Raw genomic sequence first — 55,436 nt, 5'->3', positions numbered from 1 at the left:
CGGCGATGAACACGTGCATGAGGCTACGACGACGGCCGCCGATGAGCGGTTCCGAACCACCGGTTCTGCTAACGGATTTGCTAACAGGACGTGTGGACGGCTGTGGACAGCGCCGGGAGGTCCGGGGAGTGACAGGCATGGCCGCGAGCGTCACGAGATGCCTTCATGGACGCCGGTCGACGGTCGATCAGCAACTTTGAATCTCGAAGACCAGGATCGAAACCTGGCGGGGGAGCAACAAGAACCCCCAGGTCAGAGCGTTTCTGACCTAGGGGTTCTCTCATGCTCAGCTGGTTCCGCCATCAGGGGTGCGTGGCGATGGGCGGCCGTACGTAATGTCCTGAACCCCGCGGAACTCTATCGGCACCGCGCTTTGGGCCCTCAGTGTCGCCAGCGCCGTCTCCGGTGCCTTGGAGCTGAGCGAGATGCTCACGGCGGAGAAGTCGTGGTTCGGCCCGGCCGAGCTGATGACGCCCTTGTTGGCCTCCAGCAGCGATCTGGCCGCCGCCACCAGTTCGTCTCGACTGTAAGGGGCCTGGCGGATGGACACCGGCACTGGCTGACTTGCCACGACTTGCTGCAGCTCGGTCGGAGGATCGCCTTTCCAATAGACCACGACGGTCTTGTGGTCATCGAGGATGCTCACACTGCCCGCGTTGGTGTCGCGGTTCTCGGTGAGCCACTGCATCACTGCCTGAGCCGCTTCCTCTTCGGCTGTTGGCAGAACTTCCCCCGGGACAGGGCCTTCGGGATCCCTCGGAATCTTGACACCCGCCTCCGGGCGCGATCTCGCGTCGCTATCACTCATGGACTCGATCCCTCCCCGGCATAGACAGTTCGCTGCCACCCCGCTGGTCCCACTATTGTGACGTGCCCGGCCCCACGCGACCTTCTGCTCGGCCGATACTCGTAGGATGCGCCAGGTCTGGCGAATCGTTGCGTTGGCTAGCATCGGGCCGTGGTAGTGACGGCGTCTGGGGTGTTTCGGCGGACCGCGATCGAGCGGTCGGATCAACGGGTTTCCTGGGAGCGAACGGACCAGGCCTTCTTCTCGAGTGGGTCATGCCACGTGCTGGCCTGGGTGTGCAGGGATTTCTATCCCGGTCGGGGGATCGCCTTGGCAGCGCTGTACGTGGGTGATTTCGAGCATCCGCTTCACGTGTACGCGAGGTGGGGCACGTGGGCGTTCGATGCCTCGGGTTGGAACCTGGAGTCCGAACTCCTGCAGGTCAACAGCGACTTCGAGGGTCTCCCCGTCCGACAGGTGGAGACGATCAGCAGTGACCTCCGGGAGTTCTGTGAAGAGCACGTGCATCGGCAACCGCACCAGTACTGGGCAGATCCGACAGAGCGCGCACGTGCCTATGTGGGCCGATACGACCCGCCCTGGCTCTAGCCGCTTCGTTGTTTTGTTCTTCGGCCGTGCAACCAGATCCTCTCGTCAGGACTCATGCAGGCAAAGGGTCCGATCTGGGGAGTGGTGATGGCTGAGGGCGACACGGTGCGCGAGCTGTACGAGGGCTGTTACCGGCGGATGGTCGGGCAACTGTTCGCGATCTGCGGGGACCTGGGTGCGGCCGAGGATGCCGTGCAGGAGGCGTTCGTGCGCGCGGTCGAGAAGCCCCGGCGGTTCGCTCAGCTCGACAACCCGGAGGCGTGGCTGCGGGCGGTCGCGTTGAACGCCGTACGCCGTAGGTACCGCCGCGCGGCTCGGTTCCACGGGTTGCTGTCCCGCACCGGTGTGCCCGAGACCGTTATGAGCGGGATGTCAGCGGACCGGGTCGCGCTGGTCGAGGCCCTGCGGCAGCTCCCCTACGAGCAGCGCGAGGCGATCGTGCTGCACCACATCGTCGACCTGCCGGTGCGTGAGATCGCCGTACAGCTGCGCGTTCCCGAAGGGACGGTCAAGGCTCGCCTCACCCGAGGCAGATCCCGCCTGGCCCCGCTGGTCCACGAGTTCGCCGACGACGCCGAGGAGGTCAACCATGTCTGAGCTGAAAGAACTGGCCTGGGACGTCCAGGAGACCGTTCAGCCGCTGCCGTTCGAGGCTCTCGAGCGTCGTGGCATCCGCCGCCGGCACCGTCGGCAGGCGCTGACCGGGGCAGGAGTCGTCGCTGCGGTGACGGTCGCAGTACTGGCCGCTCTCCTGCCGCTCGGGAACCTGACCGGCACCGAGAAGCCGTCGACCGCCGCCAAGCAGGCCGCGATCCCGGTCGACCAGGCGGCCGAGAACGTGATCCACGACCAGAAGGCGGCCATGTCCGGTGTCGCGTTCGCCGCACCGAAGCGGTGGGCCGCGGTCTGGTCGATAACGCAGCCGGGATCCACCTGGAAGTCCGCCGCGGTGCTGAGCCGCGACGGGGTGCGGGCCACCGCGCCGGTGCGCAAGAACGACTACGTCGTGGTGCCATACCGCGACGAGGTGCTGGCCCTGGCGATGCCGACGAGCATGAAGGGCAGCGATCCGACCTGGGCCCAGGCCGTGATGGTCCGCCTGACGGCTCAGGGCCGGATCGAGAAGAAGGTCCACTGGGCTCCGCCGACCACCGAGTTCGGGGACGGCGACGTGCTGCTGGCGTACGGCACCCTACGGGCGCTGAATCCGGAGACCGGCGTACTGCGGGAGGTGAAGATTCCCGGGATCGACAACGCCAGCCAGCCCCAGCGCGACAGCACCGGACGGTGGTGGGTGGTCGCCGGCAGGAACAGCGGGGTCGGCAACATCTACTGGACCGACGACCACGGCAAGACCTGGGGCCACTCCGTCATCAGCCCAGGCCGGGTGCTCGGCTGGCTGGGGGTCAGCCCGAACGGCCGGACGCTCGTGCTGATCCCGGGCTTCAAGCCCGCCCGGAGGCAGCACGATGAACAGGTACCGCTGCGGTTGTCCACCGACCGCGGCGAACACTGGACGACCGTGGCCACCCGGGACGCGCCGTACCTGCAGTCTCCCGTTGCTTTCGACAACGGAACGGGCCTCGCGCTCTACCAGGGCAAGCACCGCGAGCTCCTCCGACCCGGCGCCGGCGCACCGTTCACCCCGCCGACCGACCTGGGCAACCTGACCGCGGTAGGCGACTTCGTCTACGGGCTGCAGTACAACGGCAACCAGGCCATCACCAGCACCAACCACGGCAAATCCTGGAACTACTTCCAGCCCCGCTGAGCGCCTCGCCTCGGGGGAGCTTCAGGTGGTGGGGTTCCATTCGAAGTAGTCGGGTTCGGGGTCGACTTCGAAGCGGACTGCGTTGATTGTGGTGGCGCCGTCGAGCCAGGCTTTGGAGATCCTGTGGCCGCCGTCCATCAGGCGTCCGTCCGCGGACAGGATCACGGGGTAGTTGAGGTCGGCCTCCTGGATCAGGCCGGCGTGGCGGGCGACCATGCGGCAGGTGACCGGTCCGTCGCCGAACCAGCAGTTCTCGTCGAACTCGCGGATGGCGTCGATCGGGACCGACTCGACGGGGAGGCCGGCCGACAACTCCCAAAGGCGTTCGGTGAGGTAGAAGGCTCGGCCGCCGGGTACGGCGCGTGAGTGCTTTTCAGGCATCGGACCATCATCACTCGCCGAGCCGCTCGTCGCCCGTCCTTTACAGCGTTGGCTGGCTGGCTGGGGCCATGAGTGAACAGGAGGATCCCGGGTCGGCACCGGCAAGGAACACCAAAGGCGCTGAAGACGGGGATGTGTGACCAGGCGCTAGGGACTGGGGACAGGTCATGCCATGTCCCAGGTCGCCACGGGGGGTCCAAAGTTCCGGCGAGCGGGTCGGCAGCCAAGATGCCGAGTAGAGGCATCGCGGGTGGGGTGGTCGTCGTTGAGGGGTGATGTACGGTCGCGTCGCATGGCGCGGGTCTTGGTGACTGGGATGTCGGGGACTGGGAAGACGACTGTGCTTGACGAGCTCCGCCGGCGGGGGTGGATGGCGATCGACACCGACTACGACGGGTGGGTCGGGGCGGACGGTCGGTGGGACGAATCGCGGATGGATCAGCTGCTGGCGGATGAGCCTGATGTGATCGTTTCGGGGACGGTTGAGAATCAGGGACGGTTCTATGACCGGTTCGAGCACGTTGTACTGATCAGCGCGCCTATCGACGTACTCATCGATCGGGTCAGTCGGCGTACGAACAATCCGTACGGCAGGACCGCGGAGCAACAGGCCGAGATCGCGGAGTACGCACGCACCGTCGAGCCGCTGCTACGCCGCGGCGCGACGGCCGAGCTGGACGGCCGGAAGCCAGTAGGCGAACTCGCCGACCTCATCGAGGCTCTTCAAACGCGGTAGTTGTCGGCAGCTTCCTGGACTGTGCGCCTCCTGTCGCTCCAGACCCCGTCGTCGATCAGTTCGCGGATGATGTCGGCATGGCCGGCGTGCTGGGCGGTTTCGTTGACCATCCGGATCAGAAGGGCGCCCAGCGTCGTCTCCCGTTGGCCGTCGGGCCAGTGCGTGACATGGGCGGGGCTGTTTAGATCCAGTTCGGCGACGGTCAGGTCGGAATGGACGCACGCCTGGCGGTACACGCCCACGACGTACTCGCTCGTCTCATCAGGTGTGGCCCACATGTCGATCTCGGTCGATGGGTCGTCGCGGAACCAGGACGGGCGCTCGGTCGGCGGGCGGTTGAACGCCTCGCCGAGGTAGCCGCACTCCATGCCGGCGAGATGCTTCACGAGGCCGAGGAGGTTGGTGCCGGTGGGGGTCAGTGGGCGTCGGCGGTCGTACTCTGACAGGTTGTCCAACTTCCCGAGCACCACGGCCCGACTGCCCTGGAGAGCCTTCAGCAGTTCGTCTTTGACGTCCACCATCTGCGGACCTTAGCGGCAACTATGCGGAGGCGGCGTATCGCGGGCTTGGGTTTCGGGAGTGGGGGCGGATGCCGGGTGGGTTCCACGATCGCGATGGGGCGGTGTACGACGACGTACGGCTATGGATGCCGGCCGGCGAGGAGGTCGCCGAGTAGCTGGCCGAGCTGGGGCGGGAAGATCGTCTCCGCGGTGTCGGCCAACTCCTGCGCACGCCACCAGCGGAAGCCGAGGATGGTGCGGCTCTCGTACGCCGTCAAGCCTGCCGGCGCCGGCGCGAAATGATCGACCCGGTGCAGCAACCATTCCTCGTGTACGTCGAATGCCTGGCCGTCGAACTCGTACCGGTGATCCCGCCGCCACACCGGCGTACCGGCTGGAAGGTCAACCAAACCGGTCTCTTCGTAGGCCTCGCGGGCGGCGGCCGTTTGCAGGGATTCGCCTGGCTCGACCCCGCCGCCGACCGGGTACCAGCACTCGGCCTGTGACTTCGGATCCTTGGCGTGGATGAGGAGCACGCGGTCGTCGGCGTCCAGCAAGATCAGCTTCACCGCTAGCCTCGGCACAACGTGACCTTAGATCTCCCGGAAGCTGGCGCGTCCAGGAACTGGCGGATGTGGTCGGCCCAGGTGTCGGGTTGTTCGAAGTGGCACATGTGGGCCGTGTTCGGGATGACAATCAGCTCGCTCGGTACGGCGGTGTGGAGGCGGTGGGCCAGTTGGACGGGGAAGCCCATGTCGTATTCGCCGTGGAGGATCAGGATGGGTTTGTTGAGGGTGCGGAGGATCTGTTCGGCATCGCCGTCGAACCACGGGTGCGTCAGGCCTTTGATTGCGCGTTCTAGGGACCAGTCGCCCTGGTCGGTGCCCAGGGAGTTGAGGAGCTCGAGGTACGCCGGCGCGAGGTCCAGGTCCCAGACGAAGATCGTCGAGTTGCGCAAGGCCCCATGAGCTTCGTCCTCGATGCGTTGACGGCGGTGGTACTCGTCCCAGTCCGCTAGATAGACGTCGTTGTCCGCGGACGTGTACGCCGAGGTGGAGGCGAGCACCAACCGGCGTACCTGCTCTGGATGTTTGTCGACAAAGCCCATCGCGGCGCGCCCGCCGGTTGAGAATCCGAGCAGATCGACCTGCCCGAGCTCGAGCCGCTCGATCAGGCGATGAACGTCCCGTACGACGTACTCCGGCTGGAGCTCGTCGTCCGGCAAGCCCCGGGTGCTCAGCCCACAGCCGCGGAAGTCGAACAGCACGATGTGGTGATCGCGCGCCAGCGGCTCGAAGCCCGGCAGGAGGTACCCGTGACCGACGTCCGGCCCGCCGTGGATCACCACCAGCGAAGGCTTCTCGCTCCGCTGCCCGAGCTCTCGCACGAACAGCGTCACATCGCCGACGTCCACGAAAGAATCACGCATGCCGCGAGGATGCCAGGCGGCTCCGACAGTTCCTCGCATACTTGAGCGAGCACGAGGAGTCAGGCCTGAAGAAGGCGACCTGGACGGACGCCGATTCGCGGACCTCGATGTCGACCCGGAGATCGACAGATACTTGGCGGGTCAATCGTCGAGAGGGTGCGCATGCCGTTGTCGGATCAGGATCTGCAGGAGCAGCTTCGGGTGCTCGGGTACGGCGACGCGGAGCAGATCGACATCGGGATGCAGGGCGCGGTGTTTCGGCTTGGTGGGGGGAAGGTCGCGAAGATCTGGTTCTACGCGGGCGAGGAGGAGCTGCGGACGCTGGGCGAGTTGTACGGCACGATCGAGGGGCAGATGCCGTTTCGGACGCCTCGGATGCTGGATCTGCGTCAGCCCGGGCCGTACTGGGTGACGATCGGGGCGGAGCTGCCCGGCGTACCGCTGCGCTCGGTGGCGCCGGCATACGGGACAGCGGGGTGGGAGCGCGCGCGGGACTGCGTTGTCGACGTACTCGCGGCGCTTGCGGAGATCGAGGCGCCTGAGGTGTTGCATCGGATGACTGTGCTCGACGAGGCAGACCCGTTCAGGCCCGAGGGAGTGTCGTGGATCGAGGCGTTGACGGATCTCGTACGTCGGCGGGTGGCGCGGTTCGGCGATCAGCTCGCCGCGGTCATCGACAACTTCGACGCCAAGGTCGAGCGGCTGCTGAACCAGCTGTCCGAGCTCAAGGAGCCGGAGACCCGGCTCGTGCACGGCGACGTGACCGCGGGAAACATCCTCGTCGACGGGGACCTCTGGCCCGTGGCGCTGCTTGATCTCGGCCTGCTGACGATGCCGGGTGATCCGGTGTTCGACGCGGCAGCGGCCGGGAGCCTCATCGAGCTCTGGTCACCCAGGGTCCGCGAGGTCGAGGCAGCCTTCGACCAGGCGTTCGTCGAGCAGCTCGGGTACGACGCCGAGCAGCTGCTCCTCTACCGCCGCATCCACTCGCTCCTGATCGCCAACGCGCACGACCAGGACCCGTACGGCCGGGACAGCGCCGTACCGCTGGCTGCGAAGTTGTTCAATCGATGATGCAGAAGACCGTGCCGTCGGGGGACTTGAGGACCACGAAATCGGCGTTGGGCGGGTAGGTCCAGTCTTCGACGCGTTCGGCGCCGAGGGAGACGAGGCGGTCCACTCGGCTTCCAGGGTTGAGGATTCGTGGTCGAACCACAGGTCGAGGTGGGTGCGGTCGGTCTCGTCGAGGTGGAGGCGGGTGGGCGGCGCCGACGGGGGCGGGACGAGGAAGTCCGGGTTGCCGTCGGCTGTGAAGCCGAGGGCCTGGCTCCAGAACTCGGCGGCGGGGCCGGTTTTCGGGACGTTCAGGATGATTGCTCCGAGGGTTAGGGCCATGCTTCCCAGCGTGGCAGATTTCGGGGTGTAACGCAGTGGCCGGGTGACAGCGTCGGGAGGGGTGTACGAGACGCTGACTCGGAGGGAACCGTTGTGAGACTGAAGAAAAGCATCGTTGCCGCGATGACGGGAATCATCGCGACCGCACTGGCGACACAAGCGGCCGCGGCCGACGGGCCGTTGCAGTGGGCAACGACGCCGACGCATCGGCAGCCGGCCACGTTCAACGACGTGGCGAGCGGCGCGGGTGGTACGTGGGCCGTCGGCGGCGACCAGGTCGACGACTTCACCGATCAGCGCCCGTTGGCGATGCGCTGGGACGGGAAGGCCTGGAAGGCGACCGCGCAGCCGGTGCAGACGAACGCAACGCTGGAGAGCGTCGCAGTCGGTGCGGCGGCCAACGTGTGGGCGGTCGGTGAGGACCGGACGGATCCGGCCAAGACCCAACCGCTCGCCATGCACTGGAACGGTACGAAGTGGCAGGTCGTCAAGCCGCCCGCCGTACCGACCGGATCGTTCGACGACGTCTCCATCGCGCCGGACAAGTCGGTCTGGGCCGCGGGGTGGGCGAACGTCGGAGGCAAGGAGCGGGCCGTCGTCTACCGGTACGCCGGCGGCAAGTGGCACCCGCTCTACACCGGCCTCGAGAACTCGATCAACGCCAATGTGCTCGCCGTACTGTCCGCGAACGACGCCTGGCTCGGCCTGAACGCCGGCCTCGCCCACTTCGACGGCAAGCGCTGGACCCTGGTGAAGGACCTGCCGGTGGACGGATCCCAGATCCCGACCGGCATCGCCGCGGCCGGCCCGAAGAACATCTGGCTCGTCGGTGTCCAGTACGCCGCCGGCATCGCCCCACTCGCGATGCACTACAACGGCGCCAAGTGGACCCAGGTCCCCGTCCCCGCAGGCATGGCCCAGCTCTACGGCGTCACCCTCCGCAACAATCACCCAGTCGCCGTCGGCGAACGCTTCGAAGGCGCCGACTCAACCGCCAAGCCCTACGTCCTCCAGCTGACCGGCTCGAAGTTCACCCAGGCCCCCGCTCCCGAGGCTCCGACCGGCACCCTGACCGGCATCGCCACGGCGAACGACCGCACCTGGACAGTCGGTATGACGGCGAGCTCTTCCCAGTCCCCGTTCTCCGCCCTGGCCGCCTATACCCACTGATCGGTCACGCAACGTCCCGGGGGCGACGGAGGGTGAGACAGAGGCCGGGTGTGGAGGGTTCCGGGAAGCAAGTAGGCTTGCGCGGGCACTGCATCGGGTGCCCATGCTGATACTTGTTGAAAGAAACTCGCAGGGAACTCGAGGAGAAGACCGCGTGACTTCCCATCGCCCCGCGGCGGTCGTGATCATGGCCGCCGGGCTCGGAACCCGGATGAAATCGGCGACCCCGAAGGTGCTGCACGAGATCGGCGGGCGCAGCCTCGTCGGGCACGCCGTGGTCGCCGCCCGGGCACTCGCCCCCGAACACCTCGTGGTCGTGGTCGGCAGCGGCCGCGAACTGGTCGAGGCGCACCTCAAAGAGGTCGACCCCGACGTCAGGACCGCCGTCCAGGAGCAGCAGTTGGGCACCGGCGACGCGGTCCGCTGCGGGCTGACCGCCGTACCCAAGGAGTTCGACGGCTCGGTGATCGTCACGTCCGGTGACGTCCCGCTGCTGGAGGCGGAGACCCTGCACGAGCTGGTCGCCGGCCACGACAAGCACGGGAACGCGGTCACCGTGCTGACCGCGCGCGTGCCCGACCCGACCGGGTACGGCCGGATCGTGCAGGGTGCGGACGGCACCGTCGCGGCGATCGTCGAGCACAAGGACGCCACCGCGGAGCAGCGGGAGATCGACGAGATCAACGCCGGCATCTACGTGTTCGACGCGGCCACGCTGCGTGACGGCCTGAGCCGTCTGACCACCGACAACGCCCAGGGCGAGCTGTACCTGACCGACGTCGTCTCCATCGCCCGCAACGACGGCAAGCGCGTCGGCTCGCACGTCACCGACGACGCGATGCAGACCGAGGGCGTCAACAACCGCATCCAGCTCGCCACGCTCGGCGCGGAGCTCAACCGCCGTACGCTCACCAAGCACATGCTCGAGGGCGTCACGATCGTCGACCCGAACACCACCTGGGTCGACTCCACCGTGGACCTCGCCCGCGACGTCACCCTGTTGCCGAACACCCAGCTGCACGGCGCCACCACGGTCGGCAGCGGTACGACGATCGGCCCGGACACCACCCTGACGGACGTGGAGATCGGCGCGAACGCCACGATCATCCGGACCCACGGCTCGCTCGCGGTGATCGGCGACGGCGCGTCCGTCGGCCCGTTCGCGTACCTGCGCCCGAACACCAAGCTGGGCGTGAAGGGCAAGATCGGCACCTTCGTCGAGACCAAGAACTCCACCATCGGCGACGGCGCCAAGGTGCCGCACCTGACGTACGCCGGCGACGCGACCATCGGCGACGGCGCGAACATCGGCGCCGGCACGATCTTCGCGAACTACGACGGCGTCGCGAAGCACCCGACCCACGTCGGCAAGCACTCGTTCATCGGCAGCAACTCGGTGCTGGTCGCCCCGCGGACGATCGCGGACGGTGCGTACCTGGCGGCCGGTACGGCGCTGACCGAGGACGTCGGCCCGGGCGAGATCGCGGTCGCCCGCGCCCGGCAGCGCAACATCAAGGGCTGGGTCGCGCGCAAGCGGGCCGGTACCAAGACCGCTCAGGCGGCCGAAGCGGCGCTCGCCGAACAGGCCGGCGACGAGCAGTCCTGAACAGCAGAACAACGGGAGGCGCGGCGATGAGCGGGATGAAACGAACCACCGAGAAGAACCTGATGGTCTTCTCCGGCCGGGCGCATCCCGTGCTCGCCACGCAGGTCGCCGAGGAGCTCGGTAGCGGTCTGGTTCCGACGCAGGCGTACGACTTCGCCAATGGCGAGATCTACGTCCGGTTCGAGGAGTCGGTCCGGGGCAGCGACGCGTTCGTGATCCAGAGCCACACCTCGCCGATCAACGAATGGATCATGGAGCAGCTGATCATGGTCGACGCGCTGAAGCGGGCGTCGGCCAAGCGGATCACCGTCGTGCTCCCGTTCTACGGGTACGCCCGGCAGGACAAGAAGCACCGCGGCCGCGAACCGATCTCGGCCCGGCTGATGGCCGACCTGTTCAAGACCGCGGGTGCGAACCGGCTGATCTGCGTCGACCTGCACACCTCGCAGATCCAGGGCTTCTTCGACGGCCCGGTGGACCACCTGATGGCGCTGCCGATCCTCAGCACGTACGTCGCTGAGAAGTACGGCGACCAGCAGCTGGCCGTCGTCTCGCCGGACGCGGGCCGGATCAAGGTGGCCGAGCAGTGGTCGGCCCGGCTCGGCGGCGCGCCGCTGGCGTTCATCCACAAGTCCCGCGACATCGACCGGCCGAACGAGACGATCGCGAACCGGGTCGTCGGTGAGGTCAAGGGCCGGGTCTGCATCCTGGTCGACGACATGATCGACACCGCCGGCACGATCACGAAGGCCGCCGACGCCCTGTACGCCGAGGGTGCCGCCGGCGTGGTGATCGCCGCGACCCATGCGATCCTGTCCGGTCCAGCGGTCGACCGCCTGAAGAACTGCCAGGCCAGCGAGGTCATCGTCACCAACACGCTGCCCATCGCCGAGGAGCGCCGCTTCGACAAGCTCACCGAGCTGTCGATCGCCCCGCTGATCAGCCGAGCCATCCGCGAGGTCTTCGAGGACGGCTCGGTCACCAGCCTGTTCGACGGCCGCGCCTGAGACTCAGGCCTTCCGCCGGGAGCGGTAGCGAAGTAGTAGCCCGCTGCCCAGCCGCTTAGATTGACCCCATGCGAATCGCTGTCTTCCACCCCGGTGCGATGGGCTCCAAACTCGCGGCACAGCTGGTCGTTGCAGGTCACGAAGTCCATTGGGTCCCGGAGGGGCGCAGCGAGGCGTCCAAGCTGCGGGCCGATGAAGCCGGCCTGATCGGTTCGCCGTTCGCCGGGGCCATCGAGCAGGCTGACGTCGTCCCCAGTTCGTGTGCCCCGCAGGGTGCCGTGGACATCGCCAAGCAGGTCGGCACGGCAGGATTCGCGGGGCTGTACGTCGAGGCCAATCCGCTGTCGCCGATGTCGCTGCGCGAGGCACAGTCCGCCGTACCGCGGGCCACCTTCGTCGACGCCGGCGTGGTCGGGCCGCCGCCGACCGGTGGACCGAGTCCGACCCACCTGATGCTGTCCGGTACGGCGGCCGATCGGGTCGCCGCGTTGTGGGCCGGGACCGCGGTCACCCCGATGGTGGTCGGCGCCGAACCAGGTGCGGCCAGCGCGGCGAAATCGTCGTACGCGCTCTACAACAAGGGCAAGGCGGCGCTGGCGGTGCTCGCGTTCCAGCTGGCGGAGAAGCACGGCGTGACTGAGGCGCTCGTTGCGCAGCAGACTCGCGCCGACGGCGGTTCGCTGAAGGACCCGGCGCTCCCGGATCAGCTCCGCAGCGTGGCGTGGCGGTGGGGTCCGGAGTTCGACGAACTCGCCGAGACGCTCGACAACGCCGGCCTCGAAGGCGATGCGGCCCGCGCCCTCCGCGAGGTCTGGACCAAGCTCACCTGAACGTCGGCTGCCCGTAGTCCCGGAGCACGAACGACGGGATCAGGTCGATCAGCCGGCTCATCGCCTCGAGCCGAGCCAGCACATCCGGTACGGCGAAGCCGCCGGTGCCCCAGCTGACAAGGGCGTTGCCCGCGATCTGCCACTCCAGGCCCGGGTTCTGCAGCACGCACTCCATCATCCGGGGATGCATGACGGCCGATCCGTACCGGTCGTCGGCGCACTCGACCCGGAACCGCTCGTTGAACTGCTCGTTCTCCAGCTGGAGATCGCGGCCACGCAGCGCCCGGCGCAGTCCGGAATCGTGCATGAGCGTGAGCGGCGGCAGCGAAGCCGGGAGGTTCAGGGCAACGAGGTGGACGGTGTGGGTCTGCTGGGTCTTTCCGCTGCTCGTCGTGTACGTGTAGTCGAACACGCACATTCCGCGACCGCGATAGTCGCCGGCGTACATCTCGGTCGCCTCGCCGTGGGTGTACAGGCCGGCGGCAACCTCCTCCAGCCACGGATTCGGTGGGGCCAGGACCCAGCCCGCTGCCGCGGCCTCCGCGGCCCGCTGCGCAAGGGCCGCGCGGCGCCGCCGGAAGTTCCAGATCAGCAGCGGGGCCACGACCGCGGCCCCCACCAGGGGGAGGACCAGACTGAGCACCGCCTGCAGTGAGATCACGCCGGTAAACGTAGGCCGGAAACGGCTCACCGGGACGGCTGTCGCTAGGGGAGCAAAGTGCCTCAGCCACACGATTTCCCGTCTGGCCGGAGTGGTGGGTAGACTGTTTTGGTTGCCTCGGCGAGGGACGCCCCCCGAGAAGTGCAGGGCGCGGCTCCGTGATCGACGCGGTGGTTCGTTGCCTGACGCCTTATCCGGGGTCAGCAGGCGCCCGCTGAGGCCGCAGCCGAGTTCCATCCAGACAACTGATCACCGCAACGCTTTTGAGGAGTTCATCTCGTGGCCGAGGTCAAGATCCAAGCCGAATCGCGTACGGAGTTCGGCAAGGGGGCTGCCCGCCGAATCCGCCGGGACAACAAGGTTCCCGCCGTCCTCTACGGCCACGGCAGTGACCCGGTGCACATCACGCTGCCCGGTCACGACACCATGCTGGCCCTGAAGACCGCCAACGCCCTGCTGATGATCGAGGTCGAGGGCGGGGAGTCCCACCTCGCGCTGCCGAAGCAGGTCCAGCGCGACCCGCTGAAGGGCTTCATCGAGCACGTCGACCTGGTCATCGTGCGCCGCGGCGAGAAGGTCCAGGTCGACATCGCGGTCCACCTCGACGGCGAGGCCGTCAGCGACGCGCTGGTCGTCCTGGAGGCCCAGAGCATCCTGGTCGAGGCCGAGGCGACGCACATCCCCGACGGCGTCACCGTGTCGATCGAGGGCCTCGAGATCGGCGCCCAGATCCACGCCTCCGACCTGAAGCTCCCGACCGGCACCACGCTGGCCATCGAGCCGGACACCCTGGTCGTCAACGTCACCGCCCAGCCGACCGCCGAGCAGGTCGACGCCGAGATGGCCGAGGCCGAGGCCGAGGCCGGCGTGCAGCGCGACGAGCCGACCCCCGTCGAGGAGCCGGTGGCCGCCGCGGCCGAGTAGTCTGCACTCGGCATCAGCAGCCGAACTTCAGGAGGGCCGGGATCCGTGGCGGACGACGTGTGGTTGGTCGTCGGACTGGGGAATCCCGGCCCTTCGTATGCCCGCACCCGGCACAACATCGGTCACCTGGTGGCCGACGAGCTGGCCGACCGGACCGGCGGCAGGTGGAAGCAGAGCAAGCAGGTCAAGGCCGAGGTGATCGAGACCCGGATCAGCGGCTTGCGGACGGTGCTGGCCAAGCCCCGTGCGTACATGAACGAGTCCGGCGGCCCCGTCTCCGGTCTGCTGAAGTTCTTCAAGCTGGATCCGGCCAACCTGGTCGTCGTCCACGACGAGCTCGACATCGACTTCGGCGTACTGCGCTGCAAGTTCGGCGGCGGGGACAACGGCCACAACGGGCTCAAGGCGGTACGGAAATCGCTTGGCACCGGTGAGTACTATCGGGTTCGGTTCGGTGTGGGTCGTCCGCCGGGCCGGCAGGCGCCCGCCGACTTCGTCCTCAACGAGTTCTCCTCGACCGAACGCAAGGATCTTCCGTTCGCCGTCGACCGGACCGCGGACGCCGTCGAGTCCCTGCTCACCGACGGCCTGGAGTCGACCCAAGGGAAGTACAACTCGTGAAGCTGAGCGGTCTGGTCGACACCCTGATCACCGATCCGGTGGTGGCCGAGGCCGTTCGTGACGCCCGCAGCGACGGTGTCACGACCCTCGACCTGAGCGCGCCCGGCCCGGTGCGTCCTGTCCTGCTCGCCGCGATCGCCGCGGCCCAGAACGGCGCCGACCGGCCCGTCCTCGCGGTCACGGCCACATTCCGCGAGGCGGAGGAGCTGACCGAGGAGCTGCAGTGCCTGGTCGAAGAGCCCGGCACCGTCGCCTACTACCCGGCCTGGGAGACCCTCCCGCACGAGCGTCTGTCGCCCCGGTCCGACACGGTCGGCCGGCGCCTGGCCGTGCTGCGGCGTCTCGCGCACCCGGATCCGTCCGACGAGACCACCGGGCCGATCAAGATCCTGGTCGCGCCGGTGCGATCCGTGCTGCAGCCGCAGGTTGCCGGACTGGCCGACCTGAAGCCGGTGCAACTGCATGTCGGCGACTCGGTCGAGCTCGAGGACGTCGTGGAGCGGCTTGCCGGAGCGGCGTACCACCGGGTCGATCTGGTCGAGCGGCGCGGCGAGTTCGCGGTCCGCGGCGGCATCATCGACGTCTTCCCGCCGACCGAGGAGCACCCGCTGCGGGTCGACTTCTTCGGCGACGACGTCGAAGAGATCCGGTACTTCGCGGTCGCCGACCAGCGCTCGCTGGACATCGCCGAGCACGGTCTCTGGGCGCCGCCCTGCCGTGAGCTGCTGCTGACCGACGAGGTCCGTTCGCGCGCCGCCGTGCTCGCGAAGGAACACCCCGAGCTGGCCGAGCTGTTCGAGAAGCTGGCCGAGGGGCATGCCGTCGAGGGCATGGAGTCGCTGGCTCCGGTGCTCGTCGACAACATGGAGCTGCTCGTCGACCTGATGCCGGCCGGCGCGCACGTCATCGTCAGCGACCCGGAGCGGGTCCGCGCCCGGGCGCACGATCTGGTCGCCACCAGTCAGGAGTTCCTGGAGGCATCGTGGGCCGCTGCCGCCGGTGGTGGCGAGGCCCCGATCGACCTCGGCGCGGCGGCGTACATGTCGCTGGGCGACGTCCGGTCGCAGGCTCTGGGCAAGGGGCTGGCCTGGTGGAGCCTCTCGCCGTTCGCGGCGGCGCCGACGGACGCGCCTGAGCTGCGGGACTCGATGGGCGAGCGGATCTCGTTCGACATCGACGCGGACGCCGGGGCGGTGACCAGCAGGATCCTGGCGGTCCACGAAGTCGATCCGTACCGCGGTGAGACGGCGGCCGCGGCCGAGGACATCCGCGGCTGGCTGCGCGACGGCTGGCGGGTCGTCTGTGTCACCGAAGGACACGGGCCCGCGCAACGGCTGGCCGAGGTGTTCTCCGAGGCCGAGCTGCCGGCCCGGCTGGTCGAGGGGATCGAGGAGGTCCCGGAGCCCGGCGTCGTCCTCATCTCGCAGGGCCAGCTGGACCACGGGTTCATTGCCGAAGGCATCAAGTTTGCGGTGCTCACCGAGAACGACCTGGCCGGCCAGCGGTCCGCGGCCGAACGCCGTTCCCAGCAACGGATGCCGTCGCGGCGGAAGAAGACGATCGACCCGCTCGAGCTGCAGCCCGGCGACTACGTCGTCCACGAGCAGCACGGTGTCGGCCGGTACGTCGAGATGATGCAGCGCACGGTCGGATCCGGCTCGCAGAAGGCGACCCGTGAGTACGTGGTCATCGAGTTCGCGCCGAGCAAGCGCGGCCAGCCGGGCGACCGGCTGTACGTGCCGACCGACCAGCTCGACCAGGTCACCCGGTACGTCGGCGGCGAGCAGCCGACCCTGGACAAGATGGGCGGCGGCGACTGGGCCAAGCGCAAGGGCCGCGCCCGCAAGGCCGTCCGTCAGATCGCCGGCGAGCTGATCAAGCTGTACGCCGCCCGCCAGGCGACCAAGGGGCACGCGTTCGCCAAGGACACCCCGTGGCAGCGCGAGCTCGAGGACGCCTTCCCGTTCGTCGAGACGCCGGACCAGCTGGCCACGATCGACGACGTCAAGCACGACATGGAACGCGTCATGCCGATGGACCGGATCGTCTGCGGTGACGTCGGCTACGGCAAGACCGAGATCGCCGTACGGGCCGCGTTCAAGGCAGTGCAGGACGGCAAGCAGGTCGCCGTACTCGTGCCGACCACGCTCCTCGTCCAGCAGCACTACGCGACCTTCGCCGAGCGGTACGCCGCGTTCCCGGTGAACGTGGCGCCGCTGTCGCGGTTCCAGACCGACAAGGAGGCGAAGGCAACGATCGACGGCCTGGCCGACGGGGCGGTCGACGTGGTGATCGGGACGCACCGGCTGTTCAGCGGCGAGGTGGCGTTCAAGGACCTCGGACTGGTCGTGGTCGACGAGGAGCAGCGCTTCGGCGTCGAGCACAAGGAGCAGCTGAAGCGGCTGCGGACGGCCGTCGACGTACTGACCATGTCCGCGACGCCGATCCCGCGGACGCTGGAGATGTCAATCACCGGCATCCGTGAGATGTCGACGATCGCGACCCCGCCGGAGGAGCGCCACCCGGTGCTGACCTTCGTCGGCGCGTACGACGAGCACCAGGTGACCGCCGCGATCCGGCGCGAGCTGCTCCGTGAGGGCCAGGTCTTCGTCGTCCACAACCGGGTGAACACGATCGAGAAGGCCGCGGCCCGGATCCGTCAGCTCGTGCCCGAGGCGCGGGTGTCGGTCGCGCACGGCCAGATGAACGAGCACACCCTCGAGCAGGTCATCCAGGGCTTCTGGGAGAAGCAGTCCGACGTGATCGTGTGTACGACGATCGTCGAGTCCGGCATCGACATCTCCAACGCGAACACGATGATCGTCGAGCGCTCCGACCTGCTCGGCCTGTCCCAGCTGCACCAGCTCCGCGGGCGCGTCGGCCGAGGCCGGGAGCGTGCGTACGCGTACTTCTTCTTCCCGCCGGAGAAGCCGCTCACCGAGACCGCCCACGACCGGCTCGCCACGATCGCGCAGCACGCCGATCTGGGCGGCGGTATGGCGGTCGCGATGAAGGACCTCGAGATCCGCGGCGCCGGCAACCTGCTCGGCGGCGAGCAGTCCGGGCACATCGCGGACGTCGGGTTCGACCTTTATGTGCGGCTGGTCGGCGAGGCGGTCGCGGAGTACCGCGGCGACACCCAGGCCGAGGAGCCCGAGGTCAAGATCGAGGTACCGATCGACGCGCACCTGCCGCACGACTACATCCCGTCGCAGCGGCTGCGGCTGGAGATGTACCAGCGGCTCGCCGCCGTGCGGGACTCCGACGGCATCGCCGAGCTCGTCGAGGAGTTGCACGACCGGTACGGCGACATTCCGCAGGCCGTGCTGAACCTGATCGAGGTGGCGAAGTTCCGCAACCACGCCCGCCGGGCGGGGCTGCACGACGTCACCCTGCAGGGGAACATGATCCGGTTCGGGCCGGTCGAGCTGCCTGATTCGAAGGTGCTCCGGCTCAACAGGCTGTACCCGAAGAGTCTGGTGAAGCCGCAACTGCATACCATTCTGGTGCCGAGACCTGCCACCAGGCCGGTCGGCGGTCAGCCGCTCCGGGACCAGGAGCTGCTGCAATGGTGCACCCGGTTGATCGACGACGTGATCGCGGAACCTATCGTGGTGCCGGCGTGAACCTGACAAAGAAGATGCGAGGAGATTCGGTGAGCACACGGCTACGGGCTCTCGGTGCGGTGGCAGCGATCGTGCTGCTGACCGGTGGTTGCGCGGCGGGCACACACCCCGGCGCGGCGGCCGTTGTCGGCAAGACCGAGATCAGCATCGGTGACGTCGACAAGACCTCGCAGGCGGTGACCACGGCGCTCGGGCAGAACTACAACACCACCGCCGCTCTGAGCGACCTGGTGAACAACGCCATCCTCGGGCAGGTCAAGCAGGACAAGTCGATCTCGGTCACGCCCGCGGAGACCGCCGTCGCGGCCAAGAGCGCGGTCGGTGACGACGAGGCGACGTACCAGAAGTTCCAGTCCGACACGGTCTCGCGCGACTTCCTGAACGAGGTCGCCACCGCCGCGGTCGTCACCGTCAAGCTCGGTGGCGGCACCATCAAGGACCTGCAGGACACGGCCAAGCTGCAGCAGGGCCTGCTCGCGGTCAAGGACGCGTCGAAGGACATCACCGTCTCGGTCGCGCCACGCTTCGGCCAGTGGACCGACGGCAAGCTCGACACGACGGTCTCCGGGTCGCTCTCGGTCGAGTCCGCCCAGACCGCAGCCAAGCGCAAGGCCGCCGCCGACGCGGCCCAGCAGGCCCAGCCCCAGGGCTGAGTGTCCATGACGAGCGGTGGGACGATCACGGTCGTCCTCACCAGTCCCCGGGTTGCCCCCGGACTGCTGACCCGCGCCACCTGGCAGGCCCTCGCGGCCGCCGACGAGATCGGTGCCGCGGGCGGGCCTGACCGCCCGGATGTGCAGGCCGTCATCGGCTCCGGTCTGGTCGTCACCCAGGTCGAGGCCGGCGTCTCCGCCGCGTGGACCTGGTTGTCGTCCGCTGCCGCCGAGGGTCGTCAGGTTGTCTGGCTCACCGGCGACGACGGCGAGCCGGGCCTGCTCCGGGTCGTGTCCGACGAGCTGGTCCGCCAGCCGTCGTACCAGGTGGAGATCCTGCACGGGTCGTACGACGTGCCCGGGGCTCGGCTGATCGATCTCGTCCGGGTGATGGATCGCCTGCGGCGGAACTGCCCGTGGGACCAGGAGCAGACGCACGAGAGCCTCGCGAAGTACCTGCTCGAGGAGACGTACGAGACGCTCGAGGCGATCGACAGCGGCGACCGCGCCCACCTGCGCGAGGAGCTGGGCGATCTGCTGCTGCAGGTCGCGTTCCACTCCCGGATCGCCTCCGAGGACGGCGACGAGGGTTTCTCCATCGACGACGTCTCCGGCGACATCGTCGAGAAGCTGATCCGACGGCACCCGCACGTGTTCGGGACGGTCGACGCGGCGGACGCGGCCGCGGTCGAGGCGAACTGGGAGACCATCAAAGCCGCCGAGAAGCAGCGCACCTCGGTCCTCGAAGGCATCCCACTGGCCCTGCCCGCCCTCGCCCTGGCCGACAAGGTCCTTGGCCGCGCCGCCAAGGTCCTCCCGGCCGAGCTGCCCGACCCCGGCGACTCCGAGCTCGACCGAGTCGGCCACGAACTCCTCGAACTCGTAGCCGAAGCCCGCACCCTCGGCGTCGACGCCGAACAGGCCCTCCGCGCAGCCGTCGCGTCCCTCGCCGAACAGATCCGCGCCGCCGAGACCGCAGGCTGACGTCGCTGACCGCTGCCGGACCGCAGGCAGGAGCGGACGTCCAGCACTCACCAACGCCGGCAATCTGCCGCCGACGAACCGAGCCCGAGCGTGGGCTCGGTCGTGCCGCTCAGGTTGGTGAGTGGTGGCGGATCTCCACGCCATCACAATCCCCGCCGCCGATGCGCTGCAGGCGGGAACGACCCGGGGATCGCGTGGTTGTGATGGCCTGGAGATCCACCCGCCGCACCTGAGAAAACCGGATGCCGTGGTTGACGGAGGCTGACACTGTGGCGGGGTGGATGTCGCTGAGGTTCTGCGGGAGGGCTGGGATTTGAAGCCGTCGCGCGTGGAGGTGCTGGCCGGTGGCATGAACTCGGCTGCCTGGCTGGCGGTGGCTGACGAGTGGCAGGTGGTGCTGAAGGCCGTGAGCGCGGAGGACTCGGCGTTCGAGCCTGGGCTGGAGTTGGCGGCGCGGCTGGATGACGGCGGGGTGCTGACCGGTCGGCCGTGGCCGAGTAAGAGCGGGCGGCTGGTGGAGCGCGTCGACGGCCGGCAGGTCGCTGTTCTGGAGTACGTCGGTGGGGAGGAGCTGGGGGAGAGCGTCGAGGATCAGGTGGCGATCGGCGACCTGCTCGGGCGGGTGCACTCGGTCGCGGCTCTCGAGTCCGGTGAGCTTGGCGACTGGCTGCAGCTGCTGATCCAGTTCGACGACGTGCTGGATCTGGAGCCCTGGATCCGGCCGGCTGTCGAAGGCGCTGTCGCCGATGCGCTCTCGCTCGGTCAGCTGACGTGGGCCTGGCTGCACGGTGATCCGGCCGCCGAGGCCTTCCGCCGCCAGCCAGACGGCCAGGTGGGCCTCATCGACTGGGGAGGCGCCATGCAGGGGCCGATCCTGTACGACGTGGCCTCGGCGGCGATGTACAACACCCCGACCCACGTCGTACCGGCCTATCTCGCTCGCCGCCCGGAGCTTGCTGACGAGGTCGACCGGGGGCTCGACATCTTCTTGGCGGTGCGCTGGGCCGTGCAGGCCGCGTACTTCGCCTGGCGCATCACCAACAACGTCCTTACCGGCATCGCCGGGCCCGCGGACAACCTCAAGGGCCTGACCGACGCGCGGCGGTCGTTCGGCTTGTAGGACTTTTGGCCTGTACCAGATCTGTGTTGTCGGCGAGAATAGTAGGGACGCATCAGAATCCCTGGGGATGGAGAGACGATGAAAAAGTTGCTCACGATGGCGGGGCTGGCACTTCTGGTCGTAGGCGGCGTCGCCACACCTGCTGCTGCCGCTCCCGACTGTGTGATCCTCGTGCAGTGGTGCTGAGGTCCCGCAGTACCGCTGTCTCGGTCGTCTTCCAGTCCACGAACAGGTAGCGGTTCGCGACAACCGGCGTGATCGCGGCGATCACGTCCGGCTTGTCGTCGATGAAGTGCGTGATGCCGAGCTCGGCGCAGTGAATCGCCTTCTCCGGCCGCCGGAGACAGAAGCGAACGTTGCCCTCGGCAACTCCGGTGCGCGCCCAGAAGCGGTGATGCGCGAGCCACTCCAGCGAACGCTGCTGGATCCGCGGTCCGCACTTCGACACCAACCAGGTCTCGCCGAAGAGCGGCACCAGCCTCCCGATCGCCTCGAAAGCCCCCGGTACGGCGGGCGTCCGCAGCATGGCCGCCGTATCGTGGCTGAGGATCTGCAGGCGTTTGCGGTGTTTGCCGAGCACCGGAACTTCACCTGGGCGGCTGACGTCCTGTATGTGAGTCAGCCTGCGCTGCACGCGCGCGTCCGCAAGCTGGAAGGACGGCTCGGTGCGAAGCTGTACGTGAAGGTCGGCCGCCAACTGCAGCTGACCGACGCGGGAGAGCGGCTGGCCGCGTTCGCCAACGACTCGCGCGACCTGGCGACCGACTTCCTGCGGACACTCGATGCCGCCCCGCCTCGACCGCTCGTCCTGATCGCCGGCTCCGGCACGTACCTGTACCTGCTGGGCGACTCGCTCAAGCGCATCCTCAGCCGCGGGCACGAACTCCGGCTCCGCACCGCCGACGCGGCCACGACGGTCGCCGCAGTGCGCGAGGGCTCCGCCGATGTCGGTGTGACGGCGCTCGGCGTTCCGCCGGACGATCTCGACTGCACGTTGCTCACCCAGGTCCCGCAGGTCCTGATCACGCGGGCCGGCCACCGGCTCTCGGGCCGTCGGACGGTGCGGTTGAAGGATCTGCAGGACGAGGCGCTCGTCGTACCGCCGAAGGGGCGGCCGCATCGGCAGCAGTTGGAGCGGAGCATGCTCGACCAGGGCATCCGGTGGTCCGTCGCGGTCGAGGCGGAAGGGTGGGAACTGCTGGTCCACTTCGTCCGTCTCGGTATAGGACCGGCCGTCGTCAACGGCTCCGTGCGTACGCCGGCGACGGTCCGGAAGATCCCGATCAAGGATCTGCCGCCGGTGCGGTACTACGTCGTCACCCGCCCGGACCGGAGCGAGCGGGTGGCCGAACTCAGGGGGATGTTGGAGTGAGCAAGGACAGCCGGGCGATCTCCAAGCTGCTCCGGCACACAGCAGGTGAGCACGGCCTCACGATGAGTGCGGACGGCTGGGCGGCGATCGCCGACGTACTGCGCCTGCTCGGGCTCGATCGCTCGGCGCTGGATGCGGCGGTGGAGCAGAACGACAAGCGGCGGTTGCAGGTCGACGGCGAACTGATCCGCGCGTGCCAGGGTCACTCGCTGGCGGGGATGCCGGTGACGCGTGAAGCCTTGGAGAACAGTTGGGAACGGGTGTACCCCGCGGACCTGCTGTGGCACGGGACGAATCGCGCCGCGCTGGCTGCGATCGAGCGGGAAGGTTTGCGGCCGGGGCGGCGTACCCACGTGCATCTGGCGCCGTCGAAGGACAGTGAGGTCGGGCGGCGCACACACGTAGAAGTCTTGCTGGGCGTGGATTCGGGCAATCTCGAGGTCTTTCGGGCGCCCAACGGTGTGTTACTGACGCGGGAGGTACCGGTGGATGCGATCGTTAGGACCGACGCGGTCCAATGAGCCCACTGGTCTGGAGGCTAGGCTCAAGCCGATTCGTCATCGAGAACTTGGGAGTCAATGTGGCCACCATCGAGGCCGTCGGCGCCCGCGAGATCCTCGACTCGCGCGGCAACCCCACTGTCGAGGTCGAGGTTCTGCTCGACGACGACACCGTCGCCCGGGCGGCCGTCCCGTCGGGCGCGTCCACCGGCCAGTTCGAGGCCGTCGAGCTGCGTGACGGCGACAAGGAGCGGTACGGCGGCAAGGGCGTCCAGAAGGCCATCACCGCGATCCTGGAAGACATCGACAAGGAGATCGTCGGGTACGACGTCCACGAGCAGCGCCTGATCGACCAGGCCCTCCTCGACCTGGACGGCACCCCGAACAAGGCCAAGCTCGGCGCGAACGCCATCCTCGGCGTCAGCCTCGCCGTCGCGAAGGCGGCCGCGGACAGCTCCGGCCTGCCGCTGTTCCGCTATGTCGGCGGCCCGAACGCGCACGTCCTGCCGGTGCCGATGATGAACATCCTGAACGGCGGCGCGCACGCGGACAGCAACGTCGACGTCCAGGAGTTCATGATCGCCCCGATCGGCGCCGCGACGTACGGCGAGGCGCTGATGCAGGGCGCGACTGTCTACCACGCGCTGAAGGCGGTGCTGAAGGAGCGCGGCCTGTCCACCGGCCTCGGCGACGAGGGCGGCTTCGCGCCGAACCTGGCCAGCAACCGTGAGGCCCTCGACCTGATCGCGGTCGCGATCGAGAAGGCCGGCCTGCAGCTCGGCAAGGACATCGCGCTGGCGATGGACGTGGCGGCGAGCGAGTTCCACACCGACGGCGTGTACGCCTTCGAGGGCGGCAAGAAGTCGGCCGACGAGATGATCGCCTACTACGCCGACCTGGTCGCGTCGTACCCGATCGTCTCGATCGAGGACCCGCTGAACGAGGAGGACTGGGACGGCTGGCAGAGCCTGACCGGTCAGCTCGGCGACAAGATCCAGATCGTCGGCGACGACCTGTTCGTCACCAACGTCGAGCGGCTGCAGCGCGGCATCACCGACAAGGCGGCGAACAGCCTGCTGGTCAAGGTGAACCAGATCGGCTCGCTGAGCGAGACCCTGGACGCCGTCGACCTGGCCCACCGCAGCGGCTTCACCTGCATGATGAGCCACCGCTCCGGCGAGACCGAGGACACCACGATCGCCGACCTGGCGGTCGCAACCAACTGCGGCCAGATCAAGTCCGGCGCCCCGGCCCGGTCCGACCGCACCGCGAAGTACAACCAGCTGCTCCGGATCGAGGAGGAGCTCGACGACGCGGCGACGTACGCCGGTCGCTCGGCCTTCCCGCGCTTCCAGGGCTGATCTTCAGGAGGACCCAGGTATGCCGTCCCGTCGGGAATCCGGTGCACGCCCCGGCTCGCGTCCGTCGAGCCGGACCCAGTCGCGTCCACCGGCCCGGCGGGGCGACCAGCCCAAGCGCCGTACGGCGGGACCGCAGGCCGGCCCGGCGCGGACCAGGGGCTCCCGCAACCTGACCGGCCGGGCGGCCGTCGTCCTCCTGGTGCTCGGTGCGTTGATCGTGTCGTACGCGCAGAGCCTGCGGGTGTGGTTCGACCAGCACCAGCAGGTCAGTGCGCTGCAGCAGGAGATCCGCGACCGGGAGAAGCGGGTCGCCGAGCTGAACGACGAGATCGCCCGCTGGGACGACGACGCGTACGTGAAGGCGCAGGCCCGGCAGCGGCTCGGCTGGGTGATGCCCGGCGAGGTCGGGTACCGCGTCATCGGCGCGGACGGGAAGCCGGTCGGCGCCCCGCCGGAGCCGTCCACGCCATCGGACGGTGCGACGGACACGCAGAAGCCGACCTGGTACACGAAGCTGTGGGGGAGCGTCGAAGGCGCGGGCAAGCCGCCGGCGCCCGCGACGCCGACCCCGGCCAAACCCACCCCGAAGCCGATCATCACGCCGTCACCTAAGGTGACCAGGTGAGCGTCAGTCCTGCCGACGAAGAAGCAGTCAGCAAGCAGCTGGGCCGTACGGCGCGCGGGATCCGCTCGATCGCGCACCGCTGCAGCTGCGGCCTCCCGGACGTGGTCGAAACCGAGCCGCGCCTGCCGGACGGTACGCCGTTCCCGACCACGTACTACGTGACGTGCCCGCGGCTGGCCTCCGCGATCGGGACGCTCGAGGCTTCCGGGATGATGAAGGAAATGACCGACCGCCTGGCCGACGACGAGGAGCTGGCGGCTCGGTACCGCGGCGCCCACGACTCGTACCTGGCCCACCGCGAGTCGATCGAACACGTCGAGGAGATCGCCGGCATCACCGCCGGCGGTATGCCGACCCGGGTGAAGTGCTTGCACGTGCTCGTCGGGCATTCGCTGGCCGCCGGCCCGGGCGTGAACCCCCTGGGCGACGAGGCCCTCGAGGCGCTTGACGACTGGGGCCGCCGGGGCCCGTGTGTCTGAGCGCGTTGCTGCCGTTGACTGTGGAACCAACTCGATCCGGCTGCTGATCGCGGATCTTGTGGACGGTCAGCTGGTCGAGGTCGATCGGCGGATGACCATCGTCCGCCTCGGGCAAGGTGTCGACGCCACCGGAGCCTTCGCCCCGGAGGCGCTGACCCGCGTCTTCACGGCCTGTGAGGACTTCGCATCCGTCATTCGGTCCCAGGCTGTCGGCAGGCTCCGCTTTGTCGCGACATCCGCCGCCCGGGACGTCAGCAACCGGGAAGCGTTCTTCACAGGCGTCGAGGAACGTCTCGGCGTACAACCGGAGATCATCTCCGGCCGCGAGGAGGCCGAGCTCAGCTTCCGCGGCGCCACCACCTCCCTCGACCTGCCCGCGCCGTACCTCGTGGCCGACATCGGCGGCGGCTCCACCGAGCTGGTCCTGGGCGACGCGAACGGCGTACGAGCGGCCGAGTCCCTCGACATCGGCTCCGTCCGCCTGACCGAGCGCCACGTGACCACCGACCCGACGAGCCCCGCCGAGCTAGCCGCCATCACGCGCGACGTCGACACCCTCCTCGACAGCACCACAGTCCCGCTGGCCGACGCCCGCGCGCTGATCGCTGTAGCCGGCACCGCCACGACCGTTGCCGCCGTTGCCCTCGGCCTCGCGGAGTACGACCGGAACGCCGTCCATCACGCCCACCTGACGGCCGCGGACCTACGCCGGACGACCACCTGGCTCACCACATCCACTCGCGCCGACCGCTCGGCCGTCCCGTCGATCCACCCCGGCCGAGTCGACGTGATCGGCGCCGGCGCTCTCATCCTCCAACGCCTGGCCGACCGCCTGAACGTCACCGACCTCGTCGTCTCCGAACACGACATCCTCGACGGCGTCGCCCTGTCGCTTACCTGACGCGGACGCCGTCCAGGGCGATCGTCAGGACGCGGTCGCGTTGGGCCTGGTCTACGAAGCCGGCGGCGGTGAGGCCGCTGACCATGCGGAGGAGGTCGTCGAAGGAGACGTCCTTGCGGGCCTCGCCGGCCTCCTGGGCGCGCTCGAACAGGGGAGTGCCGGCCGCGTACATCGCCGCGCGGGCGGTCTTGAAGTTCTCGGTCTCGCGGTTCAGCGACTCCCAGATCGCCCGCTTGGTCGCGGCGTACTCGACGAAGCGGTGCAGCCACGTCGTCAGCGCGTCCCACGGCGCCAGGTCCGCCGCCTTCTCCGCCGCGATGCACAGCTCCTCGATCTCGCCGAAGTACACCGCGTTCAGCAGGTCCTGCCGGTTCGGGAAGTTGCGGTACAGCGTGCCGATGCCGACGCCGGCCTGACGGGCGATGTCCTCCAGCGACGCGTCGACCCCTTTGGTCGCGAACGCGTCCCGGGCCGCCACGAGCAGAGCATCGAAGTTCCGCCGCGCGTCCGCCCGCTGCGGCCGCCGTACGTCGACCTGCAAAGCCGGCCTGCTCTGCTCGCTCGTCATTCGATCACCTTAGCCAGTTGATACCGGAGGCATCCCTCCGTTATAGTGGAGGCACACCTCGACTTTACCAGGCCGGGGAATCCCGCGCCCCTCGTACGGCGCGATCACACCCTTTCGAAGGACTTCTGCATGCCTGTCATCAGGTCTGGAAACCCGCGTCTGACCTTGGCGGTCCTCGCCACTGTCGTCGCATCGTTCTCTATGCTGCAGTCGCTGGTCAGCCCGGCGCTGCCTGTCATCCAGCACGACCTGCACACCACCCCGAGCACGGTCACCTGGGTCTTCACCGCGCTGCTGCTCTCGGTCTCGGTCGCCACACCCCTGCTCGGCCGGATCGGCGACATGGTCGGCAAGGAGCGCACGCTGTTCATCGCCCTCGGCGCGCTCGCCGTCGGCTGTCTGCTCGCGGCCCTCGCGCCGAACGTCGGCGTACTGATCGCCGCCCGCATCTTCCAGGGCGTCGGCGGGGCCGTGTTCCCGTTGTCGTTCGGAATCATCCGGGACGAGTTTCCGGCCGAGCGCGTGCCGTCCGTGGTCGGCGTGGTCTCCGCGATCATCGCCGCCGGTGGTGGGCTCGGGATCGTGCTCGCCGGCCCGATCGTGGAGTGGCTCGGCTGGCGCTGGCTGTTCTGGATCCCGATGGTCGTCGTCGCGCTGTCGACGGCGATGGTACGGCGCTACGTCCCGGAGTCGCCGAGCCGCGTACCGGGCCGGATCGACTGGCTCGCCGCCGCGTTCCTGTCCGGCTGGCTCGTCTCGTTGCTGTTGCCCTTGAGCGCCGGCCGTTCGTGGGGCTGGGGGTCGTTCCGGACCGTCGGCCTGTTCGTGCTGGCCGTCGTACTGTTCGCCGGCTGGATCACGGTCGAACTGCGCTCGCGGAACCCGCTCATCGACATGCGGATGATGCGCCTTCCGGCAGTCTGGACGACGAACCTGGTCGCGCTGCTGTTCGGGGCGGCGATGTTCGCGGTCTACGCGTTCGTGCCGCAGTTCATGCAGATCCCGACGGCCGCCGGGTTCGGCTTCGGCTCGAGCGTGACCCAGGCGGGTCTGCTGATGCTGCCGATGCTCGTCACGATGGCCGTCACGGGCTCGCTCAGCGGCCCGCTGGCACCCCACTTCAGCGCCAAGTCGCAGATCGTCTGGGGATCAGGGCTGAGCCTGGTCGCCGCGCTCCTCTTCGCCGAGTTCCACGACCACCCGTGGCAGGTGGCGGTCTCGACCGCCCTCTTCGGCATCGGGCTGGGCCTGGCCTACGCGTCCATGACCAGCCTCATCGTTCAGAACGTCCCGCGCGAGCAGACCGGCGCCGCGACCGGCATGAACGCCAACATCCGCACCATCGGCGGCTCCATCGGCACGGCCCTGGCCAGCTCCATCATCACCGGCCACACCCAACCATCCGGCCTCCCCGCCGAAGCCGGCTTCACCGACACCTTCCTCCTGCTGTCCGCCTTCGCCGCCGCAGCCGTAGTACTCGCGCTGGCCATCCCCAACCACCGCCGTACGCCGGCAGCCCCGCTTGCCGCCGAGCCCCTGCCCGCGGAGGAGCTGGCCGCCTGACATCTGCAGCTCGACAGTACGTATAGGCCCACTGCACCGCGCTCAGCCCGCCCGCTGAGCGTGCGGGCGTTGTGTAGTAGCCATATACGTACTGTCCAGCTGCAGCCGCTAGCTCGATGGTTCGCAGCCGCAGGAGGTCCGTGCATGGAGGACCGGTGGGGGTGGGGTGACGGGGCCTTCGGTCGGGATGCCGATCTCGGAGAGGAGGACGCGGGCGCAGACGCGCCCGATCTCCATCGGCTGGACCGCGATGCTGCTGACCGAGGGCGTCCACAACTGCGACTGGAGCAGGTCGTCGATGCCGACCACCGCGCAGTCCCGCGGCGTGAACCCCCGCAATTGAAGGGCTTTCAGCAAGCCGTAGGCGACCTGGTCGCTGTGGCACAGAACACCGCGTGGCGGTGGCCCTTGGTCGAGCAGCGCGGACGCCCTCCGGTACGCGTCTACGATTCCCGCGTCGAAGGGCTCCGACCACGCCTCGTCGCAGGTCGCGCCCGCCCCGGTCGCCGTCGCCCGGAACCCTTGCTCCCGGGCGATCCGGGGCGAGGCGAGGATGTTGCCGCCGAAGTACGCGACGCCGCGGCACCCATGCGTCGTGACGAGGTGCTCCGCGCCCAGTTGCCCGATCAATGCGTCGTCGGTCCCCACGAACGGCACGCCGGAGTCGGGAAAGGCTCGCGTCAGTACGACGAACGGCACCTGGCTGCGAGCCATCTCGGCGACGTCCGCCGGGGTGGTGTGCAGCACCGGGATGATGATCACGCCGGCCACCCGCTGCTGGACGAGACTGCGGAACACCCAATGCTGGGTGTCGACGCCCTCCGCGGTATTCACGACGGCCGCGAAGTACCCGAGCTCGGTGAGCACCTCCTGCGCACCGAGCGAGACCTCCGCAACCCACGGGTTGACGATGTCCGGCATCACGAGACCGACCACGTCGTTGCGCTGCGTCCGGAGGCTGGCCGCGGCCTGGTTGTACACGTACCCGAGGCGGTCGGCCTCAGCGAGCACCGAATCCCGCGTCGCTGTGGATACGAGCGGGCTGCCGCGCATCACCAGCGAGACGGTGGCCCGCGAGACGCCGAGCGAGTTCGCTACGTCGAGCATGCGGACGCGTCGCCGCGTCTCGTTCCCCATCCCGCTCGCTCCCGTCGCCGTACCTCAGTCCCACTGAACGACGATTGTCGCAGCGTCGGCGTCCCGGCCGAGCGCCGACAGCCCGTCGCCACCGCCGTCATGCGGCGCGGCCCCGATCGTGAGCGGCCGGTTGGCACTCACCTTGTCGAAGTCGGTCTCAGCGAGATCCGGGAAGTGCTTGGCCGCCTGACCGCGAAGCTCGAGCAGCACCTCACGCAGCCGCACGTTGTACGCGTGGTTGACCGTCTCCGCCCGGTCCCGACGTCGATCGACGAGGTACTCCTTGCCGTCCGGCGCCGACCAGATGTACTTCCACTCGTCGGTGATCACGGCATACAACCCGAGTTCCTCCTGCTGGAACTGCCCGAACACCACCCGATCCGCCTGCGCGTCCTGCAGCGGTACGCCGTCCGTCGCGGGGGTCGTCACGCCTGCCGTCGTCAACGCGGTCGGCAGTACGTCGACCAGACTGACCGGCGTATCGATCCGCGCCGACTCGAAGCCAGGACCGCGGCAGATCATCGGGACCCGCGCCGCCGCGTCGAGGAACGACCGTTTGCCGAAGCAGCCGTAGTCCCCGAGGAACTCCCCGTGGTCCGCGGTCAGCACGATGACGGTGTTGTCGAACTGCCCGAGCCGCTTCAGCTCGTCGACCACGCGGCCGATCTGGTGGTCGACGTACGTCACGGACGCGTAGTAGTACGACCGGATGAGCTGCCACAGGCGACGATCGCGGCCGCCGTCACGGTACTTGTAGCGGTTCTGCAGGCGGTTGTACGCCGTCAGCAGTCCGTCGCCCGACAGCGGGAGATGTGGGTCTGGCATCAGCGAGGCCGGGTAGCGCTGATGCCACGGCGCCGGGGGAGTGAAGGGCGGGTGCGGCGCGATGAAGCTGGACCAGAGGAAGAACGGTTCGGCCTGGTCTGCCAGGAAGTCGATCGAGCGGTTCGCGACCCAGGTCGTCGGGTGCAGCTCGGCCGGCAGTTGCGAGAGCTGAGGGACGTAGTACATCTCGTCGCGTAAGCCGTGCGGGTACTCGACGTGGCCGAAGCCGTGGTCCTTGACCCAGGCGAGGTAGTCGTCGGATTCCGGCGTACCGAACTCTTCTTCACTGTCACGAGACTGGAAGCCACGCAACGCGTCGCCGTCCGGGGTGAAGTGCATCTTGCCGACGCCATGGGTGCGATAGCCCGCGGCGGTCAGCTCGCTCATCAGCGTCGGACCGTCCGGCATCGGCGACCCGTTGTCGTAGCACTCGTTGACGTGCGGGTCCCGCCCCGTGATCAGGCAGGCGCGGGCCGGAACGCAGACGGGCGAGGGCGTGTACGCCGAGGTGAACAGCGTCCCGTCGGCGGCAAGCTCGTCGATGGCCGGAGTCTCGACGATCGAGTTCCCGTAGCAGGCGAGCGCGTCGGCGCGCAGTTGGTCGCAGAGGATCAGCCAGATGTTCGGCCGGCTCATCGGACGGTCGCCAGGGACTGCGGGCGGCGTGGCATGTAGACGGTTCCGATCAGGACGCTGAGGAACGTCGCGATCGCGAGGATCCACGCGAACGCGCTGAAGCTCCGCGCGACGATCAGCGGGACCACCAGGCTCCAGCCTGCGAGGAGCATCTTCTGGGCGAAGATGATCGCGCCCTGCGCCGTCGACCGCAGCATCGTCGGGAACAACTCCTGGCACCAGACCCGGTACAGCTGCTCCTGGCCGCACGAGGACGCCAATGCGTTGATGACGATGAAGGCTACGATCGCCGTCGAGTTCGTGACCGGGAAGACGATCAGCAGCAGGGCCGCCACGACGGAGAAGACGCCCGCCACGCCGTACAGCAGGCGGCGGTTGACCCGGTCGACCAGCGGCATGAAGAGGAACGCGACGCCGAGCCCGACGAGCGCGAAGTTCAGCGCGTTCAGGCCGACGCTGGCCGCCTGCCCCTTGGCGCCGACGGTCTTGAGGATGTACGGCAGGAAGAATCCGAACGTGCCGGCCGCGACACTGCCCAGCGTGTGCACCGCGAAGACGAACACCAGCGGCTTCGCGAGCGCGGGCCGCAGCAGCGCCCGCAGCTGGGCCGCGGATACCTGCGCCCGATCGGTCTGCGCGTCGACCCAGATCTCGGACTCGCCCATCCGGCGCCGCAGGAACCAGGTCACGAACGCAACCACGACCAGCTGCCCGAACACGATTCTGATCCCGAGCACGCCGAGATCCGCGAGCGCCAGCGCGAGGAGCAGGCTCACGACCGGACCGAGGCTCCAGAACAGCGAGGTCAGGCCGATCGCCCTGCCTCGCGCTCGCTCCGGCGCGATCTCGCCGACAAGCGCCCAGGACGTCGGTACGTCGGCTCCGACCGCGAGACCCATGATGATCAGGCCGATGAAGAGCGTGGCGCTGTTGAAGGCGGCCATCACCAGCAGACCGCCGAGAACGTAGATCAACAGGTCGTACTGATAGATCCGCTTCCGGCCGAACACGTCGCCGAGCCGGCCGCCGATCAACGCGCCCACGGCGTACGACGCGGCGTTGGTCCCGAGGGCGCCCAGCAGGCCGACGGTCGACTTGCTCATCCCGAACTCGGCCGACCACAGCGCGAGCCCGGACGACGCGGCCACGATCGACCCGGCGTCGATGTAGTCGGCCATACACGCCAGGACGGTCCGCCGTACCTGCACCCGCTCGCGCGTCCCGCGCATCGGCTCTGTGGCAGTCATCGGTCCACTCCTCACTTAGATCGATCTAAATCAGCATGAGATCGATCTAAATCGAGGTCAAGCCCTCGCGATGGCCGGATCCGGTCGCCTCTAGGCTGGGGCGGTGAAGCTTCCGCACCCGTTGACGGGGGAGTTGTTCGACAGTCCGGTGCCGCCCGGGAGCGGCTGGCCGGAGGATCCCGCCGTACGGCGTACTCCGGTGGCGGGTGATCCGGCCGCAGTGGCGAAGCTTGCGGCGACCGACGACCTGACGGAACTGGAAGCACGCGTATCGGTCTGCCGGGCGTGTCCGCGGCTGGTGGAATGGCGGGAAGATGTTGCTGTCGGCAAGCGGAAGTCCTTCGCCGGCCAGCCGTACTGGGGTCGTCCGATCGCCGGCTGGGGTGATCCTGCGCCCCGCATCCTCATCGCCGGTCTGGCTCCCGCGGCCAACGGTGGCAACCGCACCGGGCGGGTCTTCACCGGCGACCGCTCCGGCGACTGGCTGTTCGCGTCGCTGTACCGCGTTGGTCTCGCCAACCAACCCACGAGCGAACACGCCGGCGACGGCCTCGAGCTCACCGGCGCCCGCATGATCGCCGCCGTGCGCTGCGCCCCACCCGCCAACAAACCCACGCCCGACGAACGCGACAATTGCACCCCGTGGTTCCGCCGCGAGCTGGAGTTGTGCCTCCCCACCACCCGAGCCATCGTCTGCCTCGGCAAGTTCGGCTACGACGCTCTCCTCGCCGGCCTGTCCGCCCTGGGCGCCACCATCCCCAAACCCCGCCCCAAGTTCGGCCACGCCGCCGAACACCAAATCCAAACCCCCCAAGGCGAAGTGACCGTCCTGGCCTCCTTCCACCCCAGCCAGCAAAACACCTTCACCGGCAAACTGACCGAACCCATGCTCGACGCCGTACTAACCCGAGCTCGCTCGATCGCCGGCCTGTGAGCCACGGGTACCTACTGCGTCAACAAACGGACTCCGAAGTTGCCGGCGCCTGTACCTGAGGATGTGCGGTGCCCGGGACGGGATTCGAACCCGTATGCCTGTGAGGGCCGCGAGGTTTAAGTTCGACCTGGCCGTGTTCAGGACGAGCCGCAGGGGTTCGCCCCGACTCGGTCGTTCGCGCGTGCATCCCGTCTGGACACTGCTGAACGCCGTCGAACTGCAACCGGAAGTGCAACCGAACTGCCCGATACACGAGGCCGGCCGTCTGGCGACCACTAGCGCGAGTGCCGCCAGCCCCCTAGCGCGAAGAGACGGTGTGACTTAGCGTGATCGCTCAACTGATCTGGTCTGAGGGGGCAACTGTGGTACTAGGGGACAACCCAATCCGACGCACGGAGGATGACGTTCTAGGTCGGGCAGGCTTATCGAGAAGCATCGCTGACGATCTATTAGAAGTCGACGCGTCCGACGGTCATGTCGTCGCCATATTGGGTGCGTGGGGCTCCGGAAAGACGTCGCTAATCAATCTGATCAAACTAGAACTTGATTCTAGTTCCGTCCCGATCATTGACTTCAACCCGTGGATGTTCTCTGGAACGGAGCAATTGGTCGAATCGTTCTTTGGTGAGCTGGCCGCTCAACTGCGCCTCAAGGGTGACAAGGTCTCAGGTATCGCAAAGGAGCTTGAGAGCTACGGTGAAATCTTCAGTCCGATAAGCCTGATCCCTGTGGTCGGTGGATGGTTTGACCGCGCTCGCGGAGTTGTTACATCCGTGCGAAAGTTGCAGGAAAAGAACAGAGGAAGTGTTGTTGAACGTCGAGCAAAACTCGGCGGTCATCTGAGGGAGCTGAAGAGTCCGATCATTGTCTTCATTGACGACATCGACCGGCTCCAAACGACCGAAATTCGAGACATATTCAGATTAGTTCGACTCACGGCGAGCTTCCCAAATATTGTCTACGTGTTGGCGTTTGATCGATCGCGGGTCGAATCTGCTCTGCAGGATCAGGGCGTCGACGGCAGGAGCTATCTAGAGAAGATAGTCCAGACGTTGTATAACCTCCCAAGAATTCCAGACAGCGTACTCTGGCGTGAGGTCGGAGCCGCATTGACGGTCAGTTTGAAAAATGTTGAACAAGTTCAGAGGTTCGACGAGGATAGATGGCTCGATATCCTCGCTGAGGTGATCGTTCCTCTTATGGCGAACATGCGTGATGTGCGGAGGTATGCCGCGTCGTCGCGACGTACGGTGTCTGCACTCGTGGAGCAAGTCGAATTGTCCGATCTGCTTGCGATGGAAGCAGTAAGAGTGTTCCTTCCTGATGTCTTTCGTCTGATGTCGGAAAATGCGACGGCGCTGACTCGGACGGCGTCGTGGGGCAGCAGCAATGATCCTGCGGAAGAGGAACATCGGCGGGCTATTGCGGCGATGATCGAGGCCGGCGAGGATCGCCAGGATGTTGTTCAGAGCGTGCTCAGGAGACTATTTCCAGCCGCGCTGCGACACATCGGAGAAGGTGCCTACGGGGCTGATTGGGCGTCGACTTGGCTCCGCGGTCGAAATGTGGCTCACCCTGACATACTTCGTCTCTATGTCGAGAATGTTGCTCCAGAGGGACTCCTGGCGTTCTCCGATTCGGAGCGAGCGGCTCGACTGATGGCAAACGCTGACGATTTCGAATCCTATCTCCGGTCGATCGATCCGAGTCGCCTTGAAGACGTCGTGGCGGCTTTGGAGAATTGGGAAGACGAGTATCCAGGCTCGGCGATCGTTCCCGCCAGTTCGGTCCTACTAAACATCATTCCGGAGATGCCTGAAGGTCGGCGGGGTATGTTCAGCAGCCCAGATCGACGCTTCGCGGTTAGCCGAGTAGTCCTTCGTCTGCTGCGCCGCTCTGGAGATCACTCGGCGACAGAGTCTGCGGCTGAAGAGATCTACTCGGGACTGCATTCACTTTCCTCGAAACGTGAGTTTCTGCGCATCGTTGGACGTGGTAAGAATGAAGAAAAGGAAAGGATTACGTCGGTCGACTTCGAACGCAAGATGGAGAAGCGTTTGTTCGAAGAGATCGCGCAATCGTCTACGTCGGATTTGGGAAGCGAATGGGACGTGATGCGACTGGTGCTCTTCGCCAAAGAAGTTGCAGGGGAAGACGGCTTTCAACTCTCACTTGATGACGTTGACTTGAATGAGAAGCTGCTGCGCGCTGCTTGCAGCGAGGTACGCGGTCAGAGCATGGGAAGTCGCGCGGTCGTTCGCATCAATCGACTGACCTGGGATGCTCTCATAGAGGCGCTGGAATCGGAGGAACGGATCGCATTGCTGCTCGACACCCTCCGGGAGCGTGCTGAGATCGATCCATCGCTCAAGGAACTGGTTCTGCTCGCCGACAAGTATCTGTCTGGTTGGCGTCCGGAGGACTTCTAGTGCGCTATCAGGCTTGACGGTTATGTGTCAACCGCGGCCAGTCCGCCGGATCGTCCCGATAGCTGCCGCCCAAGGTCAGGGACGGTGCGTGTCCAGGGTCGAGCTTGCTCGATCGCGCAGCGACGCCGGCAGGCGCCCTTGACGCGTGCCGTGCCGGACCGCACTTCTCCAACATTGCTGTCGGGACGATCCGGAAGCCCATGGTCAGACGGCAGGCATGCTCAGTCACCGACGTACGGAACGGCCGGCGAATCCGAGTGAGCGGCACAGCTGCGGGGTGCCGAGCCGTTGATGGCGAGGTCTGCTGTCTTCGACCCGGCGCCCTGTTGGCATGTGCGCGCCAAGCCAAGGGCCGCGCCGGGAGCGAAGCGAAGCGAGAGCGGGAGGCATGCGGCCCGACCTGCGGTGGCGGCGCGCTTTCGGGCCCTGAAGGGCCCGTCTTGAAGACGTAGGGAAACTTGTCAGGCCGTGCTAGACGCATCGCGCCCAAACTGGCAAGGTTGGCCAATCGACTGGTCAAGGGGGGCCATGTGATAGGTCGGAAGCTGCGTCGCGCAGCGCGGGGTAATCCGGGCCGGGGTGCTACTACAGAGTCTGTTCGCTGGTCTGACCACATCGGGCTCATGGTTACCGTGCTAGTTCCAATCATCGCTATGTTTCAGATTGCCAGCGTCGCCGGGTACGACCTGCAGGTGACTCTATCTATTCTGGAATCGACCGGAAATACGCTGAGCATATTTCTACGGGCGATCCTCGCTGCCATACCGGTATGGGTAACCTTGCTGGCATTCACCTGGATCGGGATAAGCGCGGCGGGCAGTGTCGCGCGCAGGCGATCTTTGGAACCGTTGATGGAGATCAGTTTCCCGATGGGCTTCGTGCCCATATTTGTTGTCCTGCTGGTGTTGAGCTTGGCGATCGACCCTTGGCCGCTGCTGCTCCTCTCGTTTGCCGCGGCCACCTTCTTCTTCATGTACAGTCTTGGATTTTCTCTGATTATTGGATATCTCATCAGAAGATTCCCGAAAGGGATGACATCAGCCATGGTCTATCCTGGTGCGTCGGTCAGCGAACGAATCAGGAAGCGGTCACGAAAGTCAAAATTTGATGGCTTCCGGCGTTTGTCCTTGCAATGCATGCTTGCTGGCTTGATCAGCTTCGTCGCGCTATCGGGCGGCAACTGGGCTCCCTATGAGAGCCTTAGCGTCTCAAGTGGGGTGCCGTTCGCGGGCCAGGTTGTTGGCAGTGACTCGGATCGCCTCGTGGTCGTAACAGGTGGACGGAACCCTGAACTCCTCCGCTTGCCTGCTGAGTCAACGAAACGTTCTCTTTGCGAGCCAACCGCACAGAACACTCGATATGGGTCTGCACAAGGCGATAAGACAAGGGATTCTCTTTGGTCTAGACAGAGTGTTCTGCAGATGTTCCTCGATGCGCCCCGGTTCGACCACAAGGCGTGCCCCAGCCAGAACCGACCTCCTGGCTAGAGTGTGTTCAGCCCCACAGGGGAGCCGCGCCAGCTAGTGTGCTAGAACAGCTGACGTGGAGCTTCTGCATCGAGGCAAGGTTCGGGATGTGTACAGCGATCGCCCGGGGGAGGTGATCCTGGTTGCGACTGATCGGGTGTCGGTCTATGACGTGGTGCTGCCGACGGCGATCCCTGACAAGGGGAAGTTGCTGACGAGTCTGTCGCTGTGGTGGTTCGAGCAGCTGGCGGACGTGATGCCGAACCATGTCATCTCGGCGACGGATGTGCCGGCGGAATTCGAGGGGCGAGCTGTTCGGTGTCAGCAGGTCGACATCGTCCAGGTCGAGTGCATCGCCCGCGGTTACTTGGCTGGCCTTGGCTGGGACGCATATCGGGAGACCGGGAAGATCTCGGGCGTCGAGATCGGCCCTGGGTTGCTTGAAGGTGACAAGCTTCCTGAGCCGGTGTTCACGCCGACGACCAAGACGGCTCCCGAAGACGGTCACGACGAACCGATGACCTTCGATGAGGTCTCTGACGCCGTTGGACCAGAGCTCGCGGAAACTCTCAAGGAGAAGACGCTGGAGCTCTTCAAGCGCGCTACGGCGATTACCGATGGCCGTGGGGTGCACCTCGCGGATACGAAGTTCGAGTTCGGCCTCGCGAAGGACGGGACGCTCGTCCTGGCCGATGAGGTTCTGACTTCGGACTCATCGCGGTACTGGCGTGACGAGGACTGGAAACCGGGTCAGCGGCAGATCTCGTACGACAAGCAGTTCGTCCGCGACTGGGCGCGTGACCTCGGCACTTGGGACAAGACTCCTCCGGGCCCCGAGATCCCCCCGGCTGTCGTTGAGGAGACGCGGGCTCGCTACGTTGCCATGTACGAACGCATCACGGGTCTGAAGTGGGACTGACGATGGCTACTTGGGATGAGATTCAGCAAGCGCGGATGAGCGATGTGCTGGAGCTGCAGAAGGTGCACAGGCGCCTGCTGGTGGCCAAAGAGCAAGGCGTCGAGCCGGATCCTCATGACGCTGAGATCGCTCGTTCTGTCGCCGCTACCGGCTTCGGCGGCGTCGACCGGGTCAACGCGCGGGACGATTACTAGACCGCTGCCCGCCGTTCCGTCTATGCTTGCGGTGTTCTAGAACACTGACTGGAAGGCCTAGAGGTCTCGCGATGCCCCCGAAGCTGGAGCGCCCTGCTCCGCCGTATCAGCAGATCGCCGCCGAGATTCGTACGCGGATCTCCAGTGGTGAGTTGCAGGCTGGCGATTTGGTGCCGTCTGTGCGGTCGCTGATGCGTGATTACGGTGTCGCTATTGCTACGGCGCAACGCGCGCTGTCCACGCTGCGCGCCGAGGGCTACATCAAACCCGAGCGTGGCGTCGGAAGCATCGTGACAACCGAGGAGGAGCGAGGCCGGGCCGCCAACGACCGCGTCGACAACTCTCGGCGTACCGGCAAGATCTACCCCACCGGCAGCTACGCGAAGATCACCGAGGCCGGACTCACTGAGGCATCCGAGCAGATCGCCGACGCGCTTGGCCTCAAGCCCGGCGCTCCCGTGATTCGCCGCGTCCGGACGACCTACCGGTCGGACGACAAGCCGGCCTCCGCATCGACCTCGTATTACCGCGGCCACCTGGCAGAGAAGGCACCGTTACTGCTGAGCCGAGAGCGGATCAAGGAAGGCACATTCGCGTACATCGCGAACGTCCTCAAGCGCCAGGTCGACGCGTGGCAGGACCAGTTCGAACCAGCTGCTGCGACCGCTGAGCAAGCGGAAAAGCTCGGACTGGAACAGGGCTCCCTCATCATGCTAGGGCGGAACTGGATCTACGACGACACCGGAGAGGTGCTCGAGTACGGCGAGAGCATCACCTTCGGGCGCGTGACCTATCGAGGTCGAATCGGCGACTCTCCGACTCGCGTCGCACGTTGACACTTAAGCGTCAACAGGCAGTTACAGAGTAATTGCGCTAAGTGCTTGTCGACCTGACATGAGTGTTCTAGTATCTGAACTAGAACACCTGCTCAACGGGAGCGGGGTCGGACGCCTAGGAAGGGCGATTCCTGATGAAGCTGCAGATCGACACCACGGGCAAGACGTTCACGGTCACCAAGGGTGTGGAGGAGAAGAAGGACCAGAACGGCCGGCAGAAGGCTGACCGGAACACCAACGAGCTGCTCTGGACGGTTCAGGTGATGGCGCTCGACGAGACGGGCGGCGAGGTGATCAACGTGACTCTGGCGGGCAACGCCATGCCGAAGGTCAACGTTGGCTCCGTCGTCGTACCGGTCGAGCTGGAGGCCATGCCGTGGGCCACCAACGGGCGGAACGGCGTCGCGTACAAGGCCAAGAGCCTCAACGCCGCGTCGGGTTCTGCGAAGTAGTTCTCCACTCGTCCCCGTGATTCGTGTACTGCTCAGCCGAAGGGTAGTTATGTCGCAACCGATGGAGTATCGAACCGTCACCGCGAATCAGGCACGGGCCGAGTATGTGGCCAAGTGCAACGAAATCATCGAGATCGAGAGCGTGCTGTCCTACCTGGACAACGCGATCCGTACGTGCCCTGGATTGGCGCGTCCGGTCTACTCACAGCATGACGCGATGATGAACGTCATCTGGAGTCCGGAGATGTGGCAACTGCTGGACCTGTACCGCGAGGCATTCAACCGCCGCCTCGATCTGTACGCCGCACGCGACTACGCGTATGCGGTCTGGCAGACGGCATCCGCCGCGGATTCCGCGGCTGGCACGTACGTGCCTACGGCAGTGAAGAAGCGCTAGAAGCCAAGAACGGCCCTCGAAAGGGCCGCTCCCTGGAATCGAGACGCCAAGTCGGGCCATTGGCCTAGGAAACCCGTCCCGGCTTGGTGTCTTTCCTGACTCAACCCCCTCAGTGGGAGGTCTTGTCATGTCCAAATCTACCCGCAAGCGCCCGTCTGGTCGAGCGCGCAGCACCGCACGCGGTGCGATCGAAACCATCACCCGGCCGCAACAGTCCTGGCCGGTCAAACTGCTGCTCACCGTCTGGCGCTGGCGCTGGGAACTCTACGTCCTGGCCAGCATCGCCTACATCGTCATCGCCCACGGCAACGCCATCTCCGGCTACTTCCAGTCGAACCCGCTGTGGCTCAACGCCCTGCTAACCATCGTCTTGTGCGGCTGGATCATCACCGACAACCTTGTACGCCGGTTCGTCCTGAACCGGATCTGGTGTGTCACCACCCGGCACCGTCTGCGGGCCTGCCTGGTCGAGATGCGGGTCCTGAACTACTCGGGGAACCTGCCGTTCATCCTGGGCTGCTTCGCCACCAAGACCGGTCAGGTCGTGTGGCTGTGGATGCGCCCCGGCCAGTCGGTCGAAGACCTCGACAACAAAGCCGAAAGCCTGGCATCTGCGTGCTGGGCAAGCAAAGCCACCATCGCCCGGTCGAAGCGCAACGCCGCCATCGTGCGGATCGACATCGACCGTCGCGACCCGCTGGCGAAGAAGACCATCGATTCGCCATTGCTCGATGACACCAGCGGCGTGCCCGAAGCGGCAGTCGCCGACGACGCGGTCATGGCGTTCCTCACGCCCGACAGCGCCTCCAACGAGTCCACCACCCACGACGAAAGGCCGGCCAAAACCGGCAGCGCCAACACGAGTGGTGAGACCCGTCCTCGAACTTCCAAGACCAAGACCACCGCTGCCGTGAACGACAGCCAGACGGTGATCTTGGGCGCCAACGGAGAAGACGTGTCCGACTATGTCTAGCTTCAACCCGAAATCGGTGTTCCCCCGGCTCTCGCCGGGGGTCACCCCCGCACCCAAGGGTGCACTGTCCATCTACGACCCGGCCTACCTCGGCCTGGACACCCGCGACCGCACGGTCCGCGTCGGTCTGATGTATCGCAACATCCTCATCGGCGGTGAACCCGGCGCGGGTAAGTCCGTAGCCCAAGGCAACATCGTCGCCCACGCCGCACTGTGCACCGACGTGGATCTCATCCTCATCGACGGCAAGATCGTGGAACTCCTGCCGTACGCACCGGTCGCGAAAGAGTTCGTCGGCAACGACATGCCGAAGGCGCTCCGCGTCCTGCGCGAACAACAGGCCGACCTGGACGAACGCTACCTGCACCTGGCCCGCACGGGCCGCAAGAAGATCGTCGCTGGCGACGGCTTCCGCGCCAAGCTCCTCTGCATTGACGAGCTGGCGTACTTCACCGTCACCGTAGGCACCAAGGAACAGCAAGAAGAGTTCCGCGTCCTGGTGCGCGACATCGTCGCTCGTGGCCGCGCTGCGGGCATCATCACCGTCGCATCCACCCAGCGTCCGTCCGCGGATATCGTCCCGACCTCGCTGCGGGACCTGTTCGGCTACCGGCTCGCGTTCCGGTGCGCCACCGACTCCAGCTCGGACATCATCCTCGGCACCGGCTGGGCCTCCCAAGGTCACACCGCCGTGGACATCGAACCGGAAGCCCTTGGCGTCGGACTCCTCCGGGCCGAAGGCGGATTCCCGCGCCGACTCAAGACGGCCTACCTCACCGACCGTCACGTCAACCAGATCGTCCGCCGCGCAGTACACCTCCGGAGGGCCGCATGACCAACCTCGCAATGAACAAGCGCATCCGGGTCGTCACCATAGACGATCCGGCTCTCACCGAACACGACACGGCCGGCCTTACCGGCTGGGTCCACGACTGCGGAGCCTTCGTCTTCTGGCTCGCTCAGCCTGAACGCTGTGGCGTGTGCTGGTCAGCAGGCCACACGCGCTGGGCCTTCAACGGCCAATGGAAGAAGGCCTACATCCGGGAGGCGTCATGACCTTCTACGACGCCAACGGCGGCGAACGAGAAGACCGCATCATCGTCGGTTACGACTTCACCGACAACTCCGTTGCCGGAATCAACCTTGCCTGCAACGGCGAAACCCCACTGGTCGCGATCGACCTCGGCGGAACACCGATCGAGATCGAACTCATCACCGGCTCGGTCACCGCGATCAGCCAACTCATCGACGCGCTCTACGAAGCCCGGCAGCTCCTCGAAGACCACCAGGTCGACCACCTCACCGAGGACATGCAGCAAACCGAAGACGAGATCTACATCCCTACCGACTGGACTGAAGAGACAGGAGAACAACGATGAACCGTCGTCAACTCGCCAAGACCGTTCTCTTCACTTACGACCTGCTACGAGCCGCGAACCTCATCGAACCCGACTCGGATGCCGAAGGCAGGCCACTGAACCCTGACGAGTGGTTGGACTGGTATCGCACCATGTTCGTCCCCGCCAATGAAGCCTGGCACAAGGCAATGGAAGAACTCGAACGCAGCACCGGCGACGACTTCCCCGGCTTGCACCCCGACAAGTTCCGGCCCTACTGCAACCAGATCCTCAACGAGACCGCGAGCCGGTCATGAGGCGCATCGGGTCTCTCGAAGAACTCGTTCGCACCCATCACCGGGCGATCAGCAACGCCATGCAGGCGTTGTATGACGACGTTCTGTCCCACGAGCGGTACAACCGCGAAGAAGACCCGAACGACGACGAGTACCTGTACTACGTCGCCGTCGTCTCGAACGACATCTACGACCTCAAGATGCACGTCGACGCAACCCTCTCGGTCTGGGACGGCAGCAAATGAGGCGCGCGGCAACCAAAGGCCGCGTGACACGTAACTGTCAAGGCCAACAAGCCATGCCGGTCGAACCATCAGACCTCGAACTCTCACCTTCCACCCCGGCCGCTGAGCCGGTCGAGAAGAAGACCCAATCCAGGACGCATCGCTCCGAGCGAGCCGAGGACTGGGCACACACGACAGTCGGCGACCCGTGGCCCTGCGACCTCTGCGGACGGAACGCCTTCATGCGCGATCCCTACAGCGGTCGCCCCTGTCACCTGGTCTGCGCCAAAACCCAAGCACACGAAAGGGGAGAGCAATGGTAACCACCGACCTCGCACCCGTGGTCCACGCTCCCGACCGTCTCGACCTCATCGATACGCCGGCCATTTCGGCCTCGGCTCCCGTGGTGGCGGCCAAGCCCGCGACCACCACCAAACTCACCGGACTGACCAACCACAACACGGCCGCACTCGCCGGGATCACCGGCTGGACAGTCACCAAGACCACCGCCGTCTATAACGGCACACCCACCGCCGCGCATAAGGCGGTCCAAGCTCACATGGACACCGTCCGCGCCGCCGAGGGCGGACGCGCTCAGTGCTACACCTCACTGATTGCCGTACGCAACAAGCTCAAGGAACTCAGCACGGGCGGCAGTCACCCGGCCGTCTCGGTCACCATCAAGCGAGCCAAGAAAGCTACCGCCTCGAAGACGACCCGGACCGGGTCACCGAAAGCGCGCCTGACACGTAAGCGTCAAGACGAGTACACGACCGCGGAACTGGTCTCCGCACTCGAAACCGCCTGGACGGCAATCCGCACCAACCACAGCGAGATCCCCGCCGTCGTGGTCATCGTCGGCTCCGGCACCGCCAGCAAACAAGCCAAGTACGGCCACTTCGCCGCCGCCCGCTGGCAGCACGGCGAACAAGCACTCGCCGAAGTCCTCATCTCCGGCGAAGGACTCAAACGACCCGTCGAAGAAGTCTTCACCACCCTGCTCCACGAAGCAGCGCACGCTCTGGCCAACGTCCGCGAGATCAAGGACACCAGCCGCCAGGGCCGCTGGCACAACCAGAAGTTCGCCGCACTCGCATCCGAGCTCGGCCTCGACACCACCAAGGACGACCGCATCGGCTGGTCACCCTGCACGCTGCGCACCGAGACAGCGACCACCTACAAGAGTGTCCTCGCCGAACTGAAGAAGGCGCTCATCGCCTACCGCCACCCCGAAATGACCGGGGGACAGGCCAAGAAGAACAACAACAACGCCATCGCGTGCGCATGCCAATGCCCACGACGAATCCGCGTCGCCAAACAGGTTCTCGAAGAAGGTGAGATCACCTGCGGCAACTGCGAATCCGCCTTCGAACCCGACGAGTAACACCAAGCACCACCAGGGCTCGTTGCTGGCTCTCGTCTCCGGAATCCACGGGGTCCCGGAGACGGGGGTGAACACCGAACCACCCACCGACAACTAGTACAGGAGGCACAGACCATGACCACCATCCACCACGTCGCCGCCGTCGACCACCGCACCTACATCAACGCCTACGCGGAGGTCACCGTCTACCACGCCGTTGCCGACAGCACCTTTCTGTGCGACTGGGTCGCCAACGACCACCTGGACGGACACGACTGGTGCCCGGTCGTTCTCGAACCCGGCGACGACTACACCGTCATCGCCGTCGACGGACAGACCGATGGTCGCTACTGCCCCGGCTGCGGATACCAGCTCTTCGGCGCGGCCACCCTCGACCCTGCACGGCCCGGCACCACCGGCCCCGCCGCAGCCTGACACGTAACCGTCAACACGCGCCAACCGCAAGTTTTTCCGCCCCGACCCCCGCCAAGACCCCGAAACCAGCAGGGCCGGCCAACAAGATTTGCCGTCCACCGGCTCAAACGCCCGAGAGGAGGCCCACGATGGCGCACACACAGAACGCCGCCCCCGCCACAGCAAGTGACGCACTAGCGGTCTCCGTTCGTGAGCCGCGAGCGGGACGGAAGTTTGTGCCTGGGTCCGACAACAGCAACACTCCGGCCAGCGCCGTCGAACACGCACTCCAGCGGGCAGCATCAGCCGCGGACTACACCGCCTGGCTCGACCACACCGCCTCCGCCGGCGGCTGTGTAGCTCCCATCCGGCTACGGGGCGAGTCCCATGTGGTGTCCGAGCGCACCGGACGGATCGTGTCCACCCGGCACACCGACGACATGCCCGGCCAGGTCATCTACAAAGCCTGTGGGAACCGCCGCGCCGCCGTCTGCCCCTCCTGCGCGGAGACCTACCGGGGCGACACCTACCAACTCGTCCTAGCGGGCCTCACGGGCGGCAAAGGCGTCCCGGCCACCGTCGCCCAGCACCCGTCCGCGTTCGTCACGTTCACCGCCCCCACCTTCGGACCGGTCCACGGCACCCGCTCCATCCGCACCCGCGACAGTCAGAACGGCCAGACCTGGACCATCAGGAACCGGCCCTGTCGCCCGCGCCGCGAACCCGACCTGTGCCCTCATGGCGTGGACTTGCGCTGCCACCAGACGCACCGCGACGGCGAGAAGATTCTCGGCACGCCGCTGTGCCTGGAGTGCTACGACCACGACCACCAGGTCGTCTGGAATGCCATGTCCGGCGAACTGTGGCGACGCACCATGGAACGCGCCAAAGACATCCTCCGCAGCGAAGCCAAGAAACACGGGGCAGCGGTCAAGCTCTCCTACGGCAAGGTCGCCGAACTCCAAGCACGCGGCGTCGCCCACTTCCACGCCCTCATGCGCCTCGACGGCGTCAACCCGCTCGACCCATCCGTCCTCGAGCTACCCGCGTGCGCTGCCACCTTCACCATGCTCGCCGACGCGGTACGCCGCGCTGCCGCCGTCACGCGATTCCGGTCGCTGCCGCACCCGGACAACCCCGACGGCTGGCTGATCGAGTGGGGCACCCAGCTCGACCTACGACCAGTACGGCAAGCCGTTGACGGTGCGATCACCGACACTGCCGTGGCCGGGTACCTCGCCAAGTACGCCACCAAGGGCGCCGAAGCCACCGGCCACTCATCCGCACGCCTCACCGCCGCGACCGTGGACAGGTACGCCAACCAGTACAGCCACGCCGGCCGATTGGTTGACGCCTGCTGGCGAGTCGGACGCTCCGGCTCCGACCTGGACGAAACCGAAGCCGCCAAGAACTCCGGACGGCTGTCCTACCGGCGCTTGCAGCGCTGGGCACACATGCTCGGCTTCGGCGGCCACTTCTCCACGAAGTCCCGCCAGTACTCCACCACCCTCAAAGCCCTTCGCGAGGCACGGGCGAACTGGCGACGCGACCACCACCGCACCCAGGACCACACCGACGACACCGAGACAACCCTCATCGTCGGCAACTTCACCTACGCCGGAACCGGCTGGAAAACAACCGGAGACGCACTCCTGGCCAACACCGCCGCCGCCAAAGCCCGCGAACATCGGCTGCTCATCAAAGAACTGCTTGCCGAGAACAACGACTGACACGTAACCGTCAACGAGAGGAGGTAGAGGCATGACTGAAGTTCAGATCTTCATGACCGTCGAAGAGGCCGCCGCCGCCCTGCGTATCGGCAGGACCCGGATGTTCGACCTCATCGCCAAGGGCGACGTCGCATCGGTCCTGATCGGACGTTCGCGCCGCGTGTCAGTGGATGCGCTCCGCGAGTACGCCAAGAAGCTCGAATCGACCGCTGCGTAGAAAGGAGTGAGTTCAGATGACGCGCAACGCCAACGGTAGATCCTCAATCTATGAAGGCGCTGACGGTGTCTGGCACGGCTGGGTGACGGTTGGTGTCAAAGCCAATGGCAAACCGGACCGGCGTCACCGGCGCGGTAAGACACGGACTGAGGTAACCAACAAGGTCAAGGAACTCGAACGGCAGCGTGCTGAAGGCGTGGTGGCCGATGCGGGCAAGATCCCAACAGTCGCGCAGTGGATCCGAACTTGGCTGTCGGACATCGCTCCCCGAACTGCGAGCGAATCGACCATCGAGTCCGTCTACCGTCCTCGGCTCGAGAACTGGGTGATTCCACGAATTGGCCGGCATCGCCTCGACCGACTGAAGCCCGAACACCTGGACGCTCTTTACATCGAGATCGCTGATGCCGGGTTGGCGAGCAAGTCCGTTCTCATGGTTCACCAGCAGGTCAGCCGATGCCTCAAAATGGCGGTACGCCGGAAGGTCATCGGCGTGAACGTCGCAACAATGATTGATGCACCGAAGCACCGTGATGCTGAGATCGAGGCGTTCGCGCAGGAAGAAGCTAGGGTGATCCTTCAGCAGTCCGCAGGAATGCGGAATGGTGCGCGTTGGTCAGTGGCATTCGCCCTGGGCTATCGGCAGTCTGAAGCGCTCGGTATGCGCTGGAAGTACCTCGACCTGGAAAAGCGGCGCATTCAGGTCTGGCAATTGAAGCGCAAGAGGTTCGCGCATGGCTGCCCTGATCCACGCGTGTGCGTGAAGGGTCGGCATACGGAGACGTGCAACACCGGATGTGTGAAGCATGCTCGGTACTGCCCGCATCGGCAGGGCGGCGACTGGGAGTTCCGGCCGCCGAAGGGCGGGAAGACGAGATGGAGCGCACTGCCGGAGGAGCTGATTCCTCAGTTGCGTGCTCAGAAGGCGGCACAGTCGGCGGAACGTCTCGCGGCGGGGGAGTTGTGGGAGGACTGGGACTTGGTCTTTGCCGGACCGACCGGTCGACCGATTAATCCGCGGCGTGACTGGGCCGAATTCAAGACCATGCTCCAGGTGGCCGGCCTTCGGGATGCTCGTCCTCACGACGCACGGCATACGGCGGCGACATTGCTGTTGGAACAAGGCGTGGATATCCGCGTCGTGCAGGAGATCCTCGGGCACTCGACCTTGGCGGTGACCAAGCGCTACACACACGTGACGAGCAAGCTCGCCGAAGACGCTGCGGCCAAGATCGGAAAGGCGCTGTGGGCATGATCGTGCGGGCAACTGCAACCGCCAGTGCAACCGTCACCCGATTGATGAAGCTGGCCCTTAAATTACTGCTTGGTTATCTATGCAGGTCAGGAGATGGTGCCCGGGACGGGATTCGAACCCGTATGCCTGTGAGGGCCGCGAGGTTTAAGCTCGCTGCGTCTGCCGTTCCGCCACCCGGGCGTCGGGACGAGGGTACTCGTTACTGGTAGGTCTTTCGGGGGTAGACGGCGTGGGCGCCGGCGACGCGGTCGAGGAAGAGTTTGCCGTTGCAGTGGTCGATCTCGTGCTGCATGGCCCTCGCCTCGAAGGCGTCGGTGGTGATGGTGAGCTCGTCCGTCGTCCCAGGGAGTACGCCGCGCACGGTCAGGCGAGTCGCGCGTTTGACGTCGCCGGTGAAGTCAGGGACGGACATGCACCCCTCACGCGCCTTCTCGTTGCGGGAAGCCTCGAGTACGACGGCGTTGCAGAGCACGAACACCCCATGACAGGTCCGGGTCTTCGGGTGACCGCTCACATCCAGCGAGAACAGCTGCGCCGCGACACCCACCTGCGGCGCGGCCAGACCGACGCAGCCGGGCGAGACCCGCATCGTCGCCACCAGGTCGGCCGCCAGCTGGATCACAAAGGGGTCGAGCGGATCCACCGACGCACCCTCCGTCGCAAGCACGGGATGCGGCGCACGAACGACATCCAGAACGGTGCCCTCGACGTCCAGCAACGTGGGGGACCAAGAGGCGATCACAGCTCGTCGCTCTCCGCCGGGCGCAGGGTGACGCCGACGCCGAGCTCCTCGGCGGTGATCTCGAGCGCCCGGTCGAGCATCTCCAGCTCGGCCGACTCCGGCAGCTCGACCTCCGCGGTCAGCACGTACAGCCCGCCGCTCAGCCGCGTCGCCAGGTCGGTGATCGTCCCGCCGGCGGACGCGATCATCCGCGTGACGGCCGCCACGATCCCGGGGCGGTCGGCGCCGTGCACGCTCAGCATGTACGGCGCGCCGATCGGCGCGTGCTCGTGCTCCGGGCCCATCGTGCGGACCGTGATGACCAGGTCGCCCCGCAGCGGCTCCATCGCCGACTTCACCTCGTCGAACGACCCGGCGCAGACGATCATCATCGCGAAATGGCCGCGCAGCAGCGTCATGGTCGAGTCCTCGAGGTTGACCCCGGTGCCGACCAGGGCCTCGGTGACGTCCGCGATGATGCCCGGGCGGTCCGGGCCGATGACGGTGACGGCGAGCTGACTCATGCCCGGCAACCTACCGTTGACCTAAGTACCGCAAGAAAGCGACTTCGGTATGCGGACAACCGCATCCGCCCCAGAGAACGCTTACACACCGATACATTCGGACCATGAAGCGCAGCGCTCGCGACTGGATCGTGGACAGTCTGGTCTTCGTGGTCGCGGTGTTCACCGGATTCCTGCTGTACGACGCCGGCAAGAGCGACCCGATCAGCCCCGAGCTGCTGGCGATCGACTTCTACGTCGGGATGGCGCTGTGCCTGACGCTCTGGTTCCGGCGGCGGTGGCCGCTCCAGCTGGCCATCATCGGCGCCGCCGTCTCCACCTTCTCGGAGACGGCCGGGGTGGCCGCGCTGATCCTGATCCTGACCGTGGCGATCCATCGGCCGCTGCGGACGACCGTGCTGGTCTTCGGTGTGAACGCGATCAGCCTGGCCGCCTACGTCAGGATCAGGGACAAGCCGGACGATCCCGCGGCCGTCGTCATCGCCGCGATCGCCATTTACCTGGCGGTGGCCGGCTGGGGGCTCTACATCCGATCCCGCCGCCAGCTCGTGCAGACGCTGCGGGACCGGGCGGATCGAGCTGAGACGGTGGCGAGGCTCCAGGCCGAGCAGGGCCAGCTCCGGGCCCGCGAGGAGATCGCCCGCGAGATGCACGACGTACTCGGCCACCGGCTCTCCCTGCTCAGCGTGCACGCCGGCGCGCTCGCGTACCGCCCGGACGCGTCCGCGGAGGAGGTCGCCGGCGCCGCCGAGATCATCCGGGCGAGTGCCCACCAGGCGCTGCAGGATCTGCGCGAGGTGATCGGCGTACTGCGGGCTCCCGTCGGCGAGCTCCCGCAGCCGGCGTTCGCCGATCTGCCCGCACTCGTCAACGGCTCCCGCGAGGCCGGCATCCCGGTCGAGCTGACCCTCGACGCGCCGGGCGCGATGCCGGAGCACGTCGGGCGTACGGCGTACCGGATCGTGCAGGAAGGGCTGACCAACGCGGTCAAGCACGCGCCGGGCGAACCGGTGACGATCAGCGTGACCGGTGCCCCCGGCAACGGTTTGTCGGTGGAGCTGCGCAACCCCGCGCCCAACCGCAGACGAGGAGACGGCCAAGGTTTGAAGGGACTCCGCGAACGCGCCGCCCTGGTCGAAGGCCGGATCGAACACGGCCGCACCCCCGAAGGCGACTTCCGCCTCTTTGCCTGGCTACCGTGGCCCGCATGACTCTATTGATGCCACGCCTCCGGCGCGGCGGGTCATGGGGCTGTGACTCCCGGCCTTCCCTCGTCGCTCCGGTCGCTTCGCTCCCTCCGCTCCTCAGTCCGGGCCGGGAGGCCCCATGACCGTTCGCGTGCTGATCGTCGACGACGATCCGTTGTTGCGGGCCGGGTTGAAGTTGATGCTCGGTGGGGCGCAGGACATCCGCGTGGTCGGCGAGGCCGGTGACGGGTCCGGAGTGCAAGGGCTGATCGATCGGCTCGCGCCGGACGTGATCCTGATGGACATCCGGATGCCCGGCACCGACGGCCTGACCGCCACCGAGACGGTACGACGCCGTCCGGGCGCGCCCGAGGTGGTCATCCTCACCACGTTCGACGCCGACGAGCACGTACTCCGGGCGCTCCGCGCCGGCGCGGCCGGGTTCGTCCTGAAGGACACCCCGCCCGCCGAGATCGTCGAGTCGGTCCGCCGCGTCGCGGCCGGACAGCCCGTACTCTCACCGGCCGTCACCAAACGCCTCATCACCCGCGTCGCCGACTCGGGGACGGACAGCCGCAAGGCCAAGGCCGCCGCCAGACTCGCCGGCCTGAACGACCGCGAGCGCGAGATCGCCGTCGCCGTCGGGGAGGGGAAGTCGAACGCCGAGATCAGCGCGACCCTCTACCTCAGCGTCCCGACCGTGAAGACGCACGTCTCCCGCATCCTCACCAAGCTCGACCTGAACAACCGCGTCCAGATCGCCCTGCTGGTGCACGACGCCGACCTGCTGCACGAATAGACCACGCACGAGGAAGACAAGGCCGGCCCCCGGCGAGTCGAGGGCCGGCCGATCAGGTGGTTACGACCGGGTCGCCCGGCGGAACTCCTCGTTCGGAGTCTGCAGGCTGCCGAGGCTGGTCACCTCGCGGCGGAAGAACAGCGCCAGCGTCCAGTCCAGGATGACCCGCGCCTTGCGGTTCGTGGTGGGGACGCGGGACACGTGGTACGTCCGGTGCAGGAACCAGGCCAGCCAGCCCTTCACCTTCACGCCGTACAGCTGGGCGACGCCCTTGTGCAGACCGAGGCTCGCGACCGAGCCGACGTACTTGTGCTTGTAGTCCTGCGGCGGCTCGCCGTCGACGACGCGGAGGATGTTCGCGGCGAGGCGGTGGGCCTGGCGGACGGCGTGCTGCGCGTTCGGGGCGCAGTACGCACCGGTCTCGCTGGTCAGGTCGGGTACGGCGGCGTTGTCACCGGCGGTCCAGGCGTCCTCGACGCCCTCGATCCGCAGGTTGGCCAGCGTCTTGATCCGGCCCTTCTCGTCCAGCGGGAAATCGGTCGCGGCGAGCGCCGGGTTCGCCTTCACGCCGGCGGTCCAGACGATCGTGTCGGCGTCGAACTCGTCGCCGTCGCTGAGAATCACGTGGCCCTTCTCGCAGGACTCCAGCCGGGTCTCCAGCTTGATGTCCATGTTGCGCTTGCGGAGCTCGTCCACGGTGTACCTGCCGAGATCCTCGCCGACCTCGGGCAGGATCCGCCCGGTGGCCTCGACCAGGACCCAGCGCATGTCCTCGGGCTTGATGTTGTCGTAGTAGCGGGTGGCGTAGCGGGCCATGTCCTCGAGCTCGGCGAACGCCTCCACGCCGGCGTACCCGCCGCCGACGAAGACGAAGGTCAGCGCGGACTTGCGCAGCACCGGGTCGGGCTGCGACGACGCCACGTCCAGGCGGTCGAGGACCTTGTTGCGCAGCGCAATCGCTTCCTCGACGTTCTTGAACCCGGTGGCCTCGTCGGCCAGGCCGGGAATCGGCAGGGTGCGGGCGATCGAGCCGAGCGCGACCACGATCTGGTCGTAGGCGAGCTCGTACTCCGGGCCCTCCTCGGGCATCACCGTGGCGACCTTGTGCGCGTGGTCGATGCCGGTTACCCGGCCGGTCACCACGCGGCAGCCCTTGAGGGTCTTGCGCAGCGGCACCACGACGTGCCGCGGTTCCACCGAACCGGCCGCCGCCTCGGGCAGGAACGGCTGGTAGGTCATCACCGATCGCGGGTCGACCACCGTCACGCGGATCCGGCCCTTGCGGGCGGCGCGACGCAGGCCGTACGCGGTGTACATCCCGACGTAACCGCCTCCGACGACGAGGATGTGCGGCACCTGGGCTGTCATGCGGTTCACTCTCCCTGAGTGGTTCTCCGACTTCATGTTCACTTCAACGCTAAACGCTCGTGAAAGATTTCACAAACCCTCTTTCGAGTGATCTCACCCACCGAACATCCCCCCACCGAGGGACCTCTCATCCCCTCATGGTGGGCCGTCGGCGAGCCCGGAACCAGGGCCCGACGGCGCCGTCACAGAACCGCAAGCCGGCGTCCTCTACGCATCGGGGAGGCGATAGACGGAGATGTGGGAGGGGGAGTCGGCGGTGAACGCCGCACCGGTCCAGTCGGCGTGGCGGGACTCCAGGGTGAAGCCGGCCAGCTGTGCCATCAGGTCGAGCTCGGCCGGCCAGATGTAGCGGTGCGGGGTCCGGCCAAGCTCCGCCTGGGTGCCTTCACCGAGGTGGAAATGGTGCGAGACGACGTGCTGATTCAGTACGTCGTAAGTGTCCAGCAGGATGTAGCCGGGCTCCGCGATGCCGACGGTGGCCGGCGTGCCGGGCGGGAGTCGACGGAGCTCTGGGACCCAGAGTTCGATCACGAAGCGACCGCCGGGCGACAGGTGCCGGGCGGCGTTGCGGAAGCACGCGACCTGCTCTTCCTGGGTGAGCAGGTTGGAGATCGTGTTGAAGACGAGGTACACGAGGCTGAACTCGCCGGCCGCTCGGGCCGCGGACATGTCGCCCGTGACTACCGGGATCGCCGTCTCGCCGGCCTTCGTGCGGAGTTCCGCGATCATGGCGACGGACAGCTCGATCCCACTCACCGGCACACCGCGCTCCGACAGCGGTACGGCGACGCGCCCGGTGCCGATCGCGAACTCGAGTGCTCGCCCACCGCCGGCGAGCTCGGCCAGGCGATCCACCGTCGGGCCGAGGACGTCGGGTGCGAACATCCCGGTGCCGGGGGTGTCGTACCGCCGCGCGACCTCGGCGTTCCAGAGCTGCGTACCTTTGGTCCATTGCATGACGTCCTCCGCGCCGTCCTCGCCGGTCTTGACGAAGCCGAGGCGGTCGTAGAGGCGGCGGGCGTTCGGGTTGTCGCGTTCGACGTGGAGTTGCAGGGGTACGTCGCGGGCGGTCGCCTCGGACTGCAGCGCGGTGATGATCGCGGTGCCGATGCCGCGGTTCTGGGCGTCGGGGTGGATCTGGACGCCGTTCAGTTCGACGGCTTCCGGCGTACGGCTGATGCGGAGGCGGCCGACGCGGCGGCCGTCGAGCTCGATCACGTTGAGTTCGGTCGTGGGGTCGTCGATCGAGTCCCGGCTCCACTCCTCGAAGCCGGTGCGCCAGGCTGCCTCGTCGAAGTCGGCGGGCAGGCGGCCCTGGGTGCGGGTCGCGGTCAGGCTGACGTCGGCGAGGAAGGCGACGTCGTCCGGGCCGGCCGGCCGGATGCGGTACGGCTCCGTCGTCACTCGCCCACCTCGCCGTCGGTCGATTCGCGGAGGATGTCGAGGTGGCCGAGGTGGCGGGCCGTCTCCTCGATCAGGTGCGCGACGGCGTACCGGAGGTTGAAGGTCATACCCTCCGACCGAGCCACGTCGTCGAGCCCGGCGGCCGCGATGATCTCGCGGGAGCGGGCGCATTCGGTCCGGTACGCCGTGAGGATGCCGTCGACCGTCTCGTCGGGGAGGACCGGGAAGGCACCGTGCGGGTCGTCCTCGGTCCACGGCCACTCGACGTCGAGCCCGGCGAAGTCGATCGCGAACCAGAACCGCTCGACCGCGGTCAGGTGTTTGACCACGCCGGCAGGGGTCAGCGCGGACGGATCCACGGGCCGGGCGAACGCTTGCTCCTCGGTGAGACCGGTCAGTTTGAGTTCGACGGTGGAGCGGAGGAAGTCGAGCAGGCCGGTGAACGTACTGCGTTCGTCGGCGTCCTCGGGTGGCCGGGTACGAGCGATCTCGGACATCCGCCCACGGTATGTGCGACAGAGTTCCGCGAGAAGGGTTGATCGGGACAGGTCAAGTGCGCATGAATAGGGGTGTGGACAGTTACCGCACGCCCGTGCTGACGGCCTCGCTGCTCGCGCCCCCGGTGGTCTGTGCGGTGCTGATCCCGTTCCGCGAGCACTTCGACAACGCCAACGCGGCGCTGCTGCTGGTGGTCGTGATCGTTGCGGTCGCGGTCTTCGGCATCCGCCTCGCCGGGGTGCTCGCGGCGGTGTCGAGCGCGGTCTGGTTCGACTTCTTCCTGACCATGCCCTACGACAGCTTCACGATCAACAGCAGCAACGACGTCGAGCAGGCCGTGCTGCTGCTGGTGATCGGGATCGCGGTCACCCAGATCGCGATCTGGGGCCGGAGGCAACAAGCCAAGGCGTCCCGCCGGCTCGGCTACCTGGACGGCGTGATCACCACCTCGCAGGCGGTCGCGGCCGGTGGATCCACCGACGACCTGATCGACCAGGTCCGCGCCGAGCTGACCGCGCTGCTCGGGATCGACGGCGCCAAGTTCGTTGCCGGAAGCAAACAGACCGGCGCCCCGCGGCTGAACCCGGACGGCTCGGTGACCCGCGGATCACACGTCCTGAAGGTCGAACGCGACGGCCTGCCGACGAACGCGGAGATCGAGCTGACCGTCCAGCACGCCGGCGAGACCCGCGGCCGGTTCCTCCTCACCGCCGCCACCCGCATCGCCCGCCCCGACCTCGAACAGCGCCTGGTGGCCGTGGCCCTGGCCGACCAGGTCGGCGCCGCCCTGTCCAGCCAGGAAGCCACCCATCCGCACGTCTGACCCGGGTGCATCGACAACCGATTGAGTTGCGCAACCGCTTGTAAATACAGGGGTTTCGGCGGCTCGATTCTCAGACGTTGTTCAGGATGGGGCCGTAGTATCTCGATACGGCCCCGGAAGTGGGTCATCAGGAGGAAATGATGCAGAGCAGTAACCCGGTGCTGAACCGGTCGAGTGCATTCGCGCCTGGCCACGGCCAGCCCTATCCGGGCGCCGCTCCGTACGGTCAGCCGGGGCCCCAGGGCTACGGCGGGTCGGGTCAGCCGCCGCAGTACCAGGGCGCTCCGGCCGCGAGCCGCCCGATGACGATGGACGACGTGATCGTCCGCACCGCCGCCACCCTCGGTGTGGTCACCGTGGTCGCGGTGATCGCCTGGAAGACGATCCCCGACACCGTGGTCACCCCGGCGTTCTTCGCCGGGATGCTGGCGGCGCTCGCGATCGGGCTGGTGCTGTCGTTCGCCCGCAGGGTGAATCCGGCGCTGGTGATGCTGTACGCCGCGGCCGAGGGCGTGTTCCTCGGGATCGGCTCCAAGTTCATCGCCAACTGGGTCAATGACCCCGGCATCGTCGTGCAGGCCGTGCTGGCCACGATGGTGACGGCCGGACTGACGCTGGCGACGTACAAGTACTTCGCGATCAAGGTGACGCC

At 67.0% G+C, this 55,436-nt stretch carries 62 protein-coding genes and 1 tRNA gene (2 of these 63 running past the window's edge); 44 read left to right on the top strand and 19 right to left on the bottom strand.

The features are described 5' to 3' along the window. Together ACIA58_RS36865 and ACIA58_RS36860 are read right to left on the bottom strand one after the other, a co-directional pair. On the bottom strand, window positions 1-13 hold the start of the coding sequence (locus ACIA58_RS36865; protein WP_396408490.1) for a hypothetical protein. 527 nt of this gene lie to the left of the window's left edge; the window shows 13 of its 540 coding nt (coding positions 1-13); the start codon lies at window positions 11-13; the stop codon falls past the left edge of the window. Between the two features lie 273 nt (window positions 14-286). Next, window positions 287-808 (bottom strand): hypothetical protein, encoded by a 522-nt coding sequence (locus ACIA58_RS36860; protein ID WP_396408489.1) that lies wholly within the window; start codon window positions 806-808, stop codon window positions 287-289. 675 nt (window positions 809-1,483) lie between these two features. On the opposite strand from ACIA58_RS36860, the gene ACIA58_RS36855 reads away from it, so the two are divergent. Together ACIA58_RS36855 and ACIA58_RS36850 are read left to right on the top strand one after the other, a co-directional pair. After that, window positions 1,484-1,993 (top strand): RNA polymerase sigma factor, encoded by a 510-nt coding sequence (locus ACIA58_RS36855; RefSeq protein ID WP_396408488.1) that lies wholly within the window; start codon window positions 1,484-1,486, stop codon window positions 1,991-1,993. Continuing rightward, window positions 1,986-3,167, top strand: a complete 1,182-nt coding sequence (locus ACIA58_RS36850; RefSeq protein WP_396408487.1) for a hypothetical protein — start codon at window positions 1,986-1,988, stop codon at window positions 3,165-3,167. Before ACIA58_RS36855 ends, ACIA58_RS36850 begins: the two co-directional genes overlap by 8 nt. A gap of 21 nt (window positions 3,168-3,188) precedes the next feature. On the opposite strand, the gene ACIA58_RS36845 is transcribed toward ACIA58_RS36850, so the two are convergent. Continuing rightward, a complete protein-coding gene (locus tag ACIA58_RS36845; protein WP_396408486.1) occupies window positions 3,189-3,548 on the bottom strand; it encodes a hypothetical protein in 360 nt (119 codons plus the stop codon). 292 nt (window positions 3,549-3,840) lie between these two features. Between ACIA58_RS36845 and ACIA58_RS36840 the strand changes: the two genes are divergently transcribed. Next, complete coding sequence (locus ACIA58_RS36840; protein ID WP_396408485.1) at window positions 3,841-4,284, top strand: AAA family ATPase; 444 nt, start codon at window positions 3,841-3,843, stop codon at window positions 4,282-4,284. On the opposite strand, the gene ACIA58_RS36835 is transcribed toward ACIA58_RS36840, so the two are convergent. The 3 genes from ACIA58_RS36835 to ACIA58_RS36825 form a co-directional block, all read right to left on the bottom strand. After that, complete coding sequence (locus ACIA58_RS36835; protein ID WP_396408484.1) at window positions 4,272-4,805, bottom strand: DinB family protein; 534 nt, start codon at window positions 4,803-4,805, stop codon at window positions 4,272-4,274. The two genes, ACIA58_RS36840 and ACIA58_RS36835, sit on opposite strands and share 13 nt — an antisense overlap. Before the next feature lie 119 nt (window positions 4,806-4,924). Next, complete coding sequence (locus tag ACIA58_RS36830) at window positions 4,925-5,368, bottom strand: NUDIX hydrolase (RefSeq protein ID WP_396408483.1); 444 nt, start codon at window positions 5,366-5,368, stop codon at window positions 4,925-4,927. Further along, complete coding sequence (locus ACIA58_RS36825; RefSeq protein WP_396408482.1) at window positions 5,356-6,213, bottom strand: alpha/beta fold hydrolase; 858 nt, start codon at window positions 6,211-6,213, stop codon at window positions 5,356-5,358. The genes ACIA58_RS36830 and ACIA58_RS36825 overlap by 13 nt, the downstream gene beginning before the upstream one ends. 162 nt (window positions 6,214-6,375) lie before the next feature. Here ACIA58_RS36825 and ACIA58_RS36820 point away from each other — a divergent pair, with 162 nt between their 5' ends. Next, entirely contained in the window at window positions 6,376-7,287 is a 912-nt protein-coding gene (locus tag ACIA58_RS36820) for a phosphotransferase family protein (RefSeq protein ID WP_396408481.1), read from the top strand. On the opposite strand, the gene ACIA58_RS36815 is transcribed toward ACIA58_RS36820, so the two are convergent. Then, on the bottom strand, window positions 7,277-7,429 hold the full coding sequence (locus ACIA58_RS36815) for a VOC family protein (protein WP_396408480.1): 153 nt from the start codon (window positions 7,427-7,429) through the stop codon (window positions 7,277-7,279). The genes ACIA58_RS36820 and ACIA58_RS36815 overlap by 11 nt on opposite strands. A 272-nt stretch (window positions 7,430-7,701) precedes the next feature. Here ACIA58_RS36815 and ACIA58_RS36810 point away from each other — a divergent pair, with 272 nt between their 5' ends. From ACIA58_RS36810 to ACIA58_RS36795, 4 genes are all read left to right on the top strand, one after another. After that, complete coding sequence (locus ACIA58_RS36810) at window positions 7,702-8,778, top strand: hypothetical protein (protein ID WP_396408479.1); 1,077 nt, start codon at window positions 7,702-7,704, stop codon at window positions 8,776-8,778. Between the two features lie 154 nt (window positions 8,779-8,932). After that, window positions 8,933-10,384, top strand: coding sequence for a bifunctional UDP-N-acetylglucosamine diphosphorylase/glucosamine-1-phosphate N-acetyltransferase GlmU (gene glmU, locus ACIA58_RS36805; RefSeq protein WP_396408478.1), 1,452 nt, complete (start codon window positions 8,933-8,935; stop codon window positions 10,382-10,384). A gap of 26 nt (window positions 10,385-10,410) precedes the next feature. Beyond that, window positions 10,411-11,391 carry a ribose-phosphate diphosphokinase gene (locus ACIA58_RS36800; RefSeq protein ID WP_396408477.1) on the top strand — a complete coding sequence of 327 codons (981 nt, stop codon included), beginning with the start codon at window positions 10,411-10,413 and terminating at the stop codon, window positions 11,389-11,391. A gap of 68 nt (window positions 11,392-11,459) precedes the next feature. Then, window positions 11,460-12,221, top strand: a complete 762-nt coding sequence (locus ACIA58_RS36795; protein WP_396408476.1) for a DUF1932 domain-containing protein — start codon at window positions 11,460-11,462, stop codon at window positions 12,219-12,221. Here ACIA58_RS36795 and ACIA58_RS36790 read toward each other — a convergent pair. Beyond that, complete coding sequence (locus tag ACIA58_RS36790) at window positions 12,214-12,882, bottom strand: DUF3137 domain-containing protein (RefSeq protein ID WP_396408475.1); 669 nt, start codon at window positions 12,880-12,882, stop codon at window positions 12,214-12,216. The two genes, ACIA58_RS36795 and ACIA58_RS36790, sit on opposite strands and share 8 nt — an antisense overlap. Before the next feature lie 279 nt (window positions 12,883-13,161). On the opposite strand from ACIA58_RS36790, the gene ACIA58_RS36785 reads away from it, so the two are divergent. The 6 genes from ACIA58_RS36785 (at window position 13,162) to ACIA58_RS36760 (ending at window position 20,810) form a co-directional block, all read left to right on the top strand. Continuing rightward, the gene (locus tag ACIA58_RS36785) at window positions 13,162-13,806 is read left to right on the top strand and encodes a 50S ribosomal protein L25/general stress protein Ctc (protein WP_396408474.1); all 645 of its coding nucleotides are present in this window, start codon (window positions 13,162-13,164) and stop codon (window positions 13,804-13,806) included. 45 nt (window positions 13,807-13,851) lie between these two features. Continuing rightward, entirely contained in the window at window positions 13,852-14,427 is a 576-nt protein-coding gene (gene pth, locus ACIA58_RS36780) for an aminoacyl-tRNA hydrolase (RefSeq protein ID WP_396408473.1), read from the top strand. Further along, window positions 14,424-18,053 carry a transcription-repair coupling factor gene (mfd, locus tag ACIA58_RS36775; RefSeq protein WP_396408472.1) on the top strand — a complete coding sequence of 1,210 codons (3,630 nt, stop codon included), beginning with the start codon at window positions 14,424-14,426 and terminating at the stop codon, window positions 18,051-18,053. Before pth ends, mfd begins: the two co-directional genes overlap by 4 nt. A 29-nt stretch (window positions 18,054-18,082) precedes the next feature. After that, window positions 18,083-18,706, top strand: a complete 624-nt coding sequence (locus ACIA58_RS36770; RefSeq protein ID WP_396408471.1) for a hypothetical protein — start codon at window positions 18,083-18,085, stop codon at window positions 18,704-18,706. Window positions 18,707-18,712: 6 nt separating this feature from the next. Further along, window positions 18,713-19,690, top strand: coding sequence for a MazG family protein (locus ACIA58_RS36765; RefSeq protein WP_396408470.1), 978 nt, complete (start codon window positions 18,713-18,715; stop codon window positions 19,688-19,690). Window positions 19,691-19,967: 277 nt separating this feature from the next. Beyond that, a complete protein-coding gene (locus ACIA58_RS36760) occupies window positions 19,968-20,810 on the top strand; it encodes a phosphotransferase enzyme family protein (protein WP_396408469.1) in 843 nt (280 codons plus the stop codon). 91 nt (window positions 20,811-20,901) lie between these two features. On the opposite strand, the gene ACIA58_RS36755 is transcribed toward ACIA58_RS36760, so the two are convergent. Continuing rightward, entirely contained in the window at window positions 20,902-21,336 is a 435-nt protein-coding gene (locus ACIA58_RS36755; protein ID WP_396408468.1) for a hypothetical protein, read from the bottom strand. Between the two features lie 12 nt (window positions 21,337-21,348). Between ACIA58_RS36755 and ACIA58_RS36750 the strand changes: the two genes are divergently transcribed. Genes ACIA58_RS36750 through ACIA58_RS36725 form a run of 6 tightly spaced genes read left to right on the top strand, consistent with a single transcriptional unit; the run spans window position 21,349 to window position 26,048 of the window. After that, entirely contained in the window at window positions 21,349-22,182 is an 834-nt protein-coding gene (locus ACIA58_RS36750) for a LysR family transcriptional regulator (protein ID WP_396408467.1), read from the top strand. After that, window positions 22,179-22,703: an RNA 2'-phosphotransferase gene (locus ACIA58_RS36745; protein ID WP_396408466.1), complete on the top strand. Its 525-nt coding sequence runs from the start codon at window positions 22,179-22,181 to the stop codon at window positions 22,701-22,703. Before ACIA58_RS36750 ends, ACIA58_RS36745 begins: the two co-directional genes overlap by 4 nt. A gap of 59 nt (window positions 22,704-22,762) precedes the next feature. Continuing rightward, entirely contained in the window at window positions 22,763-24,043 is a 1,281-nt protein-coding gene (gene eno / locus ACIA58_RS36740; protein WP_396408465.1) for a phosphopyruvate hydratase, read from the top strand. A 19-nt stretch (window positions 24,044-24,062) separates the two neighbouring features. Next, a complete protein-coding gene (locus ACIA58_RS36735) occupies window positions 24,063-24,668 on the top strand; it encodes a septum formation initiator family protein (RefSeq protein ID WP_396408464.1) in 606 nt (201 codons plus the stop codon). Beyond that, complete coding sequence (locus ACIA58_RS36730) at window positions 24,665-25,147, top strand: DUF501 domain-containing protein (RefSeq protein WP_396408463.1); 483 nt, start codon at window positions 24,665-24,667, stop codon at window positions 25,145-25,147. Before ACIA58_RS36735 ends, ACIA58_RS36730 begins: the two co-directional genes overlap by 4 nt. Beyond that, window positions 25,140-26,048 (top strand): exopolyphosphatase, encoded by a 909-nt coding sequence (locus ACIA58_RS36725; protein ID WP_396408462.1) that lies wholly within the window; start codon window positions 25,140-25,142, stop codon window positions 26,046-26,048. The genes ACIA58_RS36730 and ACIA58_RS36725 overlap by 8 nt, the downstream gene beginning before the upstream one ends. Here ACIA58_RS36725 and ACIA58_RS36720 read toward each other — a convergent pair. Continuing rightward, the gene (locus tag ACIA58_RS36720; RefSeq protein WP_396408461.1) at window positions 26,041-26,616 is read right to left on the bottom strand and encodes a TetR/AcrR family transcriptional regulator; all 576 of its coding nucleotides are present in this window, start codon (window positions 26,614-26,616) and stop codon (window positions 26,041-26,043) included. The two genes, ACIA58_RS36725 and ACIA58_RS36720, sit on opposite strands and share 8 nt — an antisense overlap. Before the next feature lie 129 nt (window positions 26,617-26,745). Between ACIA58_RS36720 and ACIA58_RS36715 the strand changes: the two genes are divergently transcribed. Next, a complete protein-coding gene (locus ACIA58_RS36715) occupies window positions 26,746-28,179 on the top strand; it encodes an MFS transporter (RefSeq protein ID WP_396408460.1) in 1,434 nt (477 codons plus the stop codon). A 108-nt stretch (window positions 28,180-28,287) separates the two neighbouring features. On the opposite strand, the gene ACIA58_RS36710 is transcribed toward ACIA58_RS36715, so the two are convergent. Genes ACIA58_RS36710 through ACIA58_RS36700 form a run of 3 tightly spaced genes read right to left on the bottom strand, consistent with a single transcriptional unit; the run spans window position 28,288 to window position 32,024 of the window. Next, complete coding sequence (locus ACIA58_RS36710; protein WP_396408459.1) at window positions 28,288-29,316, bottom strand: LacI family DNA-binding transcriptional regulator; 1,029 nt, start codon at window positions 29,314-29,316, stop codon at window positions 28,288-28,290. A 24-nt stretch (window positions 29,317-29,340) separates the two neighbouring features. Then, window positions 29,341-30,777 carry a sulfatase gene (locus tag ACIA58_RS36705; protein WP_396408458.1) on the bottom strand — a complete coding sequence of 479 codons (1,437 nt, stop codon included), beginning with the start codon at window positions 30,775-30,777 and terminating at the stop codon, window positions 29,341-29,343. Beyond that, complete coding sequence (locus tag ACIA58_RS36700; protein WP_396408457.1) at window positions 30,774-32,024, bottom strand: MFS transporter; 1,251 nt, start codon at window positions 32,022-32,024, stop codon at window positions 30,774-30,776. Before ACIA58_RS36700 ends, ACIA58_RS36705 begins: the two co-directional genes overlap by 4 nt. Before the next feature lie 103 nt (window positions 32,025-32,127). Between ACIA58_RS36700 and ACIA58_RS36695 the strand changes: the two genes are divergently transcribed. The 19 genes from ACIA58_RS36695 to ACIA58_RS36605 all read left to right on the top strand — a co-directional run bounded on the left by ACIA58_RS36695 (window position 32,128) and on the right by ACIA58_RS36605 (window position 47,460). Beyond that, entirely contained in the window at window positions 32,128-32,958 is an 831-nt protein-coding gene (locus ACIA58_RS36695) for a uracil-DNA glycosylase (RefSeq protein ID WP_396408456.1), read from the top strand. Window positions 32,959-33,284: 326 nt separating this feature from the next. After that, on the top strand, window positions 33,285-35,387 hold the full coding sequence (locus ACIA58_RS36690) for a P-loop NTPase fold protein (protein ID WP_396408455.1): 2,103 nt from the start codon (window positions 33,285-33,287) through the stop codon (window positions 35,385-35,387). Between the two features lie 653 nt (window positions 35,388-36,040). Then, window positions 36,041-36,874 (top strand): hypothetical protein, encoded by an 834-nt coding sequence (locus ACIA58_RS36685; RefSeq protein WP_396408454.1) that lies wholly within the window; start codon window positions 36,041-36,043, stop codon window positions 36,872-36,874. Window positions 36,875-36,929: 55 nt separating this feature from the next. Further along, the gene (locus ACIA58_RS36680) at window positions 36,930-37,772 is read left to right on the top strand and encodes a phosphoribosylaminoimidazolesuccinocarboxamide synthase (RefSeq protein ID WP_396408453.1); all 843 of its coding nucleotides are present in this window, start codon (window positions 36,930-36,932) and stop codon (window positions 37,770-37,772) included. Between the two features lie 35 nt (window positions 37,773-37,807). Continuing rightward, the gene (locus ACIA58_RS36675; protein WP_396408452.1) at window positions 37,808-37,966 is read left to right on the top strand and encodes a hypothetical protein; all 159 of its coding nucleotides are present in this window, start codon (window positions 37,808-37,810) and stop codon (window positions 37,964-37,966) included. Between the two features lie 71 nt (window positions 37,967-38,037). After that, window positions 38,038-38,802: a GntR family transcriptional regulator gene (locus tag ACIA58_RS36670; protein WP_396408451.1), complete on the top strand. Its 765-nt coding sequence runs from the start codon at window positions 38,038-38,040 to the stop codon at window positions 38,800-38,802. A 134-nt stretch (window positions 38,803-38,936) separates the two neighbouring features. After that, entirely contained in the window at window positions 38,937-39,254 is a 318-nt protein-coding gene (locus ACIA58_RS36665) for a hypothetical protein (RefSeq protein ID WP_396408450.1), read from the top strand. Between the two features lie 61 nt (window positions 39,255-39,315). Further along, window positions 39,316-39,651 carry a hypothetical protein gene (locus ACIA58_RS36660; RefSeq protein WP_396408449.1) on the top strand — a complete coding sequence of 112 codons (336 nt, stop codon included), beginning with the start codon at window positions 39,316-39,318 and terminating at the stop codon, window positions 39,649-39,651. Between the two features lie 127 nt (window positions 39,652-39,778). Continuing rightward, complete coding sequence (locus ACIA58_RS36655; RefSeq protein ID WP_396408448.1) at window positions 39,779-40,624, top strand: hypothetical protein; 846 nt, start codon at window positions 39,779-39,781, stop codon at window positions 40,622-40,624. Further along, complete coding sequence (locus ACIA58_RS36650; RefSeq protein ID WP_396408447.1) at window positions 40,617-41,459, top strand: FtsK/SpoIIIE domain-containing protein; 843 nt, start codon at window positions 40,617-40,619, stop codon at window positions 41,457-41,459. The genes ACIA58_RS36655 and ACIA58_RS36650 overlap by 8 nt, the downstream gene beginning before the upstream one ends. Continuing rightward, on the top strand, window positions 41,456-41,680 hold the full coding sequence (locus ACIA58_RS36645) for a hypothetical protein (RefSeq protein WP_396408446.1): 225 nt from the start codon (window positions 41,456-41,458) through the stop codon (window positions 41,678-41,680). Before ACIA58_RS36650 ends, ACIA58_RS36645 begins: the two co-directional genes overlap by 4 nt. Continuing rightward, window positions 41,677-42,003: a hypothetical protein gene (locus ACIA58_RS36640; RefSeq protein WP_396408445.1), complete on the top strand. Its 327-nt coding sequence runs from the start codon at window positions 41,677-41,679 to the stop codon at window positions 42,001-42,003. The genes ACIA58_RS36645 and ACIA58_RS36640 overlap by 4 nt, the downstream gene beginning before the upstream one ends. Further along, window positions 42,000-42,278: a hypothetical protein gene (locus ACIA58_RS36635; RefSeq protein ID WP_396408444.1), complete on the top strand. Its 279-nt coding sequence runs from the start codon at window positions 42,000-42,002 to the stop codon at window positions 42,276-42,278. Before ACIA58_RS36640 ends, ACIA58_RS36635 begins: the two co-directional genes overlap by 4 nt. Further along, window positions 42,275-42,502, top strand: a complete 228-nt coding sequence (locus tag ACIA58_RS36630; protein WP_396408443.1) for a hypothetical protein — start codon at window positions 42,275-42,277, stop codon at window positions 42,500-42,502. The genes ACIA58_RS36635 and ACIA58_RS36630 overlap by 4 nt, the downstream gene beginning before the upstream one ends. 295 nt (window positions 42,503-42,797) lie before the next feature. Further along, window positions 42,798-43,865 (top strand): hypothetical protein, encoded by a 1,068-nt coding sequence (locus ACIA58_RS36625; protein WP_396408442.1) that lies wholly within the window; start codon window positions 42,798-42,800, stop codon window positions 43,863-43,865. Window positions 43,866-43,979: 114 nt separating this feature from the next. Then, window positions 43,980-44,279: a hypothetical protein gene (locus ACIA58_RS36620; RefSeq protein WP_396408441.1), complete on the top strand. Its 300-nt coding sequence runs from the start codon at window positions 43,980-43,982 to the stop codon at window positions 44,277-44,279. Window positions 44,280-44,494: 215 nt separating this feature from the next. Continuing rightward, window positions 44,495-45,988, top strand: a complete 1,494-nt coding sequence (locus ACIA58_RS36615) for a replication initiator (protein ID WP_396408440.1) — start codon at window positions 44,495-44,497, stop codon at window positions 45,986-45,988. Between the two features lie 31 nt (window positions 45,989-46,019). Continuing rightward, window positions 46,020-46,205 (top strand): helix-turn-helix domain-containing protein, encoded by a 186-nt coding sequence (locus ACIA58_RS36610; RefSeq protein WP_396408439.1) that lies wholly within the window; start codon window positions 46,020-46,022, stop codon window positions 46,203-46,205. A 16-nt stretch (window positions 46,206-46,221) separates the two neighbouring features. Further along, window positions 46,222-47,460 (top strand): tyrosine-type recombinase/integrase, encoded by a 1,239-nt coding sequence (locus ACIA58_RS36605; RefSeq protein WP_396408438.1) that lies wholly within the window; start codon window positions 46,222-46,224, stop codon window positions 47,458-47,460. A gap of 94 nt (window positions 47,461-47,554) precedes the next feature. Here ACIA58_RS36605 and ACIA58_RS36600 read toward each other — a convergent pair. From ACIA58_RS36600 to ACIA58_RS36590, 3 genes are all read right to left on the bottom strand, one after another. Beyond that, window positions 47,555-47,640 (bottom strand) — tRNA-Leu (locus ACIA58_RS36600). 19 nt (window positions 47,641-47,659) lie between these two features. Next, window positions 47,660-48,202: a peptide deformylase gene (locus ACIA58_RS36595; protein ID WP_396408437.1), complete on the bottom strand. Its 543-nt coding sequence runs from the start codon at window positions 48,200-48,202 to the stop codon at window positions 47,660-47,662. Next, window positions 48,199-48,705 carry a glycine cleavage system protein R gene (locus tag ACIA58_RS36590; protein ID WP_396408436.1) on the bottom strand — a complete coding sequence of 169 codons (507 nt, stop codon included), beginning with the start codon at window positions 48,703-48,705 and terminating at the stop codon, window positions 48,199-48,201. Before ACIA58_RS36590 ends, ACIA58_RS36595 begins: the two co-directional genes overlap by 4 nt. 104 nt (window positions 48,706-48,809) lie before the next feature. Between ACIA58_RS36590 and ACIA58_RS36585 the strand changes: the two genes are divergently transcribed. Continuing rightward, a complete protein-coding gene (locus tag ACIA58_RS36585) occupies window positions 48,810-49,916 on the top strand; it encodes a sensor histidine kinase (protein ID WP_396408435.1) in 1,107 nt (368 codons plus the stop codon). A gap of 115 nt (window positions 49,917-50,031) precedes the next feature. Next, window positions 50,032-50,691, top strand: coding sequence for a response regulator (locus ACIA58_RS36580; RefSeq protein WP_396408434.1), 660 nt, complete (start codon window positions 50,032-50,034; stop codon window positions 50,689-50,691). Between the two features lie 60 nt (window positions 50,692-50,751). Here ACIA58_RS36580 and ACIA58_RS36575 read toward each other — a convergent pair whose 3' ends face one another. From ACIA58_RS36575 to ACIA58_RS36565, 3 genes are all read right to left on the bottom strand, one after another. Beyond that, the gene (locus tag ACIA58_RS36575) at window positions 50,752-52,059 is read right to left on the bottom strand and encodes an NAD(P)/FAD-dependent oxidoreductase (RefSeq protein WP_396408433.1); all 1,308 of its coding nucleotides are present in this window, start codon (window positions 52,057-52,059) and stop codon (window positions 50,752-50,754) included. 207 nt (window positions 52,060-52,266) lie between these two features. Beyond that, entirely contained in the window at window positions 52,267-53,463 is a 1,197-nt protein-coding gene (locus ACIA58_RS36570) for a GNAT family N-acetyltransferase (protein ID WP_396408432.1), read from the bottom strand. Beyond that, the gene (locus ACIA58_RS36565; protein ID WP_396408431.1) at window positions 53,460-53,960 is read right to left on the bottom strand and encodes a DinB family protein; all 501 of its coding nucleotides are present in this window, start codon (window positions 53,958-53,960) and stop codon (window positions 53,460-53,462) included. Before ACIA58_RS36565 ends, ACIA58_RS36570 begins: the two co-directional genes overlap by 4 nt. A gap of 74 nt (window positions 53,961-54,034) precedes the next feature. On the opposite strand from ACIA58_RS36565, the gene ACIA58_RS36560 reads away from it, so the two are divergent. Together ACIA58_RS36560 and ACIA58_RS36555 are read left to right on the top strand one after the other, a co-directional pair. After that, entirely contained in the window at window positions 54,035-54,784 is a 750-nt protein-coding gene (locus tag ACIA58_RS36560; protein ID WP_396408430.1) for a DUF4118 domain-containing protein, read from the top strand. Window positions 54,785-54,924: 140 nt separating this feature from the next. After that, window positions 54,925-55,436, top strand: the 5' portion of a protein-coding gene (locus tag ACIA58_RS36555; protein ID WP_396408429.1) for a Bax inhibitor-1/YccA family protein. Its footprint extends 313 nt past the window's final position; only the first 512 of its 825 coding nucleotides appear in the window; the start codon lies at window positions 54,925-54,927; its stop codon lies off the right edge, out of view.

Origin of the sequence: Kribbella sp. NPDC051586 (assembly GCF_044453965.1) — a bacterium.
GTDB lineage: Bacteria > Actinomycetota > Actinomycetes > Propionibacteriales > Kribbellaceae > Kribbella.
Note: the sequence above shows the minus strand (reverse complement) of the source record. Positions and strands in the feature narration are given on the sequence as shown.

Excerpts from the sequence above, each read along its gene's own strand:
- ACIA58_RS36825 (WP_396408482.1), bottom strand. The coding sequence starts at position 6,213 with ATGCGTGATTCTTTCGTGGACGTCGGCGATGTGACGCTGTTCGTGCGA.
- ACIA58_RS36860 (WP_396408489.1), bottom strand. The coding sequence starts at position 808 with ATGAGTGATAGCGACGCGAGATCGCGCCCGGAGGCGGGTGTCAAGATT.
- ACIA58_RS36675 (WP_396408452.1), top strand. The coding sequence starts at position 37,808 with ATGAGCGATGTGCTGGAGCTGCAGAAGGTGCACAGGCGCCTGCTGGTG.
- ACIA58_RS36575 (WP_396408433.1), bottom strand. The coding sequence starts at position 52,059 with ATGACAGCCCAGGTGCCGCACATCCTCGTCGTCGGAGGCGGTTACGTC.
- ACIA58_RS36685 (WP_396408454.1), top strand. The coding sequence starts at position 36,041 with ATGTTTCAGATTGCCAGCGTCGCCGGGTACGACCTGCAGGTGACTCTA.
- ACIA58_RS36645 (WP_396408446.1), top strand. The coding sequence starts at position 41,456 with ATGACCAACCTCGCAATGAACAAGCGCATCCGGGTCGTCACCATAGAC.
- ACIA58_RS36735 (WP_396408464.1), top strand. The coding sequence starts at position 24,063 with ATGCCGTCCCGTCGGGAATCCGGTGCACGCCCCGGCTCGCGTCCGTCG.
- ACIA58_RS36660 (WP_396408449.1), top strand. The coding sequence starts at position 39,316 with ATGGAGTATCGAACCGTCACCGCGAATCAGGCACGGGCCGAGTATGTG.
- ACIA58_RS36665 (WP_396408450.1), top strand. The coding sequence starts at position 38,937 with ATGAAGCTGCAGATCGACACCACGGGCAAGACGTTCACGGTCACCAAG.
- ACIA58_RS36705 (WP_396408458.1), bottom strand. The coding sequence starts at position 30,777 with ATGAGCCGGCCGAACATCTGGCTGATCCTCTGCGACCAACTGCGCGCC.
- ACIA58_RS36855 (WP_396408488.1), top strand. The coding sequence starts at position 1,484 with ATGGCTGAGGGCGACACGGTGCGCGAGCTGTACGAGGGCTGTTACCGG.
- ACIA58_RS36710 (WP_396408459.1), bottom strand. The coding sequence starts at position 29,316 with ATGGGGAACGAGACGCGGCGACGCGTCCGCATGCTCGACGTAGCGAAC.
- ACIA58_RS36630 (WP_396408443.1), top strand. The coding sequence starts at position 42,275 with ATGAGGCGCATCGGGTCTCTCGAAGAACTCGTTCGCACCCATCACCGG.
- ACIA58_RS36715 (WP_396408460.1), top strand. The coding sequence starts at position 26,746 with ATGCCTGTCATCAGGTCTGGAAACCCGCGTCTGACCTTGGCGGTCCTC.
- ACIA58_RS36820 (WP_396408481.1), top strand. The coding sequence starts at position 6,376 with ATGCCGTTGTCGGATCAGGATCTGCAGGAGCAGCTTCGGGTGCTCGGG.
- ACIA58_RS36590 (WP_396408436.1), bottom strand. The coding sequence starts at position 48,705 with ATGAGTCAGCTCGCCGTCACCGTCATCGGCCCGGACCGCCCGGGCATC.
- ACIA58_RS36670 (WP_396408451.1), top strand. The coding sequence starts at position 38,038 with ATGCCCCCGAAGCTGGAGCGCCCTGCTCCGCCGTATCAGCAGATCGCC.
- ACIA58_RS36625 (WP_396408442.1), top strand. The coding sequence starts at position 42,798 with ATGGTAACCACCGACCTCGCACCCGTGGTCCACGCTCCCGACCGTCTC.
- ACIA58_RS36655 (WP_396408448.1), top strand. The coding sequence starts at position 39,779 with ATGTCCAAATCTACCCGCAAGCGCCCGTCTGGTCGAGCGCGCAGCACC.
- ACIA58_RS36585 (WP_396408435.1), top strand. The coding sequence starts at position 48,810 with ATGAAGCGCAGCGCTCGCGACTGGATCGTGGACAGTCTGGTCTTCGTG.
- ACIA58_RS36755 (WP_396408468.1), bottom strand. The coding sequence starts at position 21,336 with ATGCTGCGGACGCCCGCCGTACCGGGGGCTTTCGAGGCGATCGGGAGG.
- ACIA58_RS36580 (WP_396408434.1), top strand. The coding sequence starts at position 50,032 with ATGACCGTTCGCGTGCTGATCGTCGACGACGATCCGTTGTTGCGGGCC.
- ACIA58_RS36610 (WP_396408439.1), top strand. The coding sequence starts at position 46,020 with ATGACTGAAGTTCAGATCTTCATGACCGTCGAAGAGGCCGCCGCCGCC.
- ACIA58_RS36840 (WP_396408485.1), top strand. The coding sequence starts at position 3,841 with ATGGCGCGGGTCTTGGTGACTGGGATGTCGGGGACTGGGAAGACGACT.
- ACIA58_RS36700 (WP_396408457.1), bottom strand. The coding sequence starts at position 32,024 with ATGACTGCCACAGAGCCGATGCGCGGGACGCGCGAGCGGGTGCAGGTA.
- ACIA58_RS36640 (WP_396408445.1), top strand. The coding sequence starts at position 41,677 with ATGACCTTCTACGACGCCAACGGCGGCGAACGAGAAGACCGCATCATC.
- ACIA58_RS36850 (WP_396408487.1), top strand. The coding sequence starts at position 1,986 with ATGTCTGAGCTGAAAGAACTGGCCTGGGACGTCCAGGAGACCGTTCAG.
- ACIA58_RS36720 (WP_396408461.1), bottom strand. The coding sequence starts at position 26,616 with ATGACGAGCGAGCAGAGCAGGCCGGCTTTGCAGGTCGACGTACGGCGG.
- ACIA58_RS36845 (WP_396408486.1), bottom strand. The coding sequence starts at position 3,548 with ATGCCTGAAAAGCACTCACGCGCCGTACCCGGCGGCCGAGCCTTCTAC.
- ACIA58_RS36635 (WP_396408444.1), top strand. The coding sequence starts at position 42,000 with ATGAACCGTCGTCAACTCGCCAAGACCGTTCTCTTCACTTACGACCTG.
- ACIA58_RS36620 (WP_396408441.1), top strand. The coding sequence starts at position 43,980 with ATGACCACCATCCACCACGTCGCCGCCGTCGACCACCGCACCTACATC.
- ACIA58_RS36800 (WP_396408477.1), top strand. The coding sequence starts at position 10,411 with ATGAGCGGGATGAAACGAACCACCGAGAAGAACCTGATGGTCTTCTCC.
- ACIA58_RS36565 (WP_396408431.1), bottom strand. The coding sequence starts at position 53,960 with ATGTCCGAGATCGCTCGTACCCGGCCACCCGAGGACGCCGACGAACGC.
- ACIA58_RS36605 (WP_396408438.1), top strand. The coding sequence starts at position 46,222 with ATGACGCGCAACGCCAACGGTAGATCCTCAATCTATGAAGGCGCTGAC.
- ACIA58_RS36650 (WP_396408447.1), top strand. The coding sequence starts at position 40,617 with ATGTCTAGCTTCAACCCGAAATCGGTGTTCCCCCGGCTCTCGCCGGGG.
- ACIA58_RS36835 (WP_396408484.1), bottom strand. The coding sequence starts at position 4,805 with ATGGTGGACGTCAAAGACGAACTGCTGAAGGCTCTCCAGGGCAGTCGG.
- ACIA58_RS36795 (WP_396408476.1), top strand. The coding sequence starts at position 11,460 with ATGCGAATCGCTGTCTTCCACCCCGGTGCGATGGGCTCCAAACTCGCG.
- ACIA58_RS36765 (WP_396408470.1), top strand. The coding sequence starts at position 18,713 with ATGACGAGCGGTGGGACGATCACGGTCGTCCTCACCAGTCCCCGGGTT.